We start from the raw sequence: 56,831 nt of genomic DNA on the forward strand, positions 1-56,831 counted from the left end.
CTGCGACATTAAAAAAGCAAAGCCACCGTCGAGCGGACCGAAACCGTGCCAGCCCTGTTCGTTTAACTGGGCACGAATGCGCGGATCGAATTGATCGCGAGCCGTATCCACGGCATCCAGTGAATCAAATTGAAACGGCTGACTGATGCCGTCAGCCGGGACGTTCAGCAGTGACAGGGTGCTGCTCGAGACCAGGGCGCCGTGCAACTGACCGACGCGAATCTTGCGCAGCACCGTTGGATCGTTGCCCATTACCCCGCTGGGATAGAGCTTGAGCTCCAACTCGCCGCCGGTGGCGTTGGACAAGTCGTGAGCTAAGGCGTTTAGGCTGGTGACCGCCACGGATCCGGGTGGATATTGAGTGGCGATTTTCAGTTCGACGGCCTGCGCCGATGCCACAAAACACAACGTCAAAAGGGAACTCAGCAAGGCTCGCATAAAGGCTCCGTGCAAAAAGCTGACAGCTTAAAGCGGACCTGTTGCAAAGCTGTTGCAGTGGCGGCGTTTGTGCTGGACAAGGCGAAAGGCAAAAGGCAAAAAAGCGGCCCTCAATCCCTGAGGGTGCTGACACTCAAACCTTGTAGTTCAAACCTTATAGTGCGCTAACTGCTGTTGCAGGCTTTCAGCCAGGCGGATCATGGTTTCGCTGGCGCTGCGGGTCTGGTTGGCCTGGGTGGCGGTGTCCTGAGCGTTGCCATGAATGCGCTCCAGGGTGGTGTTGATGTCTTCAGCCACACGGCTCTGCTCTTCGGCGGCGCTGGCGATATCGGCATTGCGTTCGGTAATGCTGCCCACCGCTTGCCGGACCTGATTGATGGCCGAACCGGATTCCTCGGCTTTGGAGGTCAGGTTTTCGGACAGATCCTGAGTGGAGCTCATCATCCGCGCCGTGGCTTTGGCGCCGTTCTGCAGCTGTTCAATCTGACTGCGAATAGAGTCGATGGAATCCTGAGTGCGGTTGGCCAGCATCCGTACTTCATCAGCAACGACCGCAAAACCCCGGCCTTGTTCGCCGGCGCGTGCCGCTTCGATGGCTGCGTTCAGGGCCAGCAGGTTGGTCTGTTCGGCGATGCCGTGAATCACTTCCAACACACCGCTGATGGCGTCGCTGTGTTGGTCGAGTTCTTCGACGGCACGGGCGCAATCGGCAATGGTCTTGGCCTGTTGTTCGATGACCTGGATGGTCTGCTGCACCAGATCATGACCACTGTGTGCCTGGCTGTCGGCCGAGCGTGCGGCGGCTTCGGCGGCACTGGCGCTGTCGGCGACGTTCTGAGCGGTCATCGACATCTCGTGCATGGAGGTGGCGACCTGTTCGGTATCGGCGGTCTGCCGACCGATCGACAGACTGGATTGCTCCGCCACCGTCCGCAAACCCTGGGCCGCATTCAGTACTTCTATTGATGACTGGCCGACGCTGCGAATGGTGTCCTGCACCTTGGCCAGCAGCTTGTCGAAACCCTTGGCCATCTGGCCGAATTCATCGCGACTGTTGGACGCAAAGCGCGCCGTCAAATCGCCCTCACCTTCGGCAATGTCGTTGACCAGACGAATCATGCGCTGCATCGGTCGGGTGACTACGGTCGACAGCAACAGATTGATCGCCACAATCAGCAGCGCGCCGATGACGATAATGGCACCGGCGATCAGCAGTGAATCGGACAAAATAATGCTGTTAAGTTCATGGCGTGAATAGGTCGAGACGACCTTGTAACCCCAGCGATCAAAATTCGTTTCAGTGAACGCCCAGTGATCGTGATCACCCTTCAACGCCGCTTCGACGGTGGCGGTGTCGACATTGCTGGAATGCATGCGCAGACGGCCTTTGTCGTCGACCAGAGCGGTAAAGCCATCCTCGAGCACCGAAGCTTCGGCAATGGCACTTTCGAGCACGCTCATATCGGCTGAATAACCGACGTACCAGATACCCACCACCTCATTGCGAGCGTTGAACATGGGCGCGTAGCCGGTGAGATAGGGTTTGCCAAGAATATCGACCTGGCCATAAAACGCCTGGCCGGATTCGATGGCGCGAAAAGCCGCGCCGCCGGGGGTCAGAATGGTGCCAGTGGCGCGCTTACCTTCGTTCTGGACGTTGGTGGAAACGCGCACATAGTTTTCGCCGTCGAACACAAAGAGCGTGGCGGTGCCGCCCATATCGGCGGTGAGTTCGTCGACCAGATCATAGCGATTGGCCTGGGCATCGCCACCGAGCCAGAGTTGCGGCACGGAGCGTTCGCCGACCTGAGTATCACCAGCCAGGCGGGGGGTGCCGATGGCCTGGCCGCGCTTGATCAGCACCGCCATACTGCTGCGCACGCGATCCATCATGATGGAGTCGGTGATGGTCAGCAGTCGAATCATACGGCTGCCCGCTTGTTGGGCCTGGTTTTCTGCGGTTTGTGTCAACTCATGGTTGCGCGAAATAACGGTAAAAATCGCTGTGATGGCGATGACCAGCGAGATCAACAAGGTCACTGCCAGGGAGAACTTTTTTCTGACAGACATAAGGGTCTGCTCCTTTTCCAATTAACAGCCAATAACAGTTCGCGCCGGTCTTTTTGGAACCCGCGAAAACGTTTTGCTAACAACATCTGCAACAGTGCACACAAGCGATGACTCATCGCTGTCCAAGGGCGCAGTAACACCGCAGCGATTCGGAAGAGATCAGCCTTATTATTGGCTGTTATCACTTATTTAGGCGTTGCTTATATAGCTGTCAAACGCTGACCACTGCTAGATTTTCAGGCGGTTAGAAATGGGATTTGTTTGCGTTATTTGCTGGGGATAATGGCGGTTTTTTGGGGCTGAGATAAACGCGGTAACCGCTCTGCAATAAGGCTTTACTGCTGGGTTCAGCACAGGTCGAAGCAGCGCCGGCAAAACGGGTGGTGATGTTCGGCGGATGGGACGCACAATCTTAGCCGCGGTGTTTGCAATCCAGCTTGTCAGCAGGCAGTGCGTTGCTGATACCAGAGCGCCTCTCGAACGCTGTGGTATCAGCTGGGTTTTGGCTTCAGGCCGATACTTTAAAACGCGCCACCAGTTCATTCATGCTCGCCGCCAACTGTGCCAAATCGTCACTGGAGGTTTGCACCTGTTGCGAACCCTGGGCGGTTTCGTTGCTCAGATCACGCAGCGTGACCAGATTACGATCCACTTCCTTGGCGACCGATGCCTGCTGTTCAGCGGCGCTGGCGGACGCCATATTGCGGTCGTTGATATCGCTGATCAGGGTGGCGATGGTCGATAAGGCATCGGCCGCTTCACGTCCGCTGGTCAGGGTGTGGCTGGCCTGCTCGTTGTTGGACCGCATGGCCCCCACCGCGGTTTCGGTGCCACTTTGCACCGCTTCGATGATGGTTTCGATTTCGGCGATAGAATCCGCCGTGCGTTGCGCCAGACCGCGCACTTCTTCGGCAACCACCGCAAAACCGCGGCCGTGTTCACCGGCGCGGGCCGCTTCGATGGCCGCATTTAACGCCAGTAAGTTAGTCTGATCGGCAATTTCACCAATCACTTCCAGCACCGAGCCAACGTCGGTTACCCGGTTTGCCAGGCTTTCCATGCTTTGGGCGTTGTTTTGCACGCTGCTCACCAACTCTTCGATGGCGCTCAGGGTGGCGTCCACCTTGCCTAAACCATAGCGGGTACGCTCGTCGGCCTGGCGCGATTGGTCGGCGGTGCTGGTGGCGTTGCCGGCGACTTCCTCGATGGCCGCGGTTAATTCATTCACCGCCGTGGCGGCCTGTTCAATTTCTTCTGACTGGCGTTGAGCGCTGTCGTTGGCGGCATTGGTGATGCTGCTCAGGGCGTCGGAGGCGGTGCTCAGTTGTGCTGAGGAGTTGGACAAGCTGGCCAGGGTGTCGCGCAGATTGTCCTGCATGCGCACCAGCGCCTGCATCAATTCGGTGGCCTCGTCGTGACCGCTTAGCTGGATGTCGCTGGTCAGGTCGTTGGCGGCGATGTGGTTGGCAATCTGCACCGCTTCGCGCAGCGGGCCGGTTACTGAGCGGGTTAACCGCCAGGACAGCAGCAGAATCAGCACCGCGATGCCGGCTAATAATCCCAGGGTGGTCAGTTGCGTCTGAAGGTAACTGCGATTGGCGATATCCGCCACGGCGGCGATGCGGTTTTTCTGTTCGTCGATGGTGGCGTGAATGCGTTCGTCGATGGCGGCGGCCAGCGGCGCGGCGTCTTCATCGAGCATGTCGCGGGCACCGATGTTGTCGAAGCCGGCCACCATTTCCCAGACGCGATCGTTCAGTTGCCAGTAGGCGGCCAGATCCGTCTCGATCTCCGCCAGCATCGCCTGCCCGCTTTCGGTTTGCACCAGGGCGGCGTAATTGGCCTTGGCTTGGTTCAAATCTTCCCGTGCCTGGTCGAGTTTGGTGCGAAGCAGCTCGCGCTGTGTCGAGGTCAGCGCCGACATCAGGTTGGCGGTCTGGGTGCGCACCTGCATAAAGGCGTTGTTGAGGTTGCTCACCGCAATCAGGGTGGGCACGTTCTGAGCGTCGATCTGGGTAATTTCATCTTTGAGTTGCCCCAGACGTTGCAGGCCGTAAAGCCCCAGACCAAAGAGCAGAACCAGCGTCGTGCCGAGAATCAGCGCCAGCCGTAATCCGATATTGATTCTACGCAGCATGCGATGTCTCCAAACCCTTACTGCGAGCGAAAACGCTACGGAATAAGAGAAACCAGTGAATGGCCGAAAACTAACGCAAGACCGGGGCCAGCTAGGTTCTGATTGCGGCTGGTTAAGGTGTTTTAGCGTCACTCAGGTCGTTTTTGGGCAGCAGACTGAGCGGCCTGCTGCCCAGAGCACGGTGGGCGGCTTACAACTTGAAATGACCCACGAGTTTGTTGAGTTGCTCCGCCAGCCGCGCCAGCTCCTGACTGGAGGCATTGGCCTGCTCGGCGCCGGCGGCGGTCTGGGTCGCCAGGTCGCGCACCGTGATCAGGTTACGGTCCACTTCCCGCGCGACCTTTGCTTGTTGTTCGGCGGCACTGGCCGAGGCGGTGTTGTGGTTGCTGATGCTGCTGATCAGGGCGGCGATGGCGTTCAGGGCTTCGCCGGCTTCACGGCCCGTTTCCAGGGTGCTGCCGGCACTGTCGTTGCTCGTGTTCATGGCACCGACAGCGCGTTCGGAGCCCGCTTCCACCGCCTCGATGATGCGTTCAATCTCGTGTGTCGAATCGGCGGTGCGTTGTGCCAGGCTGCGTACTTCGTCGGCGACCACCGCGAAACCGCGGCCGTGTTCGCCCGCCCGGGCCGCTTCGATGGCGGCGTTCAATGCCAAGAGGTTGGTTTGTTCGGCAATGCCGCGAATGACGTCCAAAACCGAGGTAACGTCGGCGATTTTTGACGACAGGTCTTCAATATCGGCGGCGGTGTTTTTGATCACCGTCACCAGGCTTTCGATGGAGCTGATGGTGCGGCCAACCTGCTCCAGGCCATAACGCGACCGTTCTTCCGCCTGCTGGGATTCCTGGGCGGTTTCGTTGGCGTTATTGGCGACTTCTTCGATGGCGGCGGTCATTTCGGTAACGGCGGTCGCCGCCTGATCCAGCTCTTCAGACTGTTGCTGCAAGCCTTGGGTGGATTCGCGACTGACCGCGCTGAGTTCTTCCGAAGCGGATGCCAGTTGATCGGATGATTCGTTAATGCTCATCAGGGTCGTCCGCAGATTTTCCTTCATGCGCTGTAGGGCGCTGAGCATCTGGCTGGCTTCATCGCGGCCGATGATGTCGATATCGCCGGTCAGATCATTATCAGCGACGATGTTGGCAACCCCGATGGCCTGGCGGATCGGTCCGACAATGCTGCGGGTCAGCCAGATGGCGCAGAAGATCACCAGCACGATCACCGCGCCGATCGCGCCAAGGATCATCATCCGGGCCATGCTGAAGGTTTGCTGGGCGACGGTGGAAGAATCGCGGATACGCTGTTTCTGGAACTGCACCAACTCGGCAATTTTACCACTGATGGTGGCGGCCAGCGGAGCCAGATCGGCCTCCAGAATTTGCTCTGCCTGCTCTTCGCGGCCGGCTAACGCCAGTTCCCGCAAACGTTCATTCAACGGCCAGTATTGATCAAAGCCCTCCAGCATCTGGCCATAAATCTCAATGGCGGCTGGCGCGCGCATCAGCCCTTCGAATTCAATTTTGGCGTCTTCCAGAGCGGCCTGGGCGGCATCGACATTGGTGGAGTAGCGTTCAACCATCGCTGCATTATCTGAGGTCAGCATATTGGCCGTCTGGATGCGCACCATCAAAAAATTGCTGTTGATGCTGACGATGGCTTCCAGGCTGGGCAGTCGATGAATATCGATGGTGACGATTTCGTCATTCAGGTAACGCAACTGGTTCAGCGCAAAACCGCCCAGAGCAATCAGGAATAAGACAATAACAGCAAAGAAAAGCCCTAGTCGTGGGCCGATAGAGATGTGTCTAAGCATGCTTGCCCCTCCTTGGTGGCAATACCACTGACAATGCCTTTTGCATCGACGGATGCAGTTTCTGGGTTATCGACCGTGATATTGCGCGCTTTAGTGAAACGGGCGCTCCGTTGAGGCGCCTTAGACCATTGGTCTAACCCCATACCAAAGTATAAGCGCTGACCTGCAGGCGGAGTGTTAGGTTGCTATCGCTCGCAACTGCCTTTATCCCGTCCCGTCCGGTGGCAGTAAAACAACAACAAGATGGAGGAAAACTCGATGAGCTTCGAGAGCAAAGAGCACGCCGCCCAGTACTGGCGTGAAAATGTTCGTCTGTTGCTCACACTGCTGGTGATCTGGTTTGTCGTTTCATTCGGCGCCGGAATTCTGCTGGTAGATGTGTTGAACGAAATTAAATTCTTTGGGTTCAAGCTGGGCTTCTGGTTCGCTCAGCAAGGCGCGATTTATGCCTTCATTGTGCTCATCTTCGTCTACGTGAAGAAGATGAATACATTGGACCGCAAGTACAACGTCCACGAAGACTGAGGAGCGCCCCATGGATATCCAAACCCTAAGTTATCTGTTTGTGGGCGCGACCTTTGCGCTCTACATCGGCATCGCGATCTGGTCGCGTGCCGGTTCTACCAACGACTTCTACGTCGCCGGTGGTGGTGTTCCTGCCGTTGCTAACGGTATGGCGACCGCCGCGGACTGGATGTCAGCCGCCTCCTTCATTTCCATGGCAGGGATTATTTCCTTCGCCGGTTATGACGGTTCGGTTTACCTGATGGGCTGGACCGGTGGTTACGTGCTGCTGGCTCTGTGTCTGGCGCCTTACCTGCGTAAGTTCGGTAAGTTCACCGTGCCCGACTTCATTGGTGATCGTTACTACAGCCAAAGCGCTCGGGTTATCGCCGTAATCTGCGCCATCTTCGTGTCGTTCACCTATGTGGCCGGCCAGATGCGTGGTGTGGGTGTGGTGTTCTCGCGCTTCCTGGAAGTGGGCGTTAACACCGGTGTGATCATCGGTATGGTCATCGTCTTCTTCTACGCCGTACTCGGTGGCATGAAGGGCATTACCTACACCCAGGTGGCTCAGTACTGCGTGATGATCTTCGCTTATATCGTTCCGGCGATCTTCATCTCCTTGCTGATGACCGGCAACATCATCCCGCAGTTGGGCTTCGGGGGCAGCGTTGCTGATGGCACCTCTTTGCTGACGAAACTCGATGGCCTGTCGACGGAGCTGGGCTTTGCTCAGTACACCGAAGGCTCCAAGCCGATGATCGATATCTTCGCCATTACCTGCGCGCTGATGGTCGGTACTGCTGGCTTGCCGCACGTGATCGTACGTTTCTTCACCGTACCTAAGGTGTCTGATGCTCGCCGCTCTGCCGGTTGGGCCTTGGTGTTCATCGCCATCCTGTACACCACTGCGCCGGCCGTTGCGGCTTTCGCTCGGGTGAACATGATCAACACCATCAACGGCGAAGACGCTCAGGGCACGCTCTATGAAAACGCCCCGAGCTGGATCAGCAACTGGGAAAAAACCGGTCTGATCAGTTGGAACGATAAGAACAATGATGGCCGTATGTTCTACGCTGCCGATGAGCGCAACGAAATGAGCATCGACCGCGACATCATGGTTCTGGCTAACCCGGAAATTGCTGAACTGCCGAACTGGGTAGTGGCGCTGGTTGCTGCTGGTGGTATGGCGGCTGCACTGTCGACTGCTGCGGGTCTGTTGCTGGTGATCTCGACCTCAATTTCGCATGACTTGTTGAAGCGAAATCTGATGCCCGATATCACCGATAAACAGGAATTGATGTACGCGCGTTTGGCCGCTGCGGTGGCTGTGATTGTGGCCGGTTATCTGGGTATTAATCCGCCCGGCTTCGTGGCGCAGGTGGTCGCCTTTGCCTTCGGCTTGGCAGCATCGAGCTTCTTCCCAGCCATTATTCTGGGCATCTTCCACAAGAAGATGAACAAAGAAGGCGCGCTGTCCGGCATGGTTGTTGGTATCACCTTCACCGCCGCTTACATCATCTACTTCAAGTTCATCAACCCGGGCGCCAATGTCTCTGACAACTGGCTGTTTGGTATCTCGCCGGAAGGCATCGGTACTGTGGGTATGATTCTGAACTTCGTGGTCGCTTTCGTGGTTCACAAAGTGACTGGCGATGCTCCGGATGAAGTGCAAGACGTGGTCGAAAGCATCCGCTTCCCGAAAGGTTCTGGCGCTGCTTCTTCACACTGATCACTGTTGTGATTGATGAAAAACCGGGGCGCAAGCCCCGGTTTTTTTATGAGTGAACAAAGCTCGCAGTGCTATGCTGAAACAGCGTATAGGAGGCCGTTATGAGCAATGCCGACGATCTCAAAGATGTGGTCGATTTTCTCGCCGAGACTTTACCGTTTTCGGCCCTGCCTGCGGACGATCGATTGGACGTCGCGCAACGCCTGAGTGTCGATTACATTCCGCGTCACGTTAATGAACCCCTGGCGCTGGCGCCAACGCTGTACATCATCCGCACCGGCGCTTTCGAATTACGCACCGCCGATGGCGAATTGCTCGACCGCCTTGGCGAGCACGATTTATTCGGTCTCAATACCTTGCTCACCGGCAACCCCGAAGGCCTGACCGTGTTCCCAATTGAAGATGCGCTGGTCTACAAACTCAGCGCCGAAGCGGTGAAGGCCTTGAGTGCCAGCTATGATCCAGTGGGCGATTTTTTTCAGCAGGTCAGCAGCCAGCGACAACGGCTGAACCGGCTGGCGCGCAATCGCCAGAACCGGCCGCGTCTGGAACTGCAATTAACGCAGAGCGTGCGCGATGTCACCACTGCGGCCGCGCCTGTTGCCTGCCCACCAACCACCAGTATTCAGGATGCCGCCCGGCTGATGCGTGACCAGCGCGTGTCGTCCTTGATGTTGCTCGATGGTGACGTTCTGGGCGGCATCGTCACCGACCGTGATATTCGCAATCGCGCCGTCGCCGAAGGCTTGGATCTGCATCGCCCGGTGGCCGATATTGCTACCACCGATCCGGTTACTGTCAGCGCCAGCGCGCCCTTGTTTGATGCGCAGAAAATGATGAGTCAGCATCGCATTCATCACCTGCCGGTTATGGACGGCGAGCGTCTGGTCGGCATGATTACCGCCACCGATCTGGTGCGCGCCCAGCAGGTTTCGCCGCTGTTTTTAATCGACGATATTCAACGCCAGACCAACCTCGATGCGTTGGCCGAATTGCGCCATCGCGTGCCGGCGCTGATTCACAACTGGGTGCAGGCGGAAATTAGCCCGGTGGAAATGGGTCGGGTATTGGCGGCCATTGGCGATGCCTTTGTGCAGCGCTGCATTGCGCTGGCGCAACAAGAGCTGGGCGAGGCGCCGATGAAATTCGCCTGGCTGGCGTTTGGATCACAGGCGCGCATGGACCAGACTTTTGCTTCCGATCAGGACAACGCTCTGATACTCGAACGTGAACCCAACGAACCCGAGGCCGATTATTTTCGCCACCTGGCCGACTGGGTTTGCCCGGCCTTGGCGCGCTGCGGCTATGTGTTGTGTCCGGGTGACATCATGGCGAGCAATCCCAAGTGGCGTTTATCCGTAGCCGGCTGGCAACAACAATTCACCCGCTGGATTGACGAAGCCTCGCCCAACGCCTTGCTGCACAGCACCATCTTTTTTGATGTTCGCGTCATTGATGGGGACGCCGATTTACTGCTGCCAATTCACCGCGCTTTATTGGCACGAACTCCCAAGGCCGACCTCTTTCTGGCGTTGCTGACTCAGACAGCAGTACGTAGCCGACCGCCGTTGGGTTTTTTCCGTCGCTTTGTGGTGGAAAGCGGTGGCGCGCACGAAGACGCGCTCGATTTAAAACATCGTGGCGTAGCGTTAATCAATGACCTGGCGCGTATCTATGCGCTCGCCGGTGGCATCAGCGCGGTCAGCACCACAGCACGTTTGCAGGCGGCATTGGAGGCGGGTTTGCTCGAAGCCGATCTGGCACACAGCCTGATCGAAGCCTGGCATTTAATCGCAGCGCTGCGCATTGAAGAACAAAGTGAAGCGGTGCGCCGCGATGAAACGCCGACCAGTTTTCTCGACCCGGATGCACTCAGTCCGCTGATGCGTGCTCACCTTAAAGACGCCTTCGGTGCCATCGGTCAGGCACAGCAGACGGCGCTGCAGCGTTATGCCCGAGGCCAATATGGCTAAGTCGCTGTGGTACCAACGACGCTTCTGGGTTTTAGATCTGGAACTGACCGGTCTGGACCCGGCCGAAGATCATGTGCTGAGTGCCGGCTGGGTGAGCATTGAAGGCGGCGAAATCCGCCTTGAGCAAGCTGGTCATTGTTTGTTTCAGCAAAGCGCCATCATGGGTGACGATGTTATGGGCAGCGCTCATTTGCATCATATTACCGATCAACAACGCGAAAGCGGCGCGCAATTATCCAGCTGGTTAGAACAATCCCTGCAACAGCACGCCGAGGATATCTGGGTGTTTCATCACGCACCTTTGGACAGCGGTTTTCTTAAAGAACAGTGTCGTCGTTTTCAATTGCACTGGCCCAAACCCACCATGCTCGACACCCTGGCATTCGAACGTAAACGCCTGCCACGCGATATGCCGCCCGGCTATCGCGATTTAACGCTGACGGCCTGTCGTCGTCGTTATGGCTTGCCCATTTATCGTTCGCATCACGCCTTGAGCGATGCGCTGGGGACGGCGGAATTGTTGCTGGCGCAGATTCGTTCGCGTCTGGGAAAGGACGCCACGTACAAAGACCTGTTGCGCGCCTATCGCTGATTCTGTGACCTGGTCGGCTACACCGAACCCTTGAAAGTAACTCTGACAGCCTCACACAGAAATCCGCTGGGCGATTGAGCATCGCTGTGCCCAGCCTGGCCAGGCAGTATCGCCCGATGTTGCGTTCTGGCTCTTCAAATACCGCTTAATTGCGCGTTCGACCGACGTCATGTCGGCACCGAAAGGTGATGCTGTTAATCACCTCAGTATTGAAAAAATCATCGAATTGAACTGTCACTCGTCAAGGGAGAGATTGATATGCGTGAAGCACAGGACACTTATCCGACTCGCCTCGAACACCGACCGGAACCGTTCGAGCGTCATGACCCCGTGGTCTACACCCAAGGGTCAGCACGTCGTGACGGGCCGCTTAGCGAAGCTCAGTTACGCGACTACGATGACAAGGGTTTTTTATTTTTTGAATCGTTCTTTTCCGCGCAGGAAATGCAGGGTTTTGTCGACGACCTGAAAGATTACGACAAGGATGCTGACCTGAAGGAAAAAGACCAGGTTATTATCGAGCCCTATGCCGATGAAATCCGCTCCATCTTTGCGATTCATAAATTATCGCAACGCTTTGACCGGCTAACGCGCGATCCGCGCCTGTTGGATATGGCGCATCAGATTCTCGGCAGCGAAGTCTATATCCATCAGTCGCGTATCAACGACAAACCTGGTTTTACCGGCACCGGTTTTAACTGGCATTCCGACTTTGAAACCTGGCATTGCGAAGACGGCATGCCACGTCCGCGTTGTTTCAGTTTGTCGATTTTGCTCAGTGAAAATAACCAGTTTAATGGGCCGCTGATGTTGATCCCTGGTTCGCATCGCTGGTTCGTGCCAACCGGTGGAAAAACGCCGCAGCAGAACTGGAAATCGTCGTTGAAAAACCAAACCATCGGCGTGCCAACGACCGATGTATTGCATCGGTTGAGCGAAGAAAAAGGCTTGGTCGCACCGCAGGGACCAGCCGGTTCGGTTATTTTATTTGAAAGTAATTTACTGCACGCCTCGGCAAATAATTTATCGCCCTGGCCAAGACGTAATTTGTTCTTTGTTTATAACTCGATCGAAAACCAAATGGTTGAACCTTTCTGCGGTAATCGGCCGAGACCCGACTTTGCTGCTGCCCGTGGCAAGGTGGAACCTTTGCAACGATTGCCGTCCACAACCGAACAGCAAAGCAGTCAGTCGTTAGCAGACAGCTTTGGGCACAGTGTCTAGAAAGGACTGGGCTCAGAGTGACTGGGCTTAGGAGGTCGCCGGCGAAGTGGGCGGCTCGTGATGCTCGTGCAGGCACAAAGCATGGTCACTGAGCACCTCAATCACCTTGCAGTTGGCCACAGTGTCGTTGGCGCAGTGGCCAACCATGGCGACCAGTTCTTCTTCCAGCGCCTGCAGCCGGGCGATGCGCGAGCGCACCTCGGCCAGCTGTTCGGCGGCGATCTGATCGGCCTGATGACAAGGTTCATCGGCGTGATTGGACAAGCGCAGTAAGGCGCGAATGGCGTCGAGTGAAAACCCCAACTCGCGGGCGTGACGCACAAACATCAGTCGATCGAGATCGGCACTGCGGTAACGCCGTTGCTGACCTTCGGTGCGCTGCGGCGCCTGGATCAAACCGATCTGCTCGTAATAGCGAATGGTCTGGACGTTGCAGCCCAGCTGTTTGGCCACCTGGCCGATGCTGTAATCCATCCTTAATCGTCCTTTTGTGCTTGAAGCTAAAGTGGCTTTAGGTATTAGAGTGCAGTCTGTCCAAGCTCAAAACAAGGGGATAAGGGTGAGCGATTGTTGTGGTCAGAACCTCTGTTTTGATGGCCAATCCAAGGCGTATCGCCGCGTTTTGTGGGTGATCATTGCCATCAATGCGCTCATGTTCGGTGTGGAAATGTTGGCAGGTGCCATGGCCGGTTCGCAGGCCTTGCAGGCCGATGCTCTGGATTTTCTCGGCGACAGCCTGACCTATGCTCTGAGCCTCTTGGTTATCGGCCGTTCGCTTCGCAGCCGCACCAGGGTCGCCATGATCAAAGGCGTCAGTCTGGCGCTGATGGGTATCTGGGTGCTCGGTTACACCCTTTATCAGGTGACGGTGTTGGGCGTGCCCCATGCCACGACCATGGGCTTTATCGGCGTGCTTGCCCTGGCGGCGAACCTGATCAGCGTAGCGCTGTTAATGCGTTATCGCGACGGCGATGCCAATGTCCGCTCGGTCTGGCTGTGCAGTCGCAACGACGCCATTGGCAATCTGGCCGTGATTGCTGCGGCCATCGCCGTCGGCTTCACCCACAGCGCCTGGCCGGATCTGCTGGTGGCTGCATTAATGGCGACGCTCTTCCTGCGCTCGGCGTTACAGATACTGCGGCAAGCCTGGCAAGAAGGTTTTGTCGCCGCTCGATGACGCCGTCGAAGTTAGCTGCAGCTCAGCCTGGTGTCAGGCGTCGCTTTACTGGGCGGTAAAGCCACCATCAATCGGCACAATTACCCCATGAAGGTGGGGCGCAGCGTCGCTGAATAAAAAGGCCACCAGTTCGGCCACCTCCTCGGGTGTACCGAAGCGTTGCTGCGGAATGGCCGCCTCATTGCGCGCAACGATGTCAGGATGTGCCTGACGATAGGCTTTGATCAGCGGTGTATTGGTGGCGCCTGGGGCGACGGCGTTGATGCGGATGCCGTCTTTAGCGTTTTCCACGGCGATGGTTTTGGTGATGCCGGCGATGCCGTGTTTGGTGGCCGAATAAGTACCGACCCCTTCGATGCCGACCAAACCAGCCGACGACGCCATATTGACGATGTTGCCGCCGCCTTGCTTGAGCATCACTTCGAGTACGTATTTCAAACCGTAAAGCGCGCCGCGCAGGTTGATGTTCAGTACCTCATCGATTTGCTCAATGCTGTTGTCGACAAAGGCCGTACCCGGCCCGGCAATGCCGGCGTTATTGAAGAACAGATCGATGCGGCCAAAGCGTTCCACAGCGGCATCGACGTAGTGTTTTACCTGCTCGGCCTGGCTGACATCGGCGTGCACAAAGAGCACGTCGACGCCGAGTTTTTGCAGTTGCGTCTGGGTGGCCTGGCCGGCCTCGGCGTCGACGTCGATCAGCACCAGGCGCTTGCCCTGGTCGGCCAGTTTCAAGGCGACGGCCTGGCCCAGGCCACTGGCGGCGCCGGTAATAACAGCGACTTGCTGGATTGCTGACATGGGGTTTTCTCCTTTGCGCAGATGAGTCTGTTATGCCCGCCGCTATCCTTATGCATCCTTGCCGTCGGGCGCTCCTTGGTTATATCACTTTTTTCACATGACTATCGCGACAGGGTTCCCGCTTGGCGCTCAGCAGATACAAAAAAAGCGAACCAGAGCGGTTCGCTTTTTAATGGTTGAACGATTTAAATTATTAAGCACTCAGCTGTTCACGATCTTCCTGCAACAGCGAATTCAGCAAACGACCATAAGCCAACCAACCCGGACTGTCGGCATTGCGATCACCCAGGGGCACGCCCAGGCGAGCGGCATCGCGAAAGCCGGTGTCGACCGGTATGGGTTCTGGCCACAGGCGGTCGGCGTATTCTTTTTTAAGATTCTGCAAACACAGCTGCGAGGAACGGGTGCGTGGGTCGTAGAGCGTTGGCACCAGGGTGTCGGGCAACGGCCGGTGAATCGATGAACGCAAGCGGTTCAGTGTCGCCGTCATACCTTGCAGGCTCGACAGCGCCATGGGGTCGGTCTGAACCGGAATAATCAGGCGGTGAGCCGCGGCCAGGGCGTTGATTAACAACAGGCCGATCAGCGGCGGGGTGTCGATCAGGACATGGTCGAAATCGTTGCTCAGCAGCTTCAGCGCCTGGCTGATGGTCTGGCCCATGCCGGCCTGGCGGGTGAGGTTTTTCTCCAACGTCGCCAGAGCAGTGCGGCCGGGAATCAAGGTTAGATTGGGCAGCCCGGTTTCAACCAACAGGCTGACCGGATGCGGCCGCGTTTCGGCTGGCTGAAACAGATGATAACTGCCCGGCTGTGGCGACTCAGGGTCGTCTTTGAAATAGCTGGTCAGGCTGCCTTGGGGGTCCAGATCGAGCAATAAGACCCGCTTGCCCTGCTCGGCGAGCAAGGCGCCAAGGCTGACAACGGTGGTGGTTTTGCCGACCCCCCCTTTTTGGTTCGCCACGGACCATATGACCATGGGGCTGGTTCCTTTCTCTGAATAGGTTGTTGGCTTTATAGCCGCAGAATTGGGCTAATCTTTAGTAATAGCACATGGCTGTGAGCTTGCCCGGTTTTGGAACCGAGCGTTGCAACGGTGGCCAATCGGATTTTAAACAATCTGCTAGGCTTGCCGATATAACAGAAGCTGTCTTGTTACAAACCGACATGTTTGGTTGTTGACGTTTGGCAGCCCGACAAGGATGCCTAAGTTGTAACTCATTGTTTTCCTTAGATTCTATTCCAAGGCAGCGTAATGATACTAACGGATAAATTGACTCAGGGTCATGGGTTTTGGGCGCTCGGTAAACTGATAGTGGCCCTTCCAGCCGTTATCGGTATCGTCATGTTGAGCCTGATGGGTGCGCCACTCAGTTGGATGATCGGCCTGGCGATTGTCGCTGTTCTCTGCTTGATTCTAGCTCTGCTTTATAAACCTGCTGCGGTGGCCGAACCGGCGATTACCGCAGAGCCATTGTCGTCGGTCGATGACAAAAATGCTGTCGCCATCGCTGCCATCCTGGCGTCATTACCCCTGTGGAAACGTCATATCGGAACCGCTGAGCAGCAAACTGAAGCGGCGGTGCAAGGCCTTTCTCAAACCTTCAGTGGCCTGGCGCGCCGGCTGCGTGAAAGCACCGCTAGCAGTCAGCATTCCAGCAGTAATACCTCCGTGGCTCAGGTCTTTAATAACAGCCAGGAGGAACTGGCGCGCGTTATGGAAGGACTGAAATCCACACAACATACGCGCAGCGAAATTCGCGAGGGTGTGCGTTCGTTGACGGCCTATACCCGTGACCTGAGTGATCTGGCCAGCGAGGTTGTCGGCATTGCCGAACAAACTAATTTATTGGCGTTGAATGCGGCCATTGAATCGGCTCGTGCCGGTGAGGCAGGCCGTGGCTTTGCGGTGGTCGCTGATGAGGTCAGAAAGTTGGCGCAACGGTCGCGCGAAACCGCTGAAAGTATGTCGGTCAAGGTGAACGCCGCCAATACCGATATCAACGAGACGTTCACCCTGGCAGAAACCCTGGTGCAAGCCGAGGAAGAAGCCCAGGCACAGGCGCAGCAAGAACTCTCTGGCGTACTAACGTCGCTATCGTCGATGGCCAGAGAGATGGATGAGTCGGCGGAGCAACTGCGCCATGAGGCCGATCGCACCCGACACGACATTGATCAGGTATTACTGGATTTGCAGTTCCAGGATCGGACCAGTCAGATTCTGACCCAAGTCAATCGCACCATAACCGATATGGAAGAGCACCTGCTGCGCCTGGACGAGCAGGCAGTATTGCAGGAGTTAGACGTCGACCGCTGGCTTGAGCGTATGGCCGCTGGTTATGCAATGTTTGAGCAGCGTGATAATCACGATGGTTCGGCGAAACAAAAATCCACTACCGATGACGGTGATATCACCTTTTTTTAGGAGACAGCAGTATGAGCAAAACAATTCTGGTGGTCGACGATTCGGCATCATTGCGACAAGTGGTGTGCACTGCTTTGCAGGATGAAGGGTACGAAACGATAGAAGCCAGCGATGGTCAGGACGCTCTTAAAAAACTCGATGGTAAGCGCATTAACCTGGTTATCAGCGACGTCAATATGCCCAATATGGATGGCATTACCTTTCTCAAGGAAATGAAAAAACTGCCGAATTACAAATTTACACCGGTGATTATGTTGACCACTGAATCACAAGAAGGAATGAAGGCAGAAGGTAAGGCGGCAGGTGCTAAAGCCTGGGTTGTCAAACCCTTCCAGCCGCAACAACTGATCGGTGCGGTCAGCAAATTGATCAGTTAACTGGAGGCAAACAACATGGTGTCTTATCAGGTGGTTGATGGCGTTAGCCAAGTGTCGATTGTTGGCGAAATGACTATCTATTCTGCCGCAGAAATGAAGGCACCTTTGTTGGAAGCCGTCCAGGCAGCGCCCAGCGTTGAGGTGGATTTAAGCCAGGTTGAAGAACTCGATACAGCGGGATTGCAGTTGCTCGTGTTGCTGAAAAAGCATTCACCCCAAGGCACCCGTGTGGCCTTTATTAACCACAGCCAGGTGGTTATCGATGTGATTGAGCTGATGAATCTGGCGGGCACTTTTAATGATCCGCTGGTGTTATCCGGCCAGTCGCAAGCGAGCTAAGGAGCCTCCATTGTGAGTATGGATTCGGCGCTGCAAACCTATATTGAAGAGAGCCGGGAGCTGTTGGTCGACATCGACCAGGGCTTGTTGGCACTGGAGACCGGCGATGGCGACACTGCCGAACATCTCAATGCCATCTTCCGGGCCGCCCATACCATCAAGGGTTCAGCCGGATTATTTGGGCTCGACGAAATCGTCAGCTTTACCCACGTGGTTGAAAACGTTCTGGATTCAATGCGTGCCGGCAGCGTCGCTATCAGCAGCCAACTGATCAGCGCGCTGTTCAAATGCCGCGATTGTATGGCTGAGTTTGTCGAAACCGTGGCGGCTGACGGCAACAGTGAAGCCAGTGCCGAACTGCAAGCGCAGTGCGAGCAGGCCCACCTGGATTTGAAACAGGCTGCCGGTTTGCAACCAGACGCTGCCGAACCCGCCCAGTCTTCCACCAGCGACACTGAAACAGCCGACCCATCTAACGATGATCAGCACCGTAATGATTCGCTTGGCGGCGATCCTTTCGATCATTATCTGATTGGCTTTTTTGGTGAGGGCGACGATGCCGTCCGTGCGCAAACGCCACGCTGGCATTTGTCCCTGCGCTTTGGACCGGATTCGCTGCGCGATGGTATGGATCCGTTGTCTTTCCTGCGCTATTTGCAGAAGTTGGGTGAGATCGAAAGCGTCGCAGTGATCGACACGAATTTACCGCCTGCCGACGACTTTGATGCCGAGCATCTGTACCTGAGTTTTGAAGTCAGTTTGTACAGCGATGCCAGTAAAGAGGCATTGGAGGATGTGTTCGAATTTGTCTGGGAAGACAGTCAGATTCGCATCCTGCCACCGAAGAGTTTGTTGTCTGATTACATTCGTCTAATCAAAGAATCACCCGAAGGTGAACGCCGGCTGGGTGAAATTCTGGTGGCCTGCGGTTCGCTGACGCAACGCGAACTGGATGCAACCCTGGCCGCGCAGCAGGCGGCCACTGAACAGGCCGGCAGCGCGCCACCTTTGGGTGAGATGCTGGTTGAGCAGGGCCATGCTGCGCAGCCGGTGATTGAAGCAGCGGTGCAAAAACAGAGCGAAGCGCGAGAGAAGGCACGCGGCGAACAGCAATCGATCCGGGTGGATGCCCGCCGGCTCGACGAACTGATTAACCTGGTGGGTGAATTGGTCACCATGGGCGCAGGTGCGTCTTTGAGTGCGCGTGACAGCGGTGATGCCAACGTTATTGAATCGATTGGTAATCTGGCTGGTCTGGTTGAAGAAGTGCGTGAGTCAGCACTGCGTCTACGCATGGTGCCAATCGGTAACACCTTTGAACGCTTTAAGCGTGTGGTGCGCGATCTGTCCATCGAACTGAACAAACGTATTCAGTTGCGTCTGGAAGGTGGCGATACCGAACTGGATAAAACCGTCGTCGAAAAAATCAACGACCCGTTGATGCATTTGGTGCGCAATTCCATCGATCACGGCATTGAGCCGGAAGCGCAACGACTGGCAGCGGGCAAGCCGGCAGAAGGCACGGTTCGGCTAAACGCCTATCACGATTCGGGCAGCATCGTTATCGAAGTGTCAGACGATGGCGGTGGTTTGAATGCGCAGAAAATTCGCGCCAAGGCGATTGAGAAAGGACTGATTCAGGATTCCCAGCAACTGGACGACAGCGATCTTTACGGGCTGATTTTTGAAGCGGGTTTTTCGACGGCCGATAAAGTCACCAATGTGTCCGGTCGTGGTGTCGGTATGGATGTCGTGCGTAGCAATATTGAAGAGCTCGGCGGCCGCATTCAGGTTGAAAGCGAGCCTGGCGCCGGTTCTGTTTTCCGCATTCATATGCCGCTGACGCTGGCCATTATTGATGGTTTTCTGGTGCAGGTTGGTGACTCTTATTTTGTTATTCCACTGGAAACCATTTTGGAGTGTGTGGAGCTGGATCGTTCCCAGATTCATGTCGAATCGAACCGGCGCTATGTCAACTTGCGCGATGAAGTGCTGCCCTATATTTCGTTGCACGATCTATTTGGTATCGACAGCGAGCATGATGAACGTGAAAACATTGTTGTGGTGCGTTCAGGAAGCCAGAAAGTGGGTTTAGTGGTTGATCGTTTGCACGGTGAATTCCAGACCGTCATCAAACCACTGGGGCCGATTTTCAATCATCTGTCGGGGATCAGCGGATCAACCATCATGGGTAATGGTGGTGTGGCGTTGATCGTCGATGTGATGTCGTTAATTTCTCGCGTAGCGACCCGGGAATATCAAACAGTCACGGGTCGTTATCAGAAAGTTTAAACAAGCAATTTGACAGCAATGGAGTATGAGTTCAGGGAAGAAATAGAGATCCGGATTCAGTTGAAACCGGTCACCTAATTAGAGGATGTTCTGATGCTCAAGAACTTAAGAATAGGCGTCAAACTCGGGCTCGGGTTTGGTGTGCTGACGGTGCTGCTGTGCGTTATAGCCTATATGGGTATGCACTATATGGCACAGATACATGATGAGTTGGATTCCATTGCCAACGATCGCTACGCCAATACAGTCAATGCCAATGGCATGCTGACCAATACCAATGCGATGATTCGTAACCTGCGCTTGATGCCCTTCCTGAGTCTTGCTGAGCGTCGTGAAATTGCCGCTGAGATGCGCGACCTGCAGCAGTCTTCTACGGCTATGTACGATGAGATGAAGGGCCGTGTTGTCTCAGATAATGGTCTGAGGTTGCTGGATAATATTCAGCGTGCGCGAGATGCGTATTATCGCGAGATGGATATTTTCATTAATTTGATGACGCAACGGCTGGATGAAAATGCCGCCATCGAACAACTGACGGGTCCGCTACGTGATGCCTATACGCCCTATGACGATGTGCTGACGGAAATGCTGGCGCATCAGGATCGTTTGCTGAACGACGACGAAGTCGATGCCGCTGAGTCCTACAGCACGGCGCTGGTTATTATGCTGACCTTGTCGATCATAGCGGTGTTGATGTCGGTGACGTTGGCCTGGTTGATCACCCGGGGTATTACCGTGCCGGTTGCTCGTGCCCGTGATGCGATGGATCAATTGGCCGATGGTGATCTGACCGTGGTATTGAACTATGAATCCAAAGACGAAGTGGGTCAGTTGTTGGCCGGTATGCGCATCATGGTTCACAAGCTGCGCCAGATTATCGCCGATGTCAGCGGTTCGGCTGAGTCACTGGCGTCAGCCTCCGAAGAGGTGTCATCCACCGCTCAAAGCCTGAGCCAGGGTTCCAGCGAACAGGCTTCCAGCGTTGAAGAAGCGACGTCTTCAATTGAAGAGATGTCGGCGTCTATTCGTCAGAATACCGAGAACGCCCGGGTGACCGACGATATGGCATCCAAGGCCGCGCGCGAAGCCGAAGAAGGTGGCAAGGCGGTCAGCGAAACGGTGTCGGCGATGAAATCCATTGCTGAGAAAATCGGCATCATCGATGACATTGCCTATCAGACCAATTTGCTGGCCTTGAATGCGGCCATTGAAGCGGCGCGCGCCGGCGATCACGGCAAAGGTTTCGCCGTGGTGGCAGCGGAGGTGCGTAAGCTGGCCGAACGCAGCCAGGTCGCGGCTCAGGAGATCAGTGCCGTTGCTGGCAGCAGTGTCGAGCTGGCTGAACGTGCCGGTCAGTTGCTGGGCGAAATTGTGCCGTCGATTCAGAAAACCTCCGACCTGGTTCAGGAAATCAGCGCTGCGTCGGAAGAGCAAAGCACCGGTGCTTTGCAGATCAACGATGCCATGGAACAGCTCAACAGCGTGACGCAACAGAGTGCTTCCTCATCTGAAGAACTGGCCGCCACGGCTGAAGAAATGAGCAGTCAGGCTGAGCAACTGCAAAACCTGATGACCTTCTTCCGCATTGCCGAACAAGCCGATGAGGTCGAAGCAGATTCGACCGATAAAAAACGCGACGCCGGTAACCGCCAGCGTTCTGTTCCGGCCGCTGCCAAAACCAGCCAACGCTCTGCACCGAAGGCGCCCAAGGACGATGTTGATGAGTCCAATTACGTCCGGTTCTAGGAGGCAGAATGAATCTACCGATAAGTCGAGCCGACGCCAAAGCCAAGGCGGATGAGGCTGAATCAGGAACGGCCGGACAGTACCTGACCTTTCATTTGGGTCAGGAAATGTTTGCCATCAATATCCTGCGGATTAAAGAGATTCTGGAATACGGCAACCTGAGCAAGGTGCCGATGATGCCGTCCTTTATTCGCGGCGTGATCAACCTGCGCGGTTCTGTGGTACCGGTCATTGATCTGAATGTGCGTTTTGGTGGTGCGGTTAATCAGGTCACCAAACGCAGTTGCATCGTCATCATCGAGATCATGAACGAGGATCACCATCATGACATCGGCATCATGGTGGATTCGGTATCGGAAGTGCTGGAAATTCCGGCTACAGAAATTGAACCACCGCCGTCCTTTGGTGCCCATATCCGCGCCGACTTTATGGACGCCATGGGTAAGGTGAACGGCGAGTTCGTCATTATTCTCGATGTTGACTGTGTGTTGTCGACTCAGGAACTGGCCATGGTCAACGAGATCCCCGCTGCGTCACAACCAGCGGATGACCACTGATCGTTATTCAGCACCGCTGATCGTGTCAGGCTGAGGGAAGGCATTTGCAACCCGTTTTATCGTTGGAAGAATTCCGGCTCTTTGTACGTTTTATGTATGAAGCTGCCGGCATTCATTTACCGGATGCTAAACAGGCGCTGGTGGGTGGTCGTTTGCTCAAGCGCCTGAAACTCCTGGGATTCGACAGTTACCAGGCCTATTTCGATTATGTCTCGCCACAAACCGGCAATGTCGAACAGCGTGCGGAGCGGCAATTAGCGGTCGATTTGCTGACCACCAATGAAACCTACTTCTATCGCGAACCCGCCCATTACGATTTTATCCGCGAGCAATTCCTGCCCAGTGTTAAAACATCCGAACTGCGTTTTTGGAGCGCGGCTTGTTCATCCGGAGAAGAGGCCTACACTTTAGCCATGGTGTTGTCCGAACACAGCCCTATAGATCGCTGGCGGGTTGATGGTACCGACATCAGTGCGCGTATGGTGACAGCGGCGCGCAAGGCGGTGTATCCGATGTCGCGGGCGCAGCGCTTACCCGAACGCTATTTGAAACGCTATTGTCTGAAAGGGATCCATGACAAAGCAGGCACCTTGTTGATTGAGCGTCCGCTGCGTGAGCGGGTGCATTTTGAGCAAGGCAATCTGCTGGATGTCCAGCTGGAAACGGCAGCTTACGATATGATTTTTTTACGCAACGTGATGATTTATTTCGACCGTGATACCAAGGCGCGAATACTGACGCGTTTACGCCAGTGCCTGAAGCCTGGCGGCTATCTTCTGGTCGGGCATTCGGAAAGTCTCTTTGGCATCGTGGATGGCTACAAACTGGTTCGGCCGTCCGTTTATCTTGCTCAATAATTTATGCATTTAGCGGATAAAAATCCGGAGGTCGTGGTGCTGTCACCCGGCGACATCTGGTTTGGTAGTGGTCACAGGGTGGTGCGCACACTGCTCGGATCCTGTATCGCTATCACCCTGTGGAATCGCGAATACGCCTTGGGTGGGATGTGCCATTTTCTGTTGCCTGAACCGGGCCGGGATGCCAAACAACGTTCGGAACGTCCGGGCTATTATGGCAGTCAGGCGCTGGCTTTTTTTGAACGCCAGGCGGCCCGGTCAGGCCTGGATTTGAGCGCATTTCAGGCCAAGGTTTTTGGCGGCGGTAATATGTTTCACGGCATCGAACGTAAGGCCGGATCGGTTGATATTTCCGCGCGCAACATCGAGTGGACCAGCAAGGCGTTGGCGGAGCGTAATATCAAGGTGTTGGCGCAGGATGTTGGCGGCAACGTGCACCGCACGCTGTTTATGGAAGTCTGGAACGGTGATGTCTGGGTCCGAAAGGGAAATGCCTTTGCTAGTAATAAACCAGAAGGATAACGGGTGAGCCAGGATATCAGGGTATTGATCGTCGATGACTCGGCAGTCGTTCGTCAGGTGCTGACTCGAATGCTGAATGAAGCGTCGGGCATTAGCGTCATCGGGGCTGCGTCCGATCCGGTGTTTGCCGAGCAGCGAATGCGTCAGGATTGGCCCGATGTTGTTGTCCTTGATGTGGAAATGCCGCGCATGGACGGCATTACATTTCTTAAGCGGCTCATGGTCGAGCGCCCGGTTCCGGTGGTGATCTGCTCGTCGCTGACCGAAAGCGGCAGCGCGACTGCCATGGAAGCCATGGCCGCCGGTGCGGTCAGTATCGTCAACAAGCCCAAGATGGGGCTGAAAAAATTCCTCGAAGACGACGCCGGTGACATTGTGCAGGCCGTTCGTGGTGCCGCCCAGGCCCGGCTATCCAATATCAAGCCGGCCGCCGAACCTCTGGCTCATGTTGCTGCGCCGCGCCAGCGCGACGCCATGGTGACGACCACCGACAGAGTGGTGGTTATTGGTACCTCAACTGGCGGTACTCAGGCGTTGGAGCGTATCTTTCGCGCCTTGCCGGCGACGGCGCCGGGCATTGCTGTGGTGCAACATATGCCGGAGCGCTTTACCGCCCAGTTTGCCGAGCGGCTCGATCGACTGTGCGCCATGCGTGTTAAAGAAGCTCAGGACGGTGATCGTATTCTGCCGGGGCAGGTATTGATTGCGCCGGGCGGTCGGCATTTACGGTTGGTGCGCAGTGGCGCTCAATATCGCGCCGAAGTCTTTGATGGTCCTTTGGTCAGTCGACACCGACCTTCGGTGGATGTGTTGTTTCGTTCGACGGCGCGTTGGGCCGGCGCCAACGCCACCGGTTTTTTACTGACCGGCATGGGCGATGATGGCGCCCGGGGTTTGAAGGAGATGCGCGAGGCGGGTGCGCTGACGCTGGTTCAGGACGAAGCCAGCTGTGTGGTCTTCGGTATGCCCAAAGAGGCGTTGGCGATGGACGCCGCGGATCGCACCATAGCCTTGGACAGCATCCCGGCTGAAATCATGCGCGCGTTGAACTAACGCAAAGCAGCCGCTCGTCGCTATCTAGTTGTCGCCTTGGCGCTGTTGCTGAAGCGCTTCCAGTTGCGCCTCAATGCGATTTAATTGTTCATTCATATCCTGACGTTCCTGCTGCGCCTGCTCCTGGCTTTCCGCTTCCTGTTCTGCCTGCATCACTTCCAGAATGGCACCGACCATCATGTTTAAAAACACGAAGGCGGTGAGGAAGATAAAGGTCAGATAATAGATCCAGCTGAGCGGATGAATTTCCATGGTTTCGTACATCACGTCAGTCCAGTCTTCGAAGGTGGCGACGCGGAATAAGGTTAGCATGGAGATCGACACATCGCCCCACAGCGTTTCGTTAATGCGACTGAAAAACAGCGAGCCGAGTGCGCCGTAAATATAGAAGATGATAAACATCAGCAGGGCGATATAGCCCATGCGCGGAATGGCTTTGAACAAGGCATTGATCAGCGAACGCAGTTCCGGCACTACCGACACAAGTCGCAGCACGCGGAAGACGCGCAACAGTCGACCGATGAGAATGACGTCGGAATTTTCCAGTGGAATCAGGCTGCCGATAACCACCAGGGTATCGAATAAATTCCAGCCATCGAGCAGGAAGCGTTTGCGGTCATCGCAGGCCATAAAACGCAGCAGAATTTCGATCAGGAAGAAAATCGTAATGGCGTTATCAAGTACTGAAAGTGTGTGCTCGAAAACCGGCGGAATATCATAGGTCTTGGCGCCGATGGTCAGCGCCGAGAGGATGATGATAAAGATAACGCTGCCTTGAAAAAGCGGGCTCGATTCGATGCGCTTGAGGTGGGCGGCAAAGCCAGTCGGGGCCGAGGGCTGCATGGGTTTCTCCACTGTAATGCCGCCTGATTCTAGTGGCAGTCCCGGCCTTGCTCAACGCTTTCGCGCTGTGATGCGGGCTAGTCGCGGTTTAAGCCGGCTTCGTCGGCCAGGATGCTGATCAGTTCGGCCGCCGGCAGGGCACGAGCCTGGGCGGCACCGGTGCCGGCCCAATGGGCGGCAAAGTCGCTGCTGCCTGCGGCCGCCGCTGCCGCTGCCAGCGCTTTACCGGCCTGATAGGCGATGGGGTAATCCGGCAAGGCTGGCGCGTCCGGCCCGGTTATTTCGCCGTAAGCGCTGTTGATAATGCCGCGTGCCGGCCGCCCGGATATGGCCGCGGTGATGCCGGTCTGGATGTGCTGATTTAAACCCAGCCTTTGACGATGTGTGGTGCTGGCAGACGATTCCGGGCAAAGAATAAAAGCCGTGCCCAGCTGTACCGCCAGGGCGCCGGCGTTCAAGGTGGTTTGGATGTGCTGGCCCGTCATGATGCCGCCGGCGGCGATCACCGGACGCTGGCAATGCGTCAGAATCTGTTGCAACAAAGTCTCGGTGTCCAGTTCTGAATCGCCGTCCTGTGGTTCAAAAGTGCCTCGGTGTCCGCCGGCAGAAAAACCCTGGGCGATGATGATATCGACACCGGCGGCTTCGATTTGCAGCGCTTCATCGACGCTGGTGGCACAACCGAGCGTAACGCTGCCCTTGGCTTTTAATTGGGCGACCCAGTCCTTCGGTGGTAGCCCGAAGTGAAAGCTGACGACAGCGGGTTGCTCGCGCAGCAGCAGTGCCAGCATGTCGGGATCGTCATTAAAACTGAGGTAAGGAATGTCCAGCTTTTGGGGTGGCTCGGCGCCGAACTGTTCGAACCAGGGTTGCAGAAAGTTCAGCCAGGCGGCCTCGCGTTGCGGGTCTGGTCTGGGTGTGCGGTGACAGAACAGATTGACGTTGAACGGTTGTGCGGTCAGCGCCCTGGTCGCCGCAATCAGCTCGCGCGCCTGGGCCACCGAACTGGCACCGAGACCGATGGAGCCGAGGCCGCCGGCATTCGATACCGCCGCCGCCAGTTGGGGTGTGGAGACACCGACCATCGGTGCCTGAACGATGGGATAACGCAGCTGAAGTGACGACCAGGCATCGTTGTTGGCAGGCATAGGTAAGCGGCTCCAGCGTTGTTGCTATGCGGCCATGGAAACGCCTTTGCCGGTCAATGTCTACAGTCGTGCATGGCTGTGCTAGTTTTCCAGTCATCATAACAAGGCCGTCGTTGCTGCTATGAAACTGGTCTATACCCATCCGCATCATTTTGCCGTCAATAACGTGCGCAACCGTTTGTTGCAGCGCGGCATTGAATGCGAAGTGCGCAATGAATTCGCCGCCGGTGCGCTGGGCGAACTGGCGCCGATCGATGTCTGGCCCGAGCTCTGGGTGCTTGATGAACGTGATGTTGAACTGGCGCAGCGGCTGATAGAAGCTGATCAGTCACAGGCCGAAGGACGTGATTGGTATTGCGGCCAGTGTGGTGAATTGAACGCGGCCAGCTTCGATCATTGCTGGGCCTGTGAACGGGAACGTCGCCTGGAATAATGGCTGTACGCAACGGCTGCCAAAGGATTGCTGATAAAGTTGCCTGATTGGGCAGAGCCGCTGCTCAATTTAGGCTATCCTTGGCGCCCCTCCAGTCGGCTACCGAGGATTGCATGCTCGCCTTTTTCGAACGTCTGATACGCCCCTTCCCGCCTGAAGAACCGGTCCAACCCCCTGCAACGCTGCTGGCGTTTCTGCGTCACTATACCCGTGGCATGGGCGCGCCCTTGTTGTTGATGTCGGCGTTGACGGCAACGCTGGCCATTCTGGAAGTGATGTTGTTTGGGTTTCTCGGTCAGTTGGTTGATTGGTTGGCCGATCAGGACCGCACCACCTTTTTGCGCGATGAAGGCGGGCGTTTGTTGTTTATGGCGGTCATCACGCTGGTGGTTTTGCCGCTGGTGGTGTTGCTGCAAACGGCGGTTATTCATCAGGCGTTGCTGGGTAATTTCCCGATGTCCATTCGCTGGATGGCGCACCGTTATCTGTTGAAACAGAGTCTGGGTTTTTATCAAAACGATTTCGCCGGCCGTATTGCCACCAAGGTGATGCAGACCTCGATTGCCGCGCGCGAGTCGGTGATGAAAACGCTCGATGTCATGGTTTATGTGTTGGTCTATTTCACCACCATGACGGTGATGCTGGTGCGTGCCGATGTCTGGCTGTTGTTGCCGTTGTCGATCTGGTTTGGTTGCTACGCCGCCATCATGCTGTATTTCGTGCCACGGTTGCGCAAGGTGTCGACCGAGCAGGCCGATGCGCGCGCCGCCATGACCGGTCGTATCGTCGACAGCTACACCAACATCGCCACGGTAAAACTGTTTTCGCATACCGCCCGTGAAGCTGACTATGCGCGTTCGGGTATGAGCGATTTTATGACCACGGTCTATCGTCAGATGCGTCTGGTTACCGGCTTTAATTTCAGCGTCAGCCTGTTGAATTATCTGCTGGTGTTTTCCATCGCCGCCTTGTGCATCGGCTTGTGGATCAACCAGGCGGTGACCGTTGGCGCCATGGCAATTGCCGTGGGTCTGGCGTTGCGACTGAATGGCCAGGCGCAGTGGATTATGTGGGAAGTCGGGGCGCTGTTTGAAAACATCGGCACCGTGGCCGATGGCATCACCACCTTGTCGCGGCCGCACGAGATTATCGATAACGACAACGCCAAGGTGCTGCAAGTGGATCAGGGCCATATCGAATTCGACAACGTCAAATTCCATTACGGCAAGGAAGCAGGCGTTTTCGAGGCGCTCGATTTAGCCATCAAACCGGGTGAAAAAATTGGTCTGGTGGGTCGTTCCGGCGCCGGTAAATCGACGCTGGTGAATCTGCTGCTGCGCTTTCACGATGTCGAAGGCGGTGCAGTGCGCATCGATGGTCAGGACTTGCGCGACGTGACTCAGGAAAGCCTGCGCGCCAACATCGGTATGGTGACTCAGGATACTTCTTTGCTGCACCGGTCTGTGCGCGACAACATTCTTTACGGCCGGCCCGACGCCAGCGAAGAAGAACTGCTCGCCGCCACCCGCCAGGCCGAAGCGCATGAGTTTATTGAAGGCCTGACCGACCCTTACGGCAACACCGGTTATGACGCCCAGGTGGGTGAGCGCGGCGTTAAGTTATCCGGCGGTCAGCGGCAGCGTATTGCCATTGCCCGGGTGTTGCTCAAGAACGCGCCGATTCTGATTCTGGATGAAGCCACCTCGGCGCTGGACTCGGAAGTTGAAGCCGCCATTCAGCACAGTTTGAATACCCTGATGGCGGGCAAGACGGTCATTGCCATCGCTCACCGCTTGTCGACCATTGCTTCAATGGACCGGCTGATCGTGATGGACCAGGGCCGTATTGTTGAGCAGGGCACGCACAGCGAACTGATTGCCAGCGGCGGAATTTATGCGCAGCTGTGGGCGCATCAGACCGGTGGTTTTCTCGGTCTGAAAGAAGCAGCCGATGCGCAAACTGAGACCTCTTAGGTGGCGAAGTTGTTAGGCCTTGGGTAAGTTGGAGGCTGCTGTCACCTAGAGGAACGACGTTGTGACTCAGCTTGCCGGCGCAGCAGCGCCATTGAATTTGTGGGCGCGGCCATCGACCCTGGCGTTGTCTGGCCGTGTCGACGCCATCGATCTGGCGCGTGGTGTGGCCGTGGCTTTGATGATCCTCAGTCATGGTATTCGCGGTCTGGTCGAATACGATCAGATGCCTGACTGGGGCCTGGTGCCCTTGCATATGGTCACCAAGTTTTCCTCCTCCCTCTTTATTATGGTGTTCGGCATCGCCCTCGGTGCCGCCTTCCTGCCCCGCGTCGGTACCGACGATTGGCCCCGCTACCGGTTAAAACTCTTCCTGACCGGCTTCAAGGTGTTGTTCTGGTACAAGGTGCTAACGGTGATCGAATTATTCGACGGCGTTGAGCCCTCGCTGATTGTCGGTGCCTTGTTGTACGAGATCTTTCCCTCCTTTGTTGAAGTGCTCGGCTTTTACGCCGTCGCCCTGCTCTGGGTGCCGTTCTTTTTATCACTGTGGATGCGCATGCCGCTGTGGCTGCGCTTGCTCAGTCCGCTGTTGATGATCGCGCTGGCCGAAACGCTGCGTGTCTGGGACGGTTTTAACAGCCTGGCATTGAAAGCCATTTTGATCGAAGACGAGGAACTCTATACCTGGGGGCAATTAACCCGTGGACCTTTGGTGTTGATCGGTCTGTTGATCGGTGAAGGCATCCGAGTCACTCAGGACGACTGGCGCCAGCGCTTGCGGCTGATTGGCGTGCTGGGTGGCGCCAGTGCTCTGTGTGCGTTGCTCTATGTCGTCCTGGCCTGGCCGGAATTTCAGCGCAGCTTTTATAACCTGGCGTACAACGTCGGCAAGCATCCACCCCAGCTTGAATTTATGGCTTTCAGTATGGCCGGCGCCTTCGCCATTTTGGCGCTGGCGTTATTTGGCGGACGCGCTTTGGCGTTGCTGTTGAAACCCATCACCATCATCGGCAGTAACTCACTGCAGGCCTTTATTTTTCACATCGTGGTCATCTTTGTCGGTTTTCGTTTTCTGCTCCGCTACGAAGACAGCATCAGCTATGGCTACGCCCTGACTCTGACACTTGGACTGGTATTCGCAACCGCACTATGGATCAAAACTATCGACCTCTTCCGTCGCTACAGCTGATATTGCTTTGGCTGGCGCTGAGTATTGCGCCGGCCTGGGCTGAATCTCCCAACGCCGAAGAACCGCCGCAATGGACCACACAACTGAGCACTCGCCTGGCACAAATCGATGCCAATTACCCGGGTGAACTGGGTATTTATGTGAAGGATTTATCCACTGGCGAAGTGGTTGGCCTGCGTGAAATGCAACCCTGGTATCTGGCTTCGACGGTGAAGGTGGCGGTGGCCATTACCTTGCTGGAGGCGGTCGATGATGGCCGTGCTAGTTTGAACGATCGCATCGTTTTGGACCCGCTCGATTACGTCGATGGCGCTGGTGAAACCAACTGGCAGGAACCCGGTACCGCCGTCACCTTGCAGTACCTGTTTGACCAGATGCTGATTCACAGCGATAACACCGCCACCGATGTGTTGCTGCGTTATTTAGGCACCGACCAGGTGAACGCCATGGTGCGCCGCGTCGTCGGTCTGGGTGTTGGTCGCATCACCACCCTGGCGGATGTGCGCCGCTATGCCTACAGTGAATTTCATCCGGATGCGATGAACCTTGCACCCAGAGGGATGTTTGCCATCAAGGCCGCCGGCTACGGTGAAGACAGAGTGACAGCCCTGGGGCAGGTATTGGACGTGCCGCGCAGTGAATTTGATGCTGCGGATCTCGACGAGGCTTTTGAGCGCTATTACGCCACTGGCCTGAACTCGGCGCCGCTTGATCAGTACAGTGGTTTATTGGAGGCGCTAGCGCGTGGCGACTTGCTCAGTCCGGCCAGTACGGCGTTGTTGTTGTCGACCATGGAGCGAATTGAGACCGGTGATGATCGAATCAAAGCCGGGCTGCCCGCATCCGTGCGCTTTGCTCACAAAACCGGGACCCAGCATCGGCGTGCCTGTAATATCGGCCTCGCCACTGTGCCGGGGCAGGTGCCGGCTGAAGGCGTCATCATTGCCGCTTGCGCGCGCGGCAGCTCCAACCTGAGCGAAGCTGAAGCGGCGTTCCGGGCCCTGGGTGAAGCCGTGGCAGAATCGGGTGTCTTGTCGTCAGATCGATAGGCCCTGTCAGCGCTCACCTCGACAATAATACGAAGGAATTCTGCTCATGACGCTGGATCAATTATTGGCCGCAGCAGCAGCCTGCGGCACCGACGGACAAATAGCGGTACCGGATGATTGGGGCCAGGGCCGCACCGTCTTAGGTGGCTTGTCGGCCGCCATGGCGTTTCGGGTATTGCGTGATCAGGTTGCTGCTGAACGTCCGTTACGCAGCATCAATATCAGCTTTGTCGGGCCGTTGGCGACCGACCAGGATTTTGGTTTTAAAACGGAAGTACTGCGTTCGGGCAAGTACGTCACTCAGGCCGAAGCCCGGGTGATTCAGGACGGCCAGGTTTGTCTGGTATTGCTGGCCAGTTTCGGTGACCGCCGCGACAGCGTAACCGGTGCACAAGCCAGCGACGAAATGCCCTTTGTCATGCCGGAAAAACCCACGCTGTTTCCTTATATTGCCGGCGTCACGCCGCAGTTTTTTCAGCACCTGGATATGACCTTGCTCGATGGTGGCTTTCCGTTCAGCGGCAGCAAGACATCACACCACGGCGGCTTTATGCGCTTTAAGGATCAGCCCGCCGCCTGGACCGAAGCGCACCTCATTGCACTGATCGACACCTGGCCGCCGACGCTGCTGCAGCAACTGAAAAAACCCGCACCCGCCAGTACCCTGACCTGGAACCTGGAATTTTTGCATCCGCACCGGCCGATGAGTTCGGACGCCTGGTTTGGCTACCGCGCTGTTACCCGTCAGGCTGGCGAAGGCTATGGTCATACCGATGCCAACATCTGGGACGAATACGGTGAGCTGATCGCCGTCAGCCGCCAGACCATCACCGTCTTTGCCTGAACCCGGCTGGCATCTGTTAAGCTAATCAGCCCGTTTTACCTGGAGATACCCATGCCTTATAGCGCTGCTGAAAACCGTTATGAATCGATGCGGTATAACCGCTGTGGTCGCAGTGGTCTGAAACTGCCGGCGATCTCGCTCGGCCTGTGGCACAACTTCGGCGACAACGTGCCGTTCGATAACGCCCAGGAGATTTGCCGACGCGCTTTTGATCTGGGTATCACCCACTTCGATCTGGCCAATAATTACGGCCCGCCTCCGGGTTCAGCTGAGCGTAATTTCGGCAAGATTTTAAAGACTGATTTTGCGCCCTATCGTGATGAACTGGTGATCTCTACCAAAGCCGGTTACGACATGTGGCCGGGTCCGTATGGCAGCTGGGGCAGCCGCAAATATTTACTGGCGAGCCTCGACCAAAGCCTGGAGCGGATGGGCCTGGATTACGTTGATATTTTTTATTCGCACCGAGTCGATCCGGAAACGCCGCTGGAAGAAACCATGCAGGCGCTCGACAGCGCTGTGCGCCAAGGCAAGGCGTTGTACGTCGGTATCTCTTCTTACGGCCCGGAAAAAACCCGTGAGGCCGCTGCCATCTTGAAAGAGCTGGGCACGCCCTGTCTGATTCATCAGCCCAGCTACTCGATGCTCAACCGCTGGATCGAAAACGACGGCTTGCTGCCGGTACTTGAAGACGAGGGCATCGGCTGTATTGCGTTCTCGGTATTGGCGCAGGGCATGTTGTCGGGCAAATATCTGAACGGCATTCCTGAAGGCAGCCGCGCCAGTCGTGCCAGCAAAGGCGCGGCACTCAACCCCGCGCTGATCACCGATGACAACCTTGCCAAAATTCGTGGCCTCAATGACATCGCTCAGGCGCGTGGTCAGACGCTGCCGCAAATGGCCATTGCCTGGGCACTGCGCGATCCGCGCGTCACCACCGCCCTGATCGGGGCCAGCAAAGTCTCGCAGGTCGAAGACTGTGTGCAGGCGCTCGACAACCTCGAATTTAGCGCGGATGAGCTGAGTAAAATTGATCAGCTGGCTACCGATGGTGGCATTAATTTGTGGGAAGAATCGAGTAATCGTGCCTGAAATAACAACAAGAACCTGCATGGGCGCCGAGCTGGAATTCTGGCTCGGTGATGTTGCCCAGTTACGTATTCAGGTTTTTCGCGACTTTCCTTATTTGTATAACGGCTCACTCGATTACGAGCGCCAATATCTGCAAACCTACGTTGAAAGTGACAGCGCCATCTGTGTGTTAGTACTCGATGGCGAGACAGCCGTTGGTGCCGCAACCGGCTTGGCGATGGGCGATGAAGAAGCGGCTTTTCGTCAGCCGTTAATCGAGGCGGGTTTTGATGTCGACGAGGTCTTTTATTGTGCCGAGTCTGTGTTGTTGCCGGCTTATCGCGGGCGCGGCATCTACCGACAGTTCTTCGCCGAGCGCGAAGCTCAGGCCTGGCGTTTGGGTTTGAATCAGGTGGTGTTTTGCGCGGTGGATCGGCCCGATGATCATCCGTTAAAACCGGACGATTATCAGTCGCTGGATTCAATCTGGCGACGTTATGGTTATCAACGGTTACCCGGCGTAAAGGCGCGTTTCCCCTGGCAGGATGTTAATGCCGATCGGGAGACCGAAAAGACACTGAGTTTTTATCACAAATCGCTTTAATCGAGAGATGTCTATGTCCCGCTTCGAAGGTTCCGACCGTTATATTGCCAGTGACGATTTGCGCCTTGCTGTGAATGCTGCCGTCACCCTGCAACGCCCGCTGTTGGTGAAAGGAGAACCCGGCACTGGCAAGACCATGTTGGCCGAAGAAATCGCCGCGGCTTTAGGTATGCCGCTGGTGCAGTGGCACATCAAATCGACGACCCGCGCCCAACAAGGCTTGTACGAATACGATGCGGTATCGCGTTTGCGTGACAGCCAGTTGGGCGATGATCGGGTGCACGATATCCATAACTACATTAAGCCTGGAAAATTGTGGGAAGCCTTTACCAGCGAACAACGCTCGGTATTGTTGATCGATGAAATCGACAAGGCCGATATCGAATTTCCCAACGATTTATTGGTCGAACTCGACCGCATGGAATTCCATGTGTATGAAACCGGCGAGACCATCAAAGCAACGCAACGCCCGGTGGTAATCATCACTTCAAACAACGAAAAAGAACTGCCGGATGCGTTTTTGCGGCGCTGCTTTTTCCACTACATTCAGTTCCCAGATGCCGAGACCTTAAAAGCCATTGTCGAAGTGCACTTTCCGAACATTGAAGCGGAACTGATGCGCGATGCCTTGGAAGTTTTCTTTGAAGTGCGCGATGTGCCCGGTTTGAAAAAACGGCCGTCAACCTCTGAACTGATCGACTGGTTAAAACTGCTCGCCAGTGATCGCATTGCCGCCCAGGCATTAAAAGGTGGAGATATTCGTGAAGCACTGCCGCCGCTCTACGGCGCGCTGCTGAAAAACGAAGAAGACGTGCGCATGCTGGAACGCTTGGCCTTTATGAGTCGCCGTTCGGGCGCCTAACCCCATGTTGATTCGTTTTTTCTCCACGCTGCGCCAACACGGCATCAAGGTCACACCCAAAGAATTACTGGTGTTGATCGAGGCGCTGCAAGCGCGGCTGGCGGGTTTCGATCTGGATGATTTTTATCAGTTGTCACGGCTGACGTTGATTAAAGATGAAACTCAGTTCGACCGTTTCGATCGTGCCTTTGCGCACTTTGTCGAAGGCCTTGAAGCATTGCCCAATCCATTTGGCGAAGAAGTCCCGGACGACTGGTTGCGCTTGGAACTGGCGCGCCAGTTCAGTGCCGAAGAACGTGCCACTATCGAAGCTATGGGTGGGCTCGAAGCGTTAATGAAAGCGCTGGAAGAACGCCTTAATGAACAGCGTGAACGCCATGAAGGTGGTAACCGCTGGATTGGTACCGGCGGCACCAGTCCGTTCGGTCATGGCGGTTATAACCCCGAAGGCGTGCGCGTCGGTGGCAAAGGTGGTCAGCGCCGGGCGGTTAAACTCTGGCAGCAGCGACAGTATCGCAACCTGGATGATGGCGTTGAACTGGGCACGCGCAATCTGAAAATGGCGCTGCGCAAATTACGCCGCTTTGCGCGCACCGGCGCGCAGGAAGAACTGGCGCTCGATGATACCATTCGTTCCACCGCCCGTAATGCCGGCATGCTTGATATCAAGATGCGACCCGAGCGACACAACGCCGTTAAAGTGCTGCTGTTTATCGATGTCGGTGGTTCGATGGACGAACATGTGCAGGTCTGTGAAACGCTGTTTTCAGCCTGCCGTGCCGAGTTTAAACACTTACAGCATTTTTATTTTCACAACTTTATTTATGACCATGTCTGGACCGATAACCGCCTGCATCGACAAGCCGTCACCTCTTTGGATGAAGTGATCCGGACTTACGGTTCCGATTACAAAGTGATTTTCGTTGGCGACGCCGCCATGGCGCCTTATGAAATTGCCGCCGCCTACGGCAGCATCGATTTTATGAATGTGGAACCGGGCGCGGCCAGCTTTGACCGGCTGGCGCAGCACTTTCCAAGGCTGGTGTGGTTAAACCCTTTCCCGGAACGTTTTTGGGGTCATACGCAGAGCATTAATATGGTGCGTGAACTGGCCGACAACCGGATGTTTTCGCTCAGCGTCGGCGGCTTGGAGCGGGCGATTGCCTGTTTGCAGGGCGTGAAATAACGGCTCTGCTCAGAGCCGTTTCATACCATGATAACCGCGATCGAAATACAGCAAGCCATCAGTGCTTTGCGGCGCTGTCACACCTAATACTTCGCAAAACAACGTATCGTGCGTTCCCAGGCTGACGCGCTTGATAATGCGACAGTCGAAACTGACCAGGGCGTTATCGAGCACCGGTGCGCCGGATTCGCCTTCAGTCCAGTTGGCTGCGGCAAAGCGCTCGTCCATTTCGGTCTTGCCACCAAACAGATTCGACAGACTCATCTGATCGGCCGTGAGGGTGTTCACGCACAGTGCCTCGTTTTGCTCGAACGCCGGGAAGGCAGAGGCGCTGCGATTGAGGCAGACCAGCAGCGTCGGCGGCTGGTCGCTGACGCTGCACACGGCCGTGGCGGTGAAGCCGGCGCGCCCGCCGGGGCCGTCGGTGGTGACGACGTTAACCGCCGCCGCCAGACCCGACATGGCATCGCGATAGCTTTTGGAATTCAATTCAGGCGCTAATTCAGTCGCGGCTGCAGCGGGCGCGTTCATGGCATTCTCCTATCCAGTCGTCAGATCGTTTCAGCAGAATTCGCAGGCGTCGTCGATGCTCAGACGCGGCAGGCGATCGTGCAATTTTTCAGTCTGGCCGTAGCCGAGGTTGATCAGGAAATTCACCGTCCAGTCGCGGCCATCGAGGAATTCCTCTTTGACTTTGGTGGCATCGAAACCGGACATCGGGCCGGCATCCAGTCCCAGCGAGCGCGCCGCCATGATCAGGTAAGCCGCTTGCAGCGAGCCGTTACGCAAGGCGGTTTGCGCCGCAAAGGCTTCGTTGCCGGTGAACCAGGAGCGGGCGTCGGCGTGTGGGAACAGCGTCGGCAATTGCTCATAAAACTGGTTGTCGTAAGCGGCGATGACAGTTACCGGTGCGGCCATGGTTTTTTCCAGGTTGCCCGCAGACATCGCCGGTTTCAGGCGTTCTTTGCCTTCGGCTGTGCGCACGAAGATAAATCGAGCCGGGCTGCAATTGGCCGAGGTCGGGCCGAATTTGGTCAGCTCGTACAATTCGCTCAGCACGCTGTCGGCAATGGGTTTGTCTTGCCAATAGCTATGGGTGCGCGCTTCGGTAAAAAGTTGTTTCAGGGCGGCGGAGTCGAGTGAGCTGGACATAACAATCCTTAGTTGACGTTAAGTGGAAGGTGCGAAAATCGGGTCAAATGCTCAACAAGCAAGGCATTGGTGCGTTCCGCCTGTGTAACGCTGCTGGCATGGCCGCCAACGTCCATTAATTCCAGTCGTGCCCGGGGCAGTTTTTGCTCCAGTCGCACCGAGCAGGTCCAGGGCACTAGCAGGTCGTCGCGATTGGCGATCAGCAGAGTGGGTGCTTCGATCTGCGCCAGCTGTTCATCGTTCATAGCAAAGCCTTGTACCGCTTCCAGCCGACGACGCAGGTTATCGGCCGGCGGAAAATGGCTGAGCATCTGCACATCTTCTTTTGCCAACTGGTCGGCGTGCTGGTCGATCCAAGTCGGTGGATACAGAAACAGCGCCTGGGCTTCGATATAAGCTGCCGCGCCAATTTCATCGAGAATCTTCCGGCGCACTGAAAAACAGCGTTGGGTGTGCGGGCTGAGTTGATGCCAGCCATTAATCACTACCAAAGAGCGCAATCGCTGCGGCTGTTGCAACGCCAGCGTTAAACCGATATGGCCGCCCAGTGCATGGCCAATTAAATGAAAGTCGTCGATACCGGCGTCATCAAGAGCGCTGATCAATTCATCGGTCATATCGGCGATGCTGTAGCCTTCAGGCAGTTCAGCCGGGCTGCGCCCGGTGCCGACTTGATCATACAGCACCACCCGGTAACGCTCGGTCAGGGTGCTTAACTGAGGTTCCCAGAAACGTGCCGAACCACCGAGGCCCGAACTGAGCACCACCGTCTGATCTGCCTCCAATTGCCCGACGATTTCCAAATACATCATGCGCCTGCTTTGGGTTATGCCAGGTGGGCGATGCTGGCAATTTCGACCAGCGCTTCGGGTTTTACCAGACCGCACTGAATGCAGTAACGCGCGGGTTTCTCACCGGCGAAAAACTCGGCATAGACTTTGTTTACTGCCGCGTAATCGGCCCAGTCTTTGACGAAAATCATATTAAAGGTGACGTCGTCCAGGGTGCCGCCGGCGGTTTCGATGACGCCTTTAATGGTGGTCAGCACATGACGGGTCTGAGCTTCGGCGTCGCCGACGTGAACCACATTATTGTCTTTATCGAACGGCAGCGTGCCGGATACGTACAGCACGTTGTCGGCCATGGAACCCGGCACAAAGGGGGCAATGGGCGTGCTGGTACCGGCGGGAATCACAGCTTTCTTAGGCATGGAAATTTCCTCGTTCAGTGGGCGGCCGCAGCCGTTGGGGTGGATTCGGTGGCGAAGGTTTTACAGAAGGTATTAACGTCTGACACCCAGCCGAAAAAGGTTTCGATGTTGTACAGCGATGCTGCCTGAATCGATTCCGGTCCGGCCTGGTGAGTGGCATCGGCCAGCACCACGCCAAAATATTCCAGGAAGAAACCATCGCGCAGCGTCGATTCAACACAGACGTTGGTGGCGATGCCGGTAAACACCAGATTGCGAATACCGCGGGCGCGCAACAGGCTGTCGAGCGGGGTGTTGTAGAAACCGCTGTAGCGAGTTTTGCCCAACACCAGATCGCTCGGTTCGGGTTTCAGCGCATCGACCAGGTCGTAATCCCAGCCGCCGCGCGCCAGCAAAGTGCCGTCCAGTTCGGGGTTTTTGCGCATCGTTTTCAGGGCGTTCGATTTGTACCAGTTGGGCGAACCCGGACCGCCGGCTTCGCGATATTGCGGGTCCCAGCCGTTCTGGAAAAACACCACCGTCATGCCGGCAGCGCGTGCGGTGCTCAGCGTCTTGTTGATGTTGGCGATCACCGGACCGGTGGCTGACACATCGAAGCCGGCTTTATCGAGATAGCCGTCTTTGCTGGCGTAGGCGTTTTGCATATCGACGACGATGACCGCCGTCTCGCTGGCCTTGAGTTGAATCGGTTCCGGCTTGGCGTCGAGTGTGATGGCATTGTCGCTGCTGCTGCTTAAGGCGTAGCCGCTGGCTTTGGCTTCGATGCTCATGCGGTGGCCTCCGCCTCAATGTCGATGTGCTGGCGGCTTTTCATCAGCGGCTGAATGCGTTGGCCAAAGTTCTCGACGCCCTGAACAAAATCATCGAAGGTCAGCATTACGCCTTCGGTGCCGTTGACCTCAGCGATTTCATCGAGCATGGCGGCCACGCTTTCATAGGAGCCGACCAGGGTGCCCATATTGATGTTGACGGCGGATGTGGGGTCGGCCATCTGGCGCACGTTGGTGTCGCCCTTGGATTTGGTATCGGCGGCGCCCTGTACGCCCAGCCAGGCAACGGCTTCTTCATCGACGCCTTCTTTATAGCTTTCCCATTTGGCACGGGCAGCGGCGTCGGTTTCATCGGCGATGACCATAAACAGCGGGCAGGCTTTAACGTCGCGTTGCGATGCTTCGGCGGCTTTGACCAGTCGTTCGGCGGTGGGTGCAAAGGCTTTTGGCGTGTTCACGCCCTTGCCGAAACAGAAGGCGTAGTTGGCGTACTTGGCGGTGAAGGCGAGGCCGGCGTCGCTTTGACCGGCGCAGATAATCTGCAGCGGGCCTTTGGGTTTGGGGCTGACGCGGCAATCGTCCATCTGGAAATAATCGCCTTTAAAATCACTTTTGCCGGTCTGCCACAGCTCGGTAAGAATTTCGGCGTATTCGGTTAAATAATCGTAGCGGTAAGCGAAGAATTCATCGCCCGGCCACAAGCCCATTTGCGAGTATTCCGGTTTCTGCCAACCGGTGACCAGGTTGATGCCGAAACGACCATTGGAAATGGAGTCGATGGTCGAGGCCATGCGCGCAGCGATCGCCGGTGGCACGGTCAGGGTAGCGGCGGTAGCGAACAATTGAATCTTGCTGGTGACCGCAGCCAGGCCCGCCATCAGGGTGAAGGATTCCAGATTGTGATCCCAGAATTCGGTTTCGCCGCCGAAGCCGCGTAGCTTGATCATCGACAGCGCGAAGTCGAAGCCGTAATGCTCGGCGCGTTGGGTGATGGTTTTGTTCAATTCGAACGACGGCATGTACTGCGGTGCGTTTTTGGAAATCAGCCAGCCGTTGTTGCCGATGGGGATAAATACGCCAACCTTCATGATGCTACGTCCTCGTCTGGATGCGAATGCGGTAGCACATTGCAGAAAGCCGGCCAACTCTGTTTTATTGATATAAATCAATTGGTTATCAATTTTTGGTGTATTAAGTTGGACCAAATGGTCTAACTTAGAGCACATGGTTTGTGCAAAAATCCACCAGCGCGAACCATGGCGGTGCAATAAACACTCGATGCAATAACCGATAAGACGCTGGCCGACTGCTTGGTGGTCGATGCTAGAATGAGGCCCGCGAAACCGGCAGGAGACAGCGTTGAACGACAAGACCGCCACTGCGGCAGACCGACCCAAGCGCACGCCGACGGCAGCGTCGATTAAACGTCGTCAGCGCAATCAGGAAATAAAACGCGCGGCCATTCTGGATGCGGCGCTACGCACCTTTTCCCACTACGGCCTGCACGGCGCCAGCCTCGATCAGATCGCTCAGGAAGCGGACGTCTCCAAAACCAATCTGCTCTATTACTTCCCCACTAAAGAAGAATTGTATGTGCAGGTGATGCGCGAGTTGTTGCGCGTCTGGTTATTGCCGTTGAGCAGTTTCAGTGAGGAGCAGGATCCGTTCGAAGCGCTGGGTGATTACCTGCGCATCAAGCTGGAATTTTCGCGCGATAATCCGGAAGAATCGCGGTTGTTTTGTATGGAAATTCTGCAGGGCGCACCGCTGTTATTGGCCGAATTACAACAGCCATTACACGATCGCGTGCAAGCCAAGGTGGCCGTTATTCAATCGTGGATTGATCAGGGCAAACTCAAACCGATTGAACCCTACCATCTGATTTTTTCCATCTGGGCGACGACGCAACATTACGCCGATTTCCGCGTGCAGATCGAAGCGGTCGCGGGCCGTACTCTGGATGATCCTGCTTTCTTTGATGAGACGTTGAGCAATTTAACCGCCCTGTTGCTCGACGGTCTGCGTCCGTGACGCTTTGATGACAGGGTGGTAACCTAGCGGTCACCTACCCATATACGGCTAGGGTTCCGTCGTTTTTCGAGCCTGGACCGAGCGCCGTACTATGCCAAGCCGGGCAGACACCTGATGGACTAAAAGACTCGAGGGGATGGTTAGGGGTGCTCGCGCACGCCTATCTATTTTTGCTTTGGAGTTGTTATGTCCCTCGCTGGTTTCTTACTCGTTTTTGCTGCTGCCCTGTGTCACGCCACCTGGAATTTCCTGCTGAAACGCATCAATGGTGATGCTGCTTTAACCTGGCTGTTTTCTTTTCTGACCGTCATTATTTATTTCCCGCTGGCGGTGTATTTTGCCTGGGACTGGCGCGGCTGGGGCTGGCTGGAAATCGGTTTTATTGTTGGCAGCGCGGTGATCCACATCGGTTATTTTTTGCTGCTGCAACAGGGTTATAGAGTGGGTGATCTGTCGGTGGTGTATCCGACGGCTCGCGCCACCGGCCCGTTGATTTCCACCGTTATGGCGGTGCTGCTTTTTGGCGAACATCTGAGTGCCTGGATGGCCGCTGGCATTGCACTGATTTTATTTGGCGTGCTGAATTTAAGCCGCAAGCCGGGCAGTTCATCACAACCAACCTTTCAGTCCATGGGATTTGGTATTCTGGTCGGTTTGCTGATTGGCAGCTACACGCTCTGGGACGCCCACGCAGTCGCTACCTTGCTGATCCCACCGTTGCTGCTGGATTACGGCTCCAACATCGTGCGTGCCTTGATACTCACGCCGGTCGCTGTGCGACGCTGGTCGTCGGTGCGCGATGTCTGGCAGGCGCACCGCTGGAAGGTGGTCGGCATCGCCGTGTTCAGTCCGTTGGCGTATATTCTGGTGTTGACCGCCATGACCTTTACGCCCCTGGTTTATGTGGCGCCGACCCGGGAAATCAGCGTCTTGTTCAGCGTGCTCTTGGGTTCGTTGTTACTTAATGAAGGCTATCTGCGCCATCGCTTGAGTTGGGCGGTGGTTATGTTGGCCGGCGTGATAGTGTTGCTGTAAAGCAAGATCGACACCAATCGAAGCAGTATCTTGTCTTTGTGGTCAAAAATTGTGCGCTTGTTCGAAACGGCGTGCTTAGACTCTGGTAGGGTGCTGCCTCAATTTGATTCTTAGGATAACCCACTCAATGTTGAAATTTGGCGTCCGGCCAGCCTTCAGAGGTTTCCTCTCGCTGGCATTTGGCCTGCTGGCCGTCGTTATGCCAGTGGTTATGCCAGTCGCGGCAGAAAATACGCCCACAGCGGAAGATACTGAGCAGGAAAAGCAAGAAGAGTCGTCATCACTGACGGCCTATGAGACCTGCCTGATTCGTCTGACGCAAAGTGCCTCCAATATGCTCAGCGCTGGCAACGTTCGTAACTACTGTGCCCGTGAAGCACGGGAACAAGGCGAGACGGCGCAAACCAGTGATACGCCGTTACAGCAGCGCCGCGAAATGGAGCGGCTGGTATTGAACAATCCGTTCAGTTTGTTGCCGCATCGGCCCAATTATTTAATGCCGGTGAATTATTCCGATTTCGATGACGACTCCGCCCAGGTGCCGGGTAACGGCGAATTTCAGCCCATTGAAATTCAGTTTCAGCTGAGTCTGAAGGTGATCGTTGTTGATGGTCTGATCGGTGATCACGGCAATCTGGCGTTTGCCTACACCGGTAAATCGTTCTGGCAGGCCTACAACTTTGATCTGTCATCGCCGTTTCGTGAAACCAACCACGAACCGGAAATGATTCTGACCTTCGCCAACGATTTCGATCTGCTCGGCTTTACCAATGTGTCCAATGCGGTGTCGTTGAATCACGAATCCAACGGCCGCAGTGGTGAAGACTCGCGCAGTTGGAACCGGGTGATTCTGCAAACCCAGTGGGAACGAGATCGACTGCATTTCGAGTTCCGCCCCTGGCTGCGCATACCGGCCCCGGAACCGCGTTTTGAGAACGATCCGTTGGCTGATGACAACCCGGATATTCTCGATTACCTGGGGCACTTCGATTTCACCACCGCCTGGGTGGGCGAGTACAACACCCTCTCGCTGACGGCGCGTAATAACCTCGATCTGGAACATAACCGCGGCGCCATAGAGGCCGGCTGGACCTTCCCCATCTCCGACCACATTCGTGGCCGGGTGCATTACTTCGATGGTTATGGTGAAAGCCTGATCGACTACAGAAGACGCTCCCAGACGTTGGGCATCGGCTTCCAGTTCAGCGGTTGGCTTTAGGGAGCCTGTGAACCACTCCTCCAGGGCTCGGTGCGAGCTAAAACGTTCTGCCGCAAGTGATGCGGCACACCAACGCACTTCGCAGCGCAATGGCCGTAGCCCTTGTTAAGAAGTGCTCCCTAGACAATTTCGGCGAAGGCCTCGCGCGTTAAGTTGCGCGAGCCTGTGTCGGTGACCACCAGGTTGTCTTCAATGCGCACGCCGCCCCAGGGACGCAGTTCGGCGATTGCCGTTTCGTTCAAACCCATGTCACCACGAGCGCGCAGCTGATCGAGCAGCATCGGAATGATGTACAGACCGGGTTCGATGGTCAGTACCATGCCTTCTTCCAAAGTACGCGTCAGACGCAGGAAGGGCGCATCTTTATTCGGCGCCAGGGTGCCGGCGCGATCCTGTTGATGGCCGCCGATGTCGTGCACCTGTAAGCCCAACAGATGACCCAGACCGTGCGGGAAAAATGCTTGGGGTACGCGCTTTTCCAATTGCTCTGCGACGCTTAGGCGACACAGATCCAGCTCCTTCAAAAGACCAGCGACGCCTTCGACCGCCTGCTGATGCAACTGAGCCATCGGCAAGCCCGGACGCACAGCGGCGCATAAATCCAGTTCGAATTTTTCCATGGCTGCGAGCAATGCTTCGAAGCTGGCTGAGCCCTGACCCTGGGTGCGGGTGATGTCGCTGGCATAACCACCGACCTGAGCGCCAGCGTCGATCAGCAGGCTGCGATGTTGTTGTGGCTTAGTAAAGAGGCGGCGCTCGTAATGCAAGGTGGCGGCGTTTTCGTTGAGCGCGATGATGCCCGGGTAAGGCTCCAGACTTTCCAACTGACCGCTGGCGGCAAGAAAGGCAGCGTAGATTTCCGCTTCGCTGGCACCGGCGTTAAAGGCGTCGCTGGCGGCGCGATGGCCAGGCACGGCTTTGCGACTGGCCTGCCACAGTTGTTTGACTTCAAATTCGGTCTTGTAAGCGCGGTCAAAAGCGAGATCTGAGCGTAAATTGGCCGGGTTTAACTCAACGTCTTTGGTTGAGTCTTTCAGGCCCGGATGCGTCGGACCGATCCAGGCGAGGCGACCGGATACGGCCGGTAACCAGTCATTAAGGTCGGCTGCACCCTGCAATTGCCAATGTGAGGTCCAGTCGCCGCTTGGTGCGGTCGGTGACAGATGCCAGAAATCGGCCTGTGCCGGCCAGTACAGACGCGGTGTGTCGCCCGGGCGAATCAGCAAACAGGTGCCGGGGGTGATGGCTTCGGGTAACCATTGTTGGGCGAAAGCGCCGGGATGATAGGGATAGGCATGGTCGTCGTCGCGTACCTTTTCCGCCACACCGGCGCTGATGATGACGGCATCAAAACCGCAGCGTTCCAGGCTGGCCTGGTAACGTTGCATCAGGGTGTCGAGGTGGGCGCGGTACAGGTCGGCCATGGCTGGAACTCCAACAAACACAGTGGGCGAAGGGCGCACAGCTTAGCGCTCCGCTTAGGTTTTGTCGTCCCCTGCTCGTGGTTGGCGCAGCGGCTTTGTTTTACACTGCTGCGTTCACGCGGTTTGGGAAAATGCCATGTTGTTACGCTTGGATCAGTTGCAGTGCCGTTATGGTGACAATCTCGTTATTGATGCGTTGTCGCTGACGGTGGAGCGTGGCGAAATCTGTGCATTGCTCGGTCCCAGCGGTTGCGGCAAATCCACCCTGTTGCATGCCATCGCCGGTTTTACCCAGCCCAGTGGCGGCTGTATCGAACTGGATGGTCGGAGCATTGCGACCGAAGAAGATTCGGTGCCGCCGGAGCAACGCGGCATCGGCATGGTGTTTCAGGAATACGCGCTGTTCCCGCATTTAACCGTGGCTGGCAACGTCGGCTTTGGGTTGCGTTCGTTAAGTGCAGCGGAACGCGCGCGACGCGTTGCCGATACGCTGGCGCTGGTCAAACTCGAGGGTTTTGGCGAGCGCTATCCGCATGAATTATCGGGCGGACAACAACAGAGAGTGGCGCTGGCGCGAGCACTGGCACCGCAACCTGACCTGCTGCTGATGGACGAACCCTTCTCCAATCTCGATACCGAATTGCGTCGCACCCTGTCTGCCGAGGTGCGCGAAATCCTCAAGATTGCCGGCACCACCGCCATACTGGTGACTCATGATCGCGAAGAAGCCTTTGTGGTCAGCGACAAACTGGGCGTGCTCGACAAAGGCCGTTTGCAACAATGGGACACCCCGGATGTGGTTTACCATCAGCCAGCAACACCGGCCGTTGCGCGCTTTGTCGGCGATGGTGATTTTATTGCCGGAACGGTAGTGGCCGTCGGTCGGGTGCGCACCGCTCTGGGCGAGGTAATGACCACGGCTGACTGGCCGGTCGGTACCGAGCTTGAAGTCTATGTGCGTCCGGATGAGGTTGAACTGGTAACTCAGGATGGCGTGCCAGCGCGCCCTCTGAGCCGTGCTTTTCTTGGCACTCAGATTCGACTGCGTCTGGCACTGGCCGACGGCAGCGAGGTTCAGGCTCTGCTGCCATCACGGGCGCAGGTTTTGGGCGACAGCGTGCAAGTCCAGTTTGCGCCGAGTCAGTTGGTGGCTTTTGAGCGCACCGCTTCGCGCCAGGCAGCGGTGATTTAATTCCGAGATCCCGGCTCAAGGCCGGGATGACGGAGTGAAGTTGGAGGGGCAGAATGACGGAATACAGTTGCAAGCCCGGGCTGGATTTCGCTACTGGCGTCTCCCATCTCCCCTATCACTTCTGCCGCACCGAACGACTCAGCAGAATCACCGGCCCCAACCCCACCAGCACGATTAACAGTGCGCCCAGCGCTGAGGCTTCGAGTTTTTCATCCGAAGCAAACTGATAGACGTGCGTGGCCAGCGTATCGAAATTGAACGGCCGTAAAATCAAGGTGGCCGGTAATTCCTTCATGCAATCAACAAAGACCACCAAGGCCGCAGTCAGTAAACCGGGGCGAATCAAGGGTAGGTGGACGCGCCACAGCGTTTGCAGACTGTTGTGACCGAGGGAGCGCGAGGCGCGATCCATCGCCGGTGTTACCTTGGCCAGACTCGACTCCACGGCGCCGGCGGCGACGGCCAGAAAACGCACTGAATAGGCAAAGATCAGCGCGAAAAGGGTGCCGCTTAAAATCAAACCGGTGGAAATACCCAGCGTATTACGCAGCAGTGCATCAATGCCGTTATCGAAAGCGGCCAGCGGAATCATTACGCCGATGGCGAGCACCGTGCCGGGCATGGCGTAGCCGAGTTTGGCGAGGCCGACGCTGGTGTTTAAACCCCGGCCTGGAAACAGCCGTTTGCCATAGGCGAGCAACAGACCCAGAGCGACCGTTACTGCGGCGGCGCTGGCCGAGAGCAGCAAAGAATTCAGCGATAACTGAATAAAGTCCGGCGTCCAATAAGCGCCAAAACCACGCAGCGCAAAGTACGACAGGCGCAGTGCCGGCACTACAAAACCGATGATCAGCGGTAAGGTACAAACCATCAAAGCCAAACCGGCCCGCAGGCCACTCAATGGATAGCGAGCGGTGTCACCAGGCTGGCCAACCTGGGTGAAATGCTTTTGTCGGCGCCGGGCAAAACGCTCGAGCGCAATCAACAGCACCACAAAGCCGAGCATCAAACTGGCAATCTGGGCGGCGCCGCCGAGGTTCGACTGGTTCAGCCAGGTGTCGTAAATGCCAATGCTCAGGGTGCGTACGGCAAAGTAATCGACGGTGCCGAAATCGTTCAGCGTTTCCATCAACACCAGTGATAAACCGACGGCGATGGCCGGTCGTGCCATGGGCAGGGAAACGCGGCGAAAACTCTGCCAGGGCGTACAGCCGAGTGAACGACTGGCGGCCTGAATGGCGTGCGCCTGATCGACAAAAGCCGCGCGCGCCAGCAGGTACACATAGGGATAGAGCACCAGCGCCAGCATAACGATGGCGCCACCCATGGAGCGGATTTCCGGAAACCAGTAATCGCGCATGGTGCGCCAGCCAAACCAATCGCGCAGTGTGGCCTGAACGGGGCCGGCGTATTCCAGCAGATCGGTATAGACGAAGGCGATCACATAGGCCGGTACCGCGAACGGCAGCAGCAGCGACCATTCAAAAAAACGGCGCCCGGGGAAGTCGCAGGTACTGACCAGCCAGGCGGTGCTGACGCCGATCAGCAAGGCCACCAGACCGACGCCAGCGAGCAATCGCACCGTGGCATCGAGGTAGTAGAACAGTACCGTATCGACCAGGTGCGCCCAGATGTTGTGGCTGGGAAAGAGCGCCAGATAAAACACCGAGGCCACCGGCAACAGCACCAGGGCAGCGGTCATGATCACCGCAAAACGCCAGCGCCGGGCCAGACGATTCTGGCCCAGCGACTGGCGATTGCTGGGCATGGCGTTGACGGCCGCAGTCGTCAGCGTAGGTTGGGTGCCGGTCACAGCATTAGAAGTCGTAAGCCACTTCATCGACCAGGCGCGAAGCCTCGTCGACGTGATCGGTAATGGTGGTCAGGCTGAGCGGGTCTTCTTTGAACTCACCCATGTATTCGTTGATTAGTTCAGAGCGTTCGATGCCCGGGCGGACCGGGAACTCGAAGTTGTCCTGAGCATAGAGGAACTGAGCTTCCGGGCTGACCATAAACTCCATCAGTGCGACGGCGTTATCGCGGTTAGGCGCGTGTTCGGACAGCGCGATACCGGAGATAAACATGTGGGCGCCGCGATCATCCTGGTTGGGGAAGATGAGGTTAACGGAGCGCGCCCAATCCTGTTGTTCCGGCGCTTCTTCGTTGGTCAGCATGGCACCGAAGTAATAGGAGTTACCCAATGAAATATCACAGACACCTTCGTAGATGGCTTTGACCTGAGCACGGTCGTTACCCTGGGGGCGACGCGCCAGATTGTCTTTGACGCCTTCGAGCCATTCGCGGGTGTAGTCTTCGCCGTGGTGGGCAATCATCGAGGCAAACAGCGACAGGTTATAGCTGTGTTTGCCACTGCGGGTGCACAGCCGGCCTTCCCATTCGGGATCGGCTAATTGTTCATAAGTGGTGATCTCACCGGGTTCGACGCGTTCTTTGGACGCATAGATGATGCGCGCCCGGGTGGTCAGACCGAACCAGTGGTTATCCTCGGCGCGGTATTGGGCCGGGATATTGTCGGTCAGCACAGCGCTGTCGACCGCCTGGGTCAGGCCTTTGTTGTAAGCACTCATCAGGATGGTGGTGTTGGGCGTGATCAGCACATCGGCCGGGCTGTTGCGACCTTCGGTTTCCATCCGCTCAACCAGACCATCGCCGTAGACGACGTTGGTTTCGATGCCGGTTTCGGCGGTGAAGGCCTCCAGCAGGGGTTCGATCAGAAAGGGTTGGCGGTAGGAGTAAATGTTGACTTCGTCGGCCTGGACCGAAGTTACCGCCAGGCTACCGGCGAGGGGAATGGCCATCCAGATGGCTTTGGTCAGTGCTCGCATCGTGCTGTCTCCAACAGAGTTTCATTTTTAATTTGATAAGCATTCTCAATAAAAGCTGGAAGGAGTCAACCTGGGTTCTCAGTTCTAACACTGCACTGAACGTAAAAAACCCGGCGCTGGGCCGGGTTTGGAGTGAACTCAGCGCTGTTTAATCGCGAATGCGATAAACGGTAGTGGTACCGCTGACTTCGTTGGCGACGACCAGCAGGGCGTCGCCGATGGGGCTGATATCGGCGGGAATAAAAGCCATGCCTTCCGGGGCCAGATCGCCCGCATCGGCCAGGGTGGCATCGGTGACGTCGCCGTCGTCGGTGGCTTGCGCCGCGTTGAAGTTGCGGTTGTTGATGTACTGCAGGTAGTCGACGTTACGCGGATCGGTGATGTCGGCGACGACAAAGCCGCCCATCCGTTCCAGACCGACAAAGGCCAGCATGCGCTCACCCACCTGGCCCAGCGCCAGGGCTTCCGGTTCCGGGCCTTTGTTGTCGCTGCGGTCGTCGATTTCCAGCGCATCGTCGGTAGTGTTGAAGAACTCTGGGTAGGCTTCGGCGGTGACGCGTTCGAGCAGATCAGCGGAGTCGTACACCAGCTCGCCATCGGCGCTGAAGATGGAGAAGGAACGGGCACCAAAAGCGTAGACCTTATCCAGATCGCCATCACCATCGGTGTCGCCGCGGCCGGCCTGAATTTTCAGATCGGCAATGGCGTTCAGGTGCGCGAGCGATGGGTCGAGGTTGGCATCGCCGATTTCGCTTTCATCGGTGTACACCAGGCAGCCGTCGTCTGCATCAAAATCGTACTGGGCCCCGGGTAAGGTGCCGCTGCAGTCGGCAGCGCTGTCGGCATCCGTGATGTATTCACGCGCATCGCCTTCGTTGGCGGTGACGAAGTAGTCCTGGCCGGCGACGCTGTAGCTGGCGATGGTATCCGGATGGTAGGTGCCCCACAGGTTGGCGTAACTGCGCAGCACCGCAGCCTCGTCGTCCTTGTCGGCATCGAGCGCATTTTCCGGGCGGCCGTGGTCTTTAAAGCCGAGTGGCAACACGGCGGTGATGCGCGGTGTGCCGGTCAGGCTGATGCGCGCGACGGCGTTGTTTTCCTGCAGCGAGACAAAGGCGGTGCGGCTATCGGCACTGACGCTGATGTATTCCGGCTCGATGTCCTGCGATGCGCGAATGACTTGCGGTCTCGGGTTGTTGCCGACCAGTACGTCCGCTGGCAGGTTGTGATCGAAGGCGGTGAAGTCGAGCTGGATGCCGAGATCAGCCGGCATGCCGTTGTCGATGGCAATGACGGTGACACTGCCTTCGGGGTCGCGCAGATAATCGCTGCGCGGCTCACCTTCGTTGGCGACCAGTGCAAAGCGACCGTCGGGTGAGAAAGTCACCATATCCGGCAGCGCGCCGGCGAGCACGCCTTTAACGAAGCGCGTGTCGCCGTCTTCGTTGAGGCGATAGAACAGCACGGCCCCGGCTTCGGTTTTGTTGTCGTGTTCAACGGCGATGGCCAGCAGGTCGTTGTTCACCGCCAGGCTGTTGGCGCCGCCAATATCGATGCGACGAATCCCACCACCGGGTGTGGCGACACGCACCGAACTGGGCAGATCACCGGCGCGGGCGCGCAGGTTGCTCAAGCGCAGCGGGTCGGCTGCGGCGCTGGTGGGCAACTGGTTCAGGTTGATGGCGGTGATCTGGCCGGTGGCGCCGTTGGTCATGTAGGCGTAGCCGGAAGCAGGATGGTAGGACACAATCTCGGCGGCGCTTTCGCCCAGAATGCCACTGGTGTGGCGCCCGAGAATGTCGATCGACAGCGTTGATTCGGCAAAGGCAACGCCGGTTAAAGCAAAGGCCAGCAAAGCACTGGCAAGACGGTGTGTCACAGTAGGCATGGGATTCTCGTTGTTTGAATGGCTGTGGCCGCAGAGCCTAGTGATCAAAGATGACAGTGGGACGACAGTCGGATGACAGCGCTGACAGCCCTGGGGTAGAGTCGCCCTTCTTTATGGCAGCACCCTTTAGCGATTCACTTTATGGAGACACCCCTATGAGTTGGGCAACCTGGTTGGCCGTGGTCGGAATTTGCATGCTCGGCGCGATGTCGCCCGGGCCGTCTCTGGCGGTGGTGTTGCGCCATACGCTGACCGGTGGCCGTCGCAATGGCGTAACCGTCGCATTGCTGCACGGTCTGGGCGTCGGCTTCTACGCGCTGTTGAGCATTCTTGGTCTCGCGGCTGTTATTACCGCTTCGCCGCTGGCCTTTGCCGTGCTGCAATGGGGTGGCGCGGCGTATCTGGTCTGGCTGGGCATTCAGGGTTTGCGCGCCCGGCCGGCGTCGGAAAGTGATTTTCAGGCCGGGCCAAGTCAGGCCAGTTCGGCGCGTGATGGCTTTCTGGTGGTGTTTTTAAACCCCAAAATCGCGGTCTTCTTTCTGGCGTTGTTCTCTCAGGTGGTGGGTCTGGACACCAGCTTTGTGGCTAAGCTGACCTATGCAGCCACGGCCATGATCATCGATGGTTGCTGGTATTTGCTGGTGGTCTGGCTGTTCTCCAATCCGCGTTGGATGGCGGCGTTGCGGCGCAGCAGCCTGTGGCTGGAGCGGGTGTTCGGCGTCATTCTGATCGCTCTCGCCGGCCGTCTGGTGGTGGGGATTTTACGCACCTAACGCCGGCATCAGGCGCGTCAGTGCCTGACGCAGTTCCTGGCCGCTGCTCTGGTGATAAACCTGTTTGCGACAAATCAAATAAGCCGGGCGACTGAGCCCGGCTTTACCCAGATCGATACAGGCGCTGTCGTCCGCTAACAGCCGGGCAATACCGCGCGGCGCCAGCGCATGACCCCAGCCCGACAACGCCAGTCGCGTTGCCGCCAGCGACGATTCCACCGGCCATTTCGGTTCCAGTCCCAGCGCCCGGGCGTGCTGTTCGATACCGCGCCAGGTGTGCGATTTCTCTTCGATGCAGATGATCGGCAAGGCTTCACTGCTGGCCCGTTCTGCTTCCAGCGCCGCCCGGTCGCCATTTCTGGCGACCAGCATCAGCGGTTCATCGAGCAACTGTTCCACCATCAGACCGGTGTGGTTGGGCAGCTCGCCAGCGCAGAGCCCAAAGGGATAAGTACCGGCCAGTACCCGATCGACAATGGTCGGTGAGCGGTGGGTATGGACGATCAGATCGGCGTGCGGCATGGCATCGCGCAGTTGCACCAGCAAGGGTGCACCCCAGGAACTGAGGATGGCTTCCGACACGGCGATGGCAATTTGCTCACGCGTGCCCGACTGCCGCTGGCTGAGTACGGTTTTCAGATCGGCCATCAGTGGCGCGACTTCGGCGACCAGGGCTTCCCCTTCGGCGGTCAGCACAGCGCGTCGTCCCTGGCGGCGAACCAGCACTTTGCCCAACTGTTGTTCCAGTTGACCGATGCGTTTGCTGACGGCCGACTGACTGATGCGCAATGACAAGGCCGCTGCACTCATAGTCCCGTAGTGAACCAGCGCCAGCAGCGCCTCCAATTGACTGAACATGGTATTCCTAAATGGAAACTAATAATGGCCAATTATTCGCTATTTTCGGGGGTCTGCCCAGTCGATACTGAGCCCCTGCCATCGGCCCTGGCCAGGTTGGATGGCATTGCAAACAAGACAGAGGGAAGGCTATGTGGTTTGGCATTGTTGCGGTGATGGCCGCGACCAGTTTTTTGTCCGGTATTTTAGGCATGGGCGGCGGCATCATTTTGATGGGTGTGCTGGTGTTATTGCTGCCCCTGGCCAGCGCCATGGTGTTGCACGCCTTAACGCAGATTGCCGCCAACGGCAGTCGCGCCTGGCTGCATCGGCGTCATATTCACTGGGGCGTTTTGCGCTGGTATGTGCTCGGCGGTCTGGTGGTGCTGGGGCTGTTTTTCTTTCTCTGGTTTGAAGTGCCCAAGTCGTGGTTCTTTATCGGCCTGGGGCTGATGGCGTTACTCGGTAATGTGCTGCCCAGGTCGTGGCAACTCGACGTGACCCGGCCTATACAGTCGGTGGTCTGTGGCGCCCTGGTGACCGGTGGGCAATTGTTTGTTGGCGTGGCGGGCAGCCTGCTGGATTTGTTTTTTGTGCACGCCAAGCTCAATCGCTATCAGGTGGTTGCCACCAAGGCGATTACCCAGACCAGCGGTCATCTGATGAAGCTGACTTTTTATGGCTCGCTGATGTTCGCCCAGCCGCAATCATTGGGCATTCCGGTCTGGGTTTATGTGGCGGTGATTCCCGCGGCCTTTATGGGCACGCGCCTGGGCGCGGAAGTGCTGCATCGTCTCGATGATCAGCAGTTCCGGCGCTACACCCGTTGGGTGTTGATTGTGGTCGGCGTGGTCTACATCAGCCGCGGTCTGTTGATGCTCTGACTCCGAACGGCCGCTGCCGCGGACTCAGATGGGCCGCAGTCGGAAACCGATCAGACCCCAGAGCAGACCAACCAGGCCGGCCGCCAACGCATAGAGGTCGGTCCAGCGCAGATAGAATTTGTCGGTCAGGCTGACCCGGGTTTCCGGTACGCCGATGCGCGCCGGCAGCACGCGTACGATCCAACCGTATTGCTCAGCGTCGATCAGCACGCGGTTCCAGGTTAAGGCTTCGCTTTGCCGGACATCGGCTAACAGCAACAGCGTGCCGGCCCGCACTTCGCGCAGCGGCTCGGCACTTTCGTTGGGTTCGCTGTAAATCCAGGCACGCGGCGCCTGGACCTCGACAAACAGATGGTCGGACTCATAGAGCGGTTGCTGCCAGTGATGCGGCGGCGTCCAGACCGTCGGCCAGAAGGCGATGGCCAGCTGCGCCACGACCAAAGCCAGACTGAAACTGAAACTGCCGCGCAAAGCGCGCAGCATGCCGACCGGCCGACGCTGCAGTCGCACCAGGGTCATCACCAATGCCAGCACCGCCAGCGCCAGCGCAGCGACAACCCCGGGATGCGTCAGAATCTGTTGTGGATTGAGCACCAAGGTGGCGACCTGGTCCCAATCGAGCAGCAGGTAACGACCCAGGTCGAAAAACAGCCAGCCCAGCCCGGCTAGCGTGCCCAGGGCGTAGAGCAGCAGTCGGCCTTTGTCGCGTGGCGTCATCCATTGGTCCGGATCGATATCGCCGGCCAGGTTTTCCTCCAGCTGCGTCCAGCCGACCTGATACAACGTCATGGCGCGTTTTTGCCCGCGCGGTGTGATGCGCTCGCCGCGTTCGATGGCGTAACGCTGCTGAGCGCCCTTGCCGAGCTGCTTCAAGGTGGTACCGGAAATCAGAATCTGGTCGCCTTCGGCGCAGGATTCCACGCGTGCCGCCGTATTGACCGCATTGCCGTAAACGTCGCCCTTTTCCACCAGCGCTTCGCCGGCGTGCAAACCGATGCGAACTTTCAGGTGGAAGTCGGGGTTGCGCGTGCGTTCGGCCGCCAGTGCCTGTTGAATACCAATGGCAGCGCGAACGCCATCGCTGGGTTTGCGGAAGGTGGCCATGACCGAATCGCCGATGGTTTTAATCACCTTACCGCCGTAGCGTTTGACCACCGGAAACACCAGGCGGTTGTGCAGATCGACCGCCAGACGGCCGCGCACATCGCCCTGGTTATCCCAGTAGCGGGTGGAATCTTCGACATCAGTAAAGAGGATGGTGGTGTGGCGGCGGGCGCGGCGAATGGTGCCGGCGACCTGTTTTTCCAGGCGATGGCGCAGCAGTTTCCGTGACTGAATCCCTGTCATGGTGAAACCTTTCTCGAACAGTGTTGGCGACCGCCTACTCTACTCCGCTGCGGTTTTGCTGAACAGCGATAGAGTCACCTTCGGCCATGACTCGATCGTACGCCTCGTGCAGCCGTCGCAGCTTATCGGCATCGGTATCGGGGTTCATCGCCAGGTACATATCGACGCTGCGGATAATCAGCGCCGGCTCGATATTCGGGTAGCCGGCGTCCTGTGCCAGTTGGTAAGCGCTGGCATCGGAGGCGATCCAGACGTCGATCTGATCCTGCGCCAGGCGCTGGGGGTTGAGTGAATCATTCGGCAGGGTGGAGACGCTGAAACCCTGTTCCTGCAGAAAAAGCGTGGCAGCGTCATCCTGATAACCGCCGATGCGCAGCCCGGCCAGATCATCAATGCTTTCGATGTTCAGATCCTTGCCGGCGTACTTGAACAGCACCCAGCTGTATTGGGCGATGGGGCCGACCCAGTCAAAGAGCTCTTCGCGTGATTCGGTGCGGGCCGTGGAAAACAGGCCGTAGTTGGGTCGTTCCAGCGTGCGTTCGTAACCCACCCGCCAGGTGCGCAGCCGCAGCCGATAGCTGAGCCCGGATTCGGCCAGGATGGCCTTGACCAGTTCGGTCGAGGAGCCGCCGATGTCATCGCGCCAATGCTCAAAATCCCGACCGTTCAGGGAGTAGTTATAGCGGCCGTAATTTTCGGTATAGAGGTAGATGTCTGTGCCGGTTTCGGCATGGCTAATGAGCGGGGTCAGCACCAGCATCGACAGCAGTGTCGACAACAACAAAGCACGCAAAGGGGTCATGGACGTTCGCCTGTTTGTACGACTTGCTCAAACTATAGCGAACCTTGAGGTTAAGGTCCCGGCTGGCAGGAATCTGGGGGAGGCAGAACGCCTCCCCCGACTGGCATCAGTGTCCCAGAATCTGGCTGAGGAACAGTTTGGTGCGGTCGTTCTGCGGATTATTGAAGAACTCGTGTGGCTCGTTCTGTTCAATAATCTGACCGGCGTCCATAAAGATCACCCGGTCGGCCACTTCTTTGGCGAAGCCCATTTCGTGCGTGACGCACAGCATGGTCATGCCTTCTTTGGCCAGTTCGATCATGACATCGAGTACTTCTTTGATCATTTCCGGGTCGAGTGCCGAGGTCGGCTCATCGAACAGCATGACCTTGGGGTTCATGCACAGCGAGCGGGCGATGGCCACACGCTGTTGCTGACCACCGGACAGCTGGCCCGGATATTTATGCGCCTGTTCGGCAATTTTGACCCGCTCCAGGTATTTCATCGCGGTCTCTTCGGCTTCCGCTTTGGGACGCTTCAAGACGAACATCGGTGCCAGCGTCAGGTTTTCCAGCACCGTCAGGTGCGGGAACAGATTGAAGTGCTGGAACACCATGCCGACATCCTTGCGGATGACTTCGATGTTCTTAACGTTGTCGGTCAGCTCGATGCCGTTGACGATGACATCACCCTGCTGGTGTTCTTCGAGCCGGTTAAAGCAGCGAATCATGGTCGATTTGCCGGAGCCGGATGGGCCACAGATAACGATCCGCTCGCCTTGTTTGACGTCCAGATTGATGTCGCGCAGTACGTGAAATTCGCCGTACCACTTGTTCATGTTGTTGACCTGAATCACCGATTCGCGATCGGCCAGTTGGCGTTGTTCAGTCATGGTCGAACTCTCCTAGTGAGACATGCCTTTATGCATTTCGCGATCGAGATAGAGGGCGTAACGCGACATAAAGAAACAGAAGCAGAAATAAATCAGCGCGATGAATACGTAACCTTCAATGTACTGCTGTCGCCAGGCCGGGTCGTTGATGGCTGCCTTGGTTGCCGCCAGCAAATCGAACAGACCGATGATGGTCACCAAAGAGGTGTCCTTGAACAGCGAGATGAAGGTACTCATCGTTGGTGGAATCACCAGACGCAGTGACTGCGGCAGAACAATCTTGCTCATTTTCTGCCAGTAAGTCAGACCCAGTGCATCGGCCGCTTCGTACTGCCCGGATGGAATCGCCTGCATGCCGCCGCGGAACACTTCTGCCAGATAGGCCGCCTGGAAAAAGATGATGCCCACCTGAGCGCGCAGCATCTTGTCGATGGACACGCCATCGGGCAGAAACAGCGGGAACATCAAGGACGCCATGAACAGTACCGAAATCAGCGGTACGCCACGGAAGATCTCAATAAAGACCACGCAGATGACGCGCACGAAGGGCATTTCTGAACGCCGTCCCAGCGCCAGAATCAATGCCAGCGGTGCCGCGAAAGCGATACCGACCACGGCCAGAATCAGCGTCAGTGTCAGACCGCCCCAGTTGTTGCTGGAGACGCGTTCCAGACCCAGGACACCACCGCCGAGGATGATGTACATAACGAAGAAACCGACGA

The 56,831-nt window shown here is 56.8% G+C and carries 54 protein-coding genes (2 of these 54 cut by a window edge); 30 read left to right on the plus strand and 24 right to left on the minus strand.

Annotation, left to right across the window (positions count from 1 at the left end; translation table 11 throughout):
* From dctP to ACXAE6_RS06390, 4 genes are all read right to left on the minus strand, one after another.
* Positions 1-438, minus strand: partial view of a TRAP transporter substrate-binding protein DctP gene (dctP, locus tag ACXAE6_RS06375; protein WP_475145883.1) — the 5' end (the start) only. 459 nt of this gene lie to the left of the window's left edge; 438 of the gene's 897 nt are visible here — the first part of the coding sequence; the start codon lies at positions 436-438; the stop codon falls past the left edge of the window.
* 147 nt (positions 439-585) lie between these two features.
* The gene (locus ACXAE6_RS06380; RefSeq protein WP_475145886.1) at positions 586-2,508 is read right to left on the minus strand and encodes a methyl-accepting chemotaxis protein; all 1,923 of its coding nucleotides are present in this window, start codon (positions 2,506-2,508) and stop codon (positions 586-588) included.
* A 508-nt stretch (positions 2,509-3,016) separates the two neighbouring features.
* Positions 3,017-4,645 (minus strand): methyl-accepting chemotaxis protein, encoded by a 1,629-nt coding sequence (locus ACXAE6_RS06385; protein ID WP_475145889.1) that lies wholly within the window; start codon positions 4,643-4,645, stop codon positions 3,017-3,019.
* A gap of 190 nt (positions 4,646-4,835) precedes the next feature.
* Positions 4,836-6,458 (minus strand): methyl-accepting chemotaxis protein, encoded by a 1,623-nt coding sequence (locus ACXAE6_RS06390; protein ID WP_475145891.1) that lies wholly within the window; start codon positions 6,456-6,458, stop codon positions 4,836-4,838.
* 258 nt (positions 6,459-6,716) lie between these two features.
* On the opposite strand from ACXAE6_RS06390, the gene ACXAE6_RS06395 reads away from it, so the two are divergent.
* The 5 genes from ACXAE6_RS06395 (at position 6,717) to ACXAE6_RS06415 (ending at position 12,483) form a co-directional block, all read left to right on the plus strand.
* Positions 6,717-6,983 carry a DUF4212 domain-containing protein gene (locus ACXAE6_RS06395; RefSeq protein WP_475145892.1) on the plus strand — a complete coding sequence of 89 codons (267 nt, stop codon included), beginning with the start codon at positions 6,717-6,719 and terminating at the stop codon, positions 6,981-6,983.
* Positions 6,984-6,993: 10 nt separating this feature from the next.
* A complete protein-coding gene (locus ACXAE6_RS06400) occupies positions 6,994-8,694 on the plus strand; it encodes a sodium:solute symporter family protein (protein ID WP_475145894.1) in 1,701 nt (566 codons plus the stop codon).
* Positions 8,695-8,795: 101 nt separating this feature from the next.
* Positions 8,796-10,667 carry a DUF294 nucleotidyltransferase-like domain-containing protein gene (locus ACXAE6_RS06405; protein WP_475145897.1) on the plus strand — a complete coding sequence of 624 codons (1,872 nt, stop codon included), beginning with the start codon at positions 8,796-8,798 and terminating at the stop codon, positions 10,665-10,667.
* Positions 10,660-11,259: a 3'-5' exonuclease gene (locus ACXAE6_RS06410; protein ID WP_475145899.1), complete on the plus strand. Its 600-nt coding sequence runs from the start codon at positions 10,660-10,662 to the stop codon at positions 11,257-11,259. Before ACXAE6_RS06405 ends, ACXAE6_RS06410 begins: the two co-directional genes overlap by 8 nt.
* Before the next feature lie 258 nt (positions 11,260-11,517).
* The gene (locus tag ACXAE6_RS06415) at positions 11,518-12,483 is read left to right on the plus strand and encodes a phytanoyl-CoA dioxygenase family protein (protein ID WP_475145902.1); all 966 of its coding nucleotides are present in this window, start codon (positions 11,518-11,520) and stop codon (positions 12,481-12,483) included.
* A gap of 27 nt (positions 12,484-12,510) precedes the next feature.
* Here the strand turns inward: ACXAE6_RS06415 and ACXAE6_RS06420 are convergent, their stop codons facing one another.
* Positions 12,511-12,957: a MerR family transcriptional regulator gene (locus ACXAE6_RS06420; protein WP_475145904.1), complete on the minus strand. Its 447-nt coding sequence runs from the start codon at positions 12,955-12,957 to the stop codon at positions 12,511-12,513.
* A gap of 85 nt (positions 12,958-13,042) precedes the next feature.
* On the opposite strand from ACXAE6_RS06420, the gene ACXAE6_RS06425 reads away from it, so the two are divergent.
* Entirely contained in the window at positions 13,043-13,660 is a 618-nt protein-coding gene (locus ACXAE6_RS06425) for a cation efflux transmembrane domain-containing protein (RefSeq protein WP_475145907.1), read from the plus strand.
* A gap of 45 nt (positions 13,661-13,705) precedes the next feature.
* On the opposite strand, the gene ACXAE6_RS06430 is transcribed toward ACXAE6_RS06425, so the two are convergent.
* Complete coding sequence (locus ACXAE6_RS06430) at positions 13,706-14,461, minus strand: SDR family NAD(P)-dependent oxidoreductase (protein WP_475145909.1); 756 nt, start codon at positions 14,459-14,461, stop codon at positions 13,706-13,708.
* A 193-nt stretch (positions 14,462-14,654) separates the two neighbouring features.
* Positions 14,655-15,437, minus strand: coding sequence for a ParA family protein (locus tag ACXAE6_RS06435; protein WP_392797340.1), 783 nt, complete (start codon positions 15,435-15,437; stop codon positions 14,655-14,657).
* Positions 15,438-15,803: 366 nt separating this feature from the next.
* On the opposite strand from ACXAE6_RS06435, the gene ACXAE6_RS06440 reads away from it, so the two are divergent.
* The 9 genes from ACXAE6_RS06440 (at position 15,804) to ACXAE6_RS06480 (ending at position 24,626) form a co-directional block, all read left to right on the plus strand.
* Positions 15,804-16,883 (plus strand): methyl-accepting chemotaxis protein, encoded by a 1,080-nt coding sequence (locus ACXAE6_RS06440; protein WP_475145911.1) that lies wholly within the window; start codon positions 15,804-15,806, stop codon positions 16,881-16,883.
* An 11-nt stretch (positions 16,884-16,894) separates the two neighbouring features.
* Positions 16,895-17,260, plus strand: coding sequence for a response regulator (locus ACXAE6_RS06445; protein ID WP_475145913.1), 366 nt, complete (start codon positions 16,895-16,897; stop codon positions 17,258-17,260).
* 15 nt (positions 17,261-17,275) lie between these two features.
* Positions 17,276-17,599 (plus strand): STAS domain-containing protein, encoded by a 324-nt coding sequence (locus tag ACXAE6_RS06450; RefSeq protein WP_475145915.1) that lies wholly within the window; start codon positions 17,276-17,278, stop codon positions 17,597-17,599.
* A gap of 18 nt (positions 17,600-17,617) precedes the next feature.
* Entirely contained in the window at positions 17,618-19,891 is a 2,274-nt protein-coding gene (locus tag ACXAE6_RS06455) for a chemotaxis protein CheA (protein WP_475151719.1), read from the plus strand.
* A gap of 93 nt (positions 19,892-19,984) precedes the next feature.
* The gene (locus ACXAE6_RS06460) at positions 19,985-21,637 is read left to right on the plus strand and encodes a methyl-accepting chemotaxis protein (RefSeq protein WP_475145917.1); all 1,653 of its coding nucleotides are present in this window, start codon (positions 19,985-19,987) and stop codon (positions 21,635-21,637) included.
* Positions 21,638-21,645: 8 nt separating this feature from the next.
* Positions 21,646-22,194 carry a chemotaxis protein CheW gene (locus ACXAE6_RS06465; RefSeq protein ID WP_475145919.1) on the plus strand — a complete coding sequence of 183 codons (549 nt, stop codon included), beginning with the start codon at positions 21,646-21,648 and terminating at the stop codon, positions 22,192-22,194.
* A 44-nt stretch (positions 22,195-22,238) separates the two neighbouring features.
* On the plus strand, positions 22,239-23,051 hold the full coding sequence (locus ACXAE6_RS06470) for a CheR family methyltransferase (protein WP_475145920.1): 813 nt from the start codon (positions 22,239-22,241) through the stop codon (positions 23,049-23,051).
* A gap of 36 nt (positions 23,052-23,087) precedes the next feature.
* Positions 23,088-23,573 carry a chemotaxis protein CheD gene (locus tag ACXAE6_RS06475; protein WP_475145921.1) on the plus strand — a complete coding sequence of 162 codons (486 nt, stop codon included), beginning with the start codon at positions 23,088-23,090 and terminating at the stop codon, positions 23,571-23,573.
* A 3-nt stretch (positions 23,574-23,576) separates the two neighbouring features.
* Positions 23,577-24,626 carry a protein-glutamate methylesterase/protein-glutamine glutaminase gene (locus ACXAE6_RS06480; RefSeq protein ID WP_475145922.1) on the plus strand — a complete coding sequence of 350 codons (1,050 nt, stop codon included), beginning with the start codon at positions 23,577-23,579 and terminating at the stop codon, positions 24,624-24,626.
* 24 nt (positions 24,627-24,650) lie between these two features.
* Here the strand turns inward: ACXAE6_RS06480 and ACXAE6_RS06485 are convergent, their stop codons facing one another.
* Both ACXAE6_RS06485 and ACXAE6_RS06490 read right to left on the minus strand, forming a co-directional pair.
* Positions 24,651-25,469 (minus strand): ion transporter, encoded by an 819-nt coding sequence (locus ACXAE6_RS06485; RefSeq protein ID WP_475145923.1) that lies wholly within the window; start codon positions 25,467-25,469, stop codon positions 24,651-24,653.
* Positions 25,470-25,546: 77 nt separating this feature from the next.
* Positions 25,547-26,617 carry an NAD(P)H-dependent flavin oxidoreductase gene (locus ACXAE6_RS06490; RefSeq protein ID WP_475145924.1) on the minus strand — a complete coding sequence of 357 codons (1,071 nt, stop codon included), beginning with the start codon at positions 26,615-26,617 and terminating at the stop codon, positions 25,547-25,549.
* Between the two features lie 121 nt (positions 26,618-26,738).
* On the opposite strand from ACXAE6_RS06490, the gene ACXAE6_RS06495 reads away from it, so the two are divergent.
* The 9 genes from ACXAE6_RS06495 (at position 26,739) to ACXAE6_RS06535 (ending at position 35,828) form a co-directional block, all read left to right on the plus strand.
* Entirely contained in the window at positions 26,739-27,050 is a 312-nt protein-coding gene (locus tag ACXAE6_RS06495; protein WP_392797316.1) for a putative signal transducing protein, read from the plus strand.
* 113 nt (positions 27,051-27,163) lie between these two features.
* On the plus strand, positions 27,164-29,023 hold the full coding sequence (locus ACXAE6_RS06500) for an ABC transporter ATP-binding protein (protein WP_475145925.1): 1,860 nt from the start codon (positions 27,164-27,166) through the stop codon (positions 29,021-29,023).
* Positions 29,024-29,084: 61 nt separating this feature from the next.
* On the plus strand, positions 29,085-30,212 hold the full coding sequence (locus tag ACXAE6_RS06505) for an acyltransferase family protein (RefSeq protein WP_475145926.1): 1,128 nt from the start codon (positions 29,085-29,087) through the stop codon (positions 30,210-30,212).
* The gene (locus ACXAE6_RS06510) at positions 30,173-31,261 is read left to right on the plus strand and encodes a serine hydrolase (RefSeq protein WP_475145927.1); all 1,089 of its coding nucleotides are present in this window, start codon (positions 30,173-30,175) and stop codon (positions 31,259-31,261) included. Before ACXAE6_RS06505 ends, ACXAE6_RS06510 begins: the two co-directional genes overlap by 40 nt.
* Before the next feature lie 46 nt (positions 31,262-31,307).
* On the plus strand, positions 31,308-32,105 hold the full coding sequence (locus ACXAE6_RS06515; protein ID WP_475145928.1) for an acyl-CoA thioesterase: 798 nt from the start codon (positions 31,308-31,310) through the stop codon (positions 32,103-32,105).
* A gap of 51 nt (positions 32,106-32,156) precedes the next feature.
* Positions 32,157-33,197 carry an L-glyceraldehyde 3-phosphate reductase gene (gene mgrA / locus ACXAE6_RS06520; RefSeq protein ID WP_475145929.1) on the plus strand — a complete coding sequence of 347 codons (1,041 nt, stop codon included), beginning with the start codon at positions 32,157-32,159 and terminating at the stop codon, positions 33,195-33,197.
* A 19-nt stretch (positions 33,198-33,216) separates the two neighbouring features.
* Entirely contained in the window at positions 33,217-33,780 is a 564-nt protein-coding gene (locus tag ACXAE6_RS06525; RefSeq protein WP_475145930.1) for a GNAT family N-acetyltransferase, read from the plus strand.
* Between the two features lie 13 nt (positions 33,781-33,793).
* Positions 33,794-34,642, plus strand: coding sequence for an AAA family ATPase (locus ACXAE6_RS06530; RefSeq protein ID WP_475145931.1), 849 nt, complete (start codon positions 33,794-33,796; stop codon positions 34,640-34,642).
* A 4-nt stretch (positions 34,643-34,646) separates the two neighbouring features.
* Positions 34,647-35,828: a vWA domain-containing protein gene (locus ACXAE6_RS06535; protein ID WP_475145932.1), complete on the plus strand. Its 1,182-nt coding sequence runs from the start codon at positions 34,647-34,649 to the stop codon at positions 35,826-35,828.
* Positions 35,829-35,837: 9 nt separating this feature from the next.
* On the opposite strand, the gene rutF is transcribed toward ACXAE6_RS06535, so the two are convergent.
* The 6 genes from rutF to rutA are packed head-to-tail and all read right to left on the minus strand — an operon-like array spanning position 35,838 to position 40,048.
* Positions 35,838-36,359 (minus strand): NADH-dependent FMN reductase RutF, encoded by a 522-nt coding sequence (rutF, locus tag ACXAE6_RS06540; protein WP_475145933.1) that lies wholly within the window; start codon positions 36,357-36,359, stop codon positions 35,838-35,840.
* Between the two features lie 30 nt (positions 36,360-36,389).
* Positions 36,390-36,980, minus strand: a complete 591-nt coding sequence (locus ACXAE6_RS06545) for a malonic semialdehyde reductase (RefSeq protein ID WP_475145934.1) — start codon at positions 36,978-36,980, stop codon at positions 36,390-36,392.
* 8 nt (positions 36,981-36,988) lie between these two features.
* Positions 36,989-37,792, minus strand: a complete 804-nt coding sequence (gene rutD, locus ACXAE6_RS06550) for a pyrimidine utilization protein D (RefSeq protein WP_475145935.1) — start codon at positions 37,790-37,792, stop codon at positions 36,989-36,991.
* A 14-nt stretch (positions 37,793-37,806) separates the two neighbouring features.
* Positions 37,807-38,190, minus strand: coding sequence for a pyrimidine utilization protein C (gene rutC, locus ACXAE6_RS06555; protein ID WP_475145936.1), 384 nt, complete (start codon positions 38,188-38,190; stop codon positions 37,807-37,809).
* A 14-nt stretch (positions 38,191-38,204) separates the two neighbouring features.
* Complete coding sequence (gene rutB, locus ACXAE6_RS06560; RefSeq protein WP_475145937.1) at positions 38,205-38,960, minus strand: pyrimidine utilization protein B; 756 nt, start codon at positions 38,958-38,960, stop codon at positions 38,205-38,207.
* On the minus strand, positions 38,957-40,048 hold the full coding sequence (rutA, locus tag ACXAE6_RS06565) for a pyrimidine utilization protein A (RefSeq protein ID WP_475145938.1): 1,092 nt from the start codon (positions 40,046-40,048) through the stop codon (positions 38,957-38,959). Before rutA ends, rutB begins: the two co-directional genes overlap by 4 nt.
* Before the next feature lie 271 nt (positions 40,049-40,319).
* On the opposite strand from rutA, the gene rutR reads away from it, so the two are divergent.
* The 3 genes from rutR (at position 40,320) to ACXAE6_RS06580 (ending at position 43,245) form a co-directional block, all read left to right on the plus strand.
* Positions 40,320-40,991 (plus strand): HTH-type transcriptional regulator RutR, encoded by a 672-nt coding sequence (gene rutR / locus ACXAE6_RS06570; RefSeq protein WP_475145939.1) that lies wholly within the window; start codon positions 40,320-40,322, stop codon positions 40,989-40,991.
* A gap of 186 nt (positions 40,992-41,177) precedes the next feature.
* Complete coding sequence (locus ACXAE6_RS06575) at positions 41,178-42,026, plus strand: EamA family transporter (RefSeq protein WP_475145940.1); 849 nt, start codon at positions 41,178-41,180, stop codon at positions 42,024-42,026.
* Between the two features lie 127 nt (positions 42,027-42,153).
* Positions 42,154-43,245: a phospholipase A gene (locus ACXAE6_RS06580; protein WP_475145943.1), complete on the plus strand. Its 1,092-nt coding sequence runs from the start codon at positions 42,154-42,156 to the stop codon at positions 43,243-43,245.
* Positions 43,246-43,364: 119 nt separating this feature from the next.
* Here ACXAE6_RS06580 and pepQ read toward each other — a convergent pair whose 3' ends face one another.
* Positions 43,365-44,669 carry a Xaa-Pro dipeptidase gene (gene pepQ, locus ACXAE6_RS06585; RefSeq protein WP_475145946.1) on the minus strand — a complete coding sequence of 435 codons (1,305 nt, stop codon included), beginning with the start codon at positions 44,667-44,669 and terminating at the stop codon, positions 43,365-43,367.
* Positions 44,670-44,805: 136 nt separating this feature from the next.
* Between pepQ and ACXAE6_RS06590 the strand changes: the two genes are divergently transcribed.
* The gene (locus ACXAE6_RS06590; protein ID WP_475145948.1) at positions 44,806-45,861 is read left to right on the plus strand and encodes an ABC transporter ATP-binding protein; all 1,056 of its coding nucleotides are present in this window, start codon (positions 44,806-44,808) and stop codon (positions 45,859-45,861) included.
* 115 nt (positions 45,862-45,976) lie between these two features.
* Here the strand turns inward: ACXAE6_RS06590 and ACXAE6_RS06595 are convergent, their stop codons facing one another.
* From ACXAE6_RS06595 to ACXAE6_RS06605, 3 genes are all read right to left on the minus strand, one after another.
* Entirely contained in the window at positions 45,977-47,629 is a 1,653-nt protein-coding gene (locus ACXAE6_RS06595; protein WP_475145952.1) for an ABC transporter permease, read from the minus strand.
* A 49-nt stretch (positions 47,630-47,678) separates the two neighbouring features.
* The gene (locus tag ACXAE6_RS06600; RefSeq protein WP_475145955.1) at positions 47,679-48,707 is read right to left on the minus strand and encodes a Fe(3+) ABC transporter substrate-binding protein; all 1,029 of its coding nucleotides are present in this window, start codon (positions 48,705-48,707) and stop codon (positions 47,679-47,681) included.
* A 148-nt stretch (positions 48,708-48,855) separates the two neighbouring features.
* Positions 48,856-50,595, minus strand: a complete 1,740-nt coding sequence (locus ACXAE6_RS06605) for a choice-of-anchor I family protein (RefSeq protein ID WP_475145958.1) — start codon at positions 50,593-50,595, stop codon at positions 48,856-48,858.
* 155 nt (positions 50,596-50,750) lie between these two features.
* Between ACXAE6_RS06605 and ACXAE6_RS06610 the strand changes: the two genes are divergently transcribed.
* Positions 50,751-51,368 (plus strand): LysE family translocator, encoded by a 618-nt coding sequence (locus ACXAE6_RS06610; protein ID WP_475145961.1) that lies wholly within the window; start codon positions 50,751-50,753, stop codon positions 51,366-51,368.
* Here ACXAE6_RS06610 and ACXAE6_RS06615 read toward each other — a convergent pair.
* Positions 51,357-52,226 carry a LysR family transcriptional regulator gene (locus ACXAE6_RS06615; RefSeq protein WP_475145964.1) on the minus strand — a complete coding sequence of 290 codons (870 nt, stop codon included), beginning with the start codon at positions 52,224-52,226 and terminating at the stop codon, positions 51,357-51,359. The genes ACXAE6_RS06610 and ACXAE6_RS06615 overlap by 12 nt on opposite strands.
* Positions 52,227-52,357: 131 nt before the next feature.
* Here ACXAE6_RS06615 and ACXAE6_RS06620 point away from each other — a divergent pair, with 131 nt between their 5' ends.
* On the plus strand, positions 52,358-53,089 hold the full coding sequence (locus tag ACXAE6_RS06620; RefSeq protein ID WP_475145966.1) for a TSUP family transporter: 732 nt from the start codon (positions 52,358-52,360) through the stop codon (positions 53,087-53,089).
* 24 nt (positions 53,090-53,113) lie between these two features.
* Here ACXAE6_RS06620 and ACXAE6_RS06625 read toward each other — a convergent pair whose 3' ends face one another.
* The 4 genes from ACXAE6_RS06625 to ACXAE6_RS06640 form a co-directional block, all read right to left on the minus strand.
* Positions 53,114-54,436: an adenylate/guanylate cyclase domain-containing protein gene (locus ACXAE6_RS06625; protein ID WP_475145968.1), complete on the minus strand. Its 1,323-nt coding sequence runs from the start codon at positions 54,434-54,436 to the stop codon at positions 53,114-53,116.
* 34 nt (positions 54,437-54,470) lie between these two features.
* A complete protein-coding gene (locus ACXAE6_RS06630) occupies positions 54,471-55,238 on the minus strand; it encodes a substrate-binding periplasmic protein (RefSeq protein ID WP_475145970.1) in 768 nt (255 codons plus the stop codon).
* Positions 55,239-55,344: 106 nt separating this feature from the next.
* On the minus strand, positions 55,345-56,109 hold the full coding sequence (locus ACXAE6_RS06635; RefSeq protein WP_392797267.1) for an amino acid ABC transporter ATP-binding protein: 765 nt from the start codon (positions 56,107-56,109) through the stop codon (positions 55,345-55,347).
* A 12-nt stretch (positions 56,110-56,121) separates the two neighbouring features.
* Positions 56,122-56,831, minus strand: partial view of an amino acid ABC transporter permease gene (locus tag ACXAE6_RS06640; RefSeq protein ID WP_475145975.1) — the 3' portion only. 385 nt of this gene lie beyond the right edge of the window; 710 of the gene's 1,095 nt are visible here — the last part of the coding sequence; the start codon falls outside the window, past its right edge — the gene reads right to left on this strand; the stop codon is at positions 56,122-56,124.

Source organism: Saccharospirillum sp. ABV4_185, assembly GCF_056159245.1.

Excerpts from the sequence above, each read along its gene's own strand:
- ACXAE6_RS06410 (WP_475145899.1), top strand. The coding sequence starts at position 10,660 with ATGGCTAAGTCGCTGTGGTACCAACGACGCTTCTGGGTTTTAGATCTG.
- rutA (WP_475145938.1), bottom strand. The coding sequence starts at position 40,048 with ATGAAGGTTGGCGTATTTATCCCCATCGGCAACAACGGCTGGCTGATT.
- mgrA (WP_475145929.1), top strand. The coding sequence starts at position 32,157 with ATGCCTTATAGCGCTGCTGAAAACCGTTATGAATCGATGCGGTATAAC.
- ACXAE6_RS06615 (WP_475145964.1), bottom strand. The coding sequence starts at position 52,226 with ATGTTCAGTCAATTGGAGGCGCTGCTGGCGCTGGTTCACTACGGGACT.
- ACXAE6_RS06580 (WP_475145943.1), top strand. The coding sequence starts at position 42,154 with ATGTTGAAATTTGGCGTCCGGCCAGCCTTCAGAGGTTTCCTCTCGCTG.
- ACXAE6_RS06390 (WP_475145891.1), bottom strand. The coding sequence starts at position 6,458 with ATGCTTAGACACATCTCTATCGGCCCACGACTAGGGCTTTTCTTTGCT.
- ACXAE6_RS06430 (WP_475145909.1), bottom strand. The coding sequence starts at position 14,461 with ATGTCAGCAATCCAGCAAGTCGCTGTTATTACCGGCGCCGCCAGTGGC.
- ACXAE6_RS06600 (WP_475145955.1), bottom strand. The coding sequence starts at position 48,707 with ATGCGAGCACTGACCAAAGCCATCTGGATGGCCATTCCCCTCGCCGGT.
- ACXAE6_RS06440 (WP_475145911.1), top strand. The coding sequence starts at position 15,804 with ATGTTGAGCCTGATGGGTGCGCCACTCAGTTGGATGATCGGCCTGGCG.
- ACXAE6_RS06590 (WP_475145948.1), top strand. The coding sequence starts at position 44,806 with ATGTTGTTACGCTTGGATCAGTTGCAGTGCCGTTATGGTGACAATCTC.
- ACXAE6_RS06415 (WP_475145902.1), top strand. The coding sequence starts at position 11,518 with ATGCGTGAAGCACAGGACACTTATCCGACTCGCCTCGAACACCGACCG.
- ACXAE6_RS06455 (WP_475151719.1), top strand. The coding sequence starts at position 17,618 with ATGGATTCGGCGCTGCAAACCTATATTGAAGAGAGCCGGGAGCTGTTG.
- ACXAE6_RS06625 (WP_475145968.1), bottom strand. The coding sequence starts at position 54,436 with ATGACAGGGATTCAGTCACGGAAACTGCTGCGCCATCGCCTGGAAAAA.
- rutC (WP_475145936.1), bottom strand. The coding sequence starts at position 38,190 with ATGCCTAAGAAAGCTGTGATTCCCGCCGGTACCAGCACGCCCATTGCC.
- ACXAE6_RS06525 (WP_475145930.1), top strand. The coding sequence starts at position 33,217 with ATGGGCGCCGAGCTGGAATTCTGGCTCGGTGATGTTGCCCAGTTACGT.
- ACXAE6_RS06420 (WP_475145904.1), bottom strand. The coding sequence starts at position 12,957 with ATGGATTACAGCATCGGCCAGGTGGCCAAACAGCTGGGCTGCAACGTC.
- ACXAE6_RS06630 (WP_475145970.1), bottom strand. The coding sequence starts at position 55,238 with ATGACCCCTTTGCGTGCTTTGTTGTTGTCGACACTGCTGTCGATGCTG.
- ACXAE6_RS06485 (WP_475145923.1), bottom strand. The coding sequence starts at position 25,469 with ATGCAGCCCTCGGCCCCGACTGGCTTTGCCGCCCACCTCAAGCGCATC.
- ACXAE6_RS06515 (WP_475145928.1), top strand. The coding sequence starts at position 31,308 with ATGACGCTGGATCAATTATTGGCCGCAGCAGCAGCCTGCGGCACCGAC.
- ACXAE6_RS06575 (WP_475145940.1), top strand. The coding sequence starts at position 41,178 with ATGTCCCTCGCTGGTTTCTTACTCGTTTTTGCTGCTGCCCTGTGTCAC.
- rutF (WP_475145933.1), bottom strand. The coding sequence starts at position 36,359 with ATGAACGCGCCCGCTGCAGCCGCGACTGAATTAGCGCCTGAATTGAAT.
- ACXAE6_RS06400 (WP_475145894.1), top strand. The coding sequence starts at position 6,994 with ATGGATATCCAAACCCTAAGTTATCTGTTTGTGGGCGCGACCTTTGCG.
- ACXAE6_RS06635 (WP_392797267.1), bottom strand. The coding sequence starts at position 56,109 with ATGACTGAACAACGCCAACTGGCCGATCGCGAATCGGTGATTCAGGTC.
- ACXAE6_RS06395 (WP_475145892.1), top strand. The coding sequence starts at position 6,717 with ATGAGCTTCGAGAGCAAAGAGCACGCCGCCCAGTACTGGCGTGAAAAT.
- ACXAE6_RS06610 (WP_475145961.1), top strand. The coding sequence starts at position 50,751 with ATGAGTTGGGCAACCTGGTTGGCCGTGGTCGGAATTTGCATGCTCGGC.
- ACXAE6_RS06460 (WP_475145917.1), top strand. The coding sequence starts at position 19,985 with ATGCTCAAGAACTTAAGAATAGGCGTCAAACTCGGGCTCGGGTTTGGT.
- rutD (WP_475145935.1), bottom strand. The coding sequence starts at position 37,792 with ATGATGTATTTGGAAATCGTCGGGCAATTGGAGGCAGATCAGACGGTG.
- ACXAE6_RS06620 (WP_475145966.1), top strand. The coding sequence starts at position 52,358 with ATGTGGTTTGGCATTGTTGCGGTGATGGCCGCGACCAGTTTTTTGTCC.
- ACXAE6_RS06380 (WP_475145886.1), bottom strand. The coding sequence starts at position 2,508 with ATGTCTGTCAGAAAAAAGTTCTCCCTGGCAGTGACCTTGTTGATCTCG.
- ACXAE6_RS06490 (WP_475145924.1), bottom strand. The coding sequence starts at position 26,617 with ATGCCTGCCAACAACGATGCCTGGTCGTCACTTCAGCTGCGTTATCCC.
- ACXAE6_RS06435 (WP_392797340.1), bottom strand. The coding sequence starts at position 15,437 with ATGGTCATATGGTCCGTGGCGAACCAAAAAGGGGGGGTCGGCAAAACC.
- ACXAE6_RS06465 (WP_475145919.1), top strand. The coding sequence starts at position 21,646 with ATGAATCTACCGATAAGTCGAGCCGACGCCAAAGCCAAGGCGGATGAG.
- ACXAE6_RS06530 (WP_475145931.1), top strand. The coding sequence starts at position 33,794 with ATGTCCCGCTTCGAAGGTTCCGACCGTTATATTGCCAGTGACGATTTG.
- ACXAE6_RS06405 (WP_475145897.1), top strand. The coding sequence starts at position 8,796 with ATGAGCAATGCCGACGATCTCAAAGATGTGGTCGATTTTCTCGCCGAG.
- ACXAE6_RS06495 (WP_392797316.1), top strand. The coding sequence starts at position 26,739 with ATGAAACTGGTCTATACCCATCCGCATCATTTTGCCGTCAATAACGTG.
- ACXAE6_RS06595 (WP_475145952.1), bottom strand. The coding sequence starts at position 47,629 with ATGCCCAGCAATCGCCAGTCGCTGGGCCAGAATCGTCTGGCCCGGCGC.
- ACXAE6_RS06545 (WP_475145934.1), bottom strand. The coding sequence starts at position 36,980 with ATGTCCAGCTCACTCGACTCCGCCGCCCTGAAACAACTTTTTACCGAA.
- ACXAE6_RS06445 (WP_475145913.1), top strand. The coding sequence starts at position 16,895 with ATGAGCAAAACAATTCTGGTGGTCGACGATTCGGCATCATTGCGACAA.
- ACXAE6_RS06535 (WP_475145932.1), top strand. The coding sequence starts at position 34,647 with ATGTTGATTCGTTTTTTCTCCACGCTGCGCCAACACGGCATCAAGGTC.
- ACXAE6_RS06450 (WP_475145915.1), top strand. The coding sequence starts at position 17,276 with ATGGTGTCTTATCAGGTGGTTGATGGCGTTAGCCAAGTGTCGATTGTT.
- ACXAE6_RS06605 (WP_475145958.1), bottom strand. The coding sequence starts at position 50,595 with ATGCCTACTGTGACACACCGTCTTGCCAGTGCTTTGCTGGCCTTTGCT.
- ACXAE6_RS06385 (WP_475145889.1), bottom strand. The coding sequence starts at position 4,645 with ATGCTGCGTAGAATCAATATCGGATTACGGCTGGCGCTGATTCTCGGC.
- ACXAE6_RS06500 (WP_475145925.1), top strand. The coding sequence starts at position 27,164 with ATGCTCGCCTTTTTCGAACGTCTGATACGCCCCTTCCCGCCTGAAGAA.
- pepQ (WP_475145946.1), bottom strand. The coding sequence starts at position 44,669 with ATGGCCGACCTGTACCGCGCCCACCTCGACACCCTGATGCAACGTTAC.
- rutB (WP_475145937.1), bottom strand. The coding sequence starts at position 38,960 with ATGAGCATCGAAGCCAAAGCCAGCGGCTACGCCTTAAGCAGCAGCAGC.
- ACXAE6_RS06510 (WP_475145927.1), top strand. The coding sequence starts at position 30,173 with ATGGATCAAAACTATCGACCTCTTCCGTCGCTACAGCTGATATTGCTT.